This window comes from Streptomyces sp. NPDC041205 (assembly GCF_055591765.1).
Genome location: NZ_JBVIZH010000015.1, coordinates 1 through 57,671, shown reverse-complemented (window position 1 = coordinate 57,671; position 57,671 = coordinate 1). Strand labels below are relative to the sequence as shown.

At 73.0% G+C, this 57,671-nt stretch carries 46 protein-coding genes and 3 pseudogenes (1 of these 49 running past the window's edge); 36 read left to right on the top strand and 13 right to left on the bottom strand.

The genetic code is table 11. The annotated features are described in order from the left end of the window. Positions 1-477, bottom strand: the 5' portion of a protein-coding gene (locus ACZ6BG_RS37375) for a helix-turn-helix domain-containing protein (protein ID WP_469010370.1). 411 nt of this gene lie to the left of the window's left edge; 477 of the gene's 888 nt are visible here — the first part of the coding sequence; it begins with the start codon at positions 475-477; its stop codon lies beyond the left edge, outside the window. Positions 478-505: 28 nt separating this feature from the next. Between ACZ6BG_RS37375 and ACZ6BG_RS37370 the strand changes: the two genes are divergently transcribed. The 4 genes from ACZ6BG_RS37370 (at position 506) to ACZ6BG_RS37355 (ending at position 4,451) form a co-directional block, all read left to right on the top strand. Then, positions 506-1,672: an ADP-ribosylglycohydrolase family protein gene (locus ACZ6BG_RS37370; protein ID WP_469010552.1), complete on the top strand. Its 1,167-nt coding sequence runs from the start codon at positions 506-508 to the stop codon at positions 1,670-1,672. A gap of 165 nt (positions 1,673-1,837) precedes the next feature. Continuing rightward, entirely contained in the window at positions 1,838-2,179 is a 342-nt protein-coding gene (locus ACZ6BG_RS37365) for a 4a-hydroxytetrahydrobiopterin dehydratase (RefSeq protein WP_469010367.1), read from the top strand. Positions 2,180-2,372: 193 nt separating this feature from the next. Next, complete coding sequence (locus ACZ6BG_RS37360; RefSeq protein WP_469010365.1) at positions 2,373-3,116, top strand: class I SAM-dependent methyltransferase; 744 nt, start codon at positions 2,373-2,375, stop codon at positions 3,114-3,116. A gap of 240 nt (positions 3,117-3,356) precedes the next feature. After that, positions 3,357-4,451: a methyltransferase gene (locus ACZ6BG_RS37355; RefSeq protein ID WP_469010361.1), complete on the top strand. Its 1,095-nt coding sequence runs from the start codon at positions 3,357-3,359 to the stop codon at positions 4,449-4,451. Positions 4,452-4,472: 21 nt separating this feature from the next. Here ACZ6BG_RS37355 and ACZ6BG_RS37350 read toward each other — a convergent pair whose 3' ends face one another. After that, positions 4,473-5,174, bottom strand: a complete 702-nt coding sequence (locus ACZ6BG_RS37350) for a bleomycin resistance protein (RefSeq protein ID WP_469010357.1) — start codon at positions 5,172-5,174, stop codon at positions 4,473-4,475. Between the two features lie 726 nt (positions 5,175-5,900). Between ACZ6BG_RS37350 and ACZ6BG_RS37345 the strand changes: the two genes are divergently transcribed. The 4 genes from ACZ6BG_RS37345 to ACZ6BG_RS37330 all read left to right on the top strand — a co-directional run bounded on the left by ACZ6BG_RS37345 (position 5,901) and on the right by ACZ6BG_RS37330 (position 13,764). Next, on the top strand, positions 5,901-6,239 hold the full coding sequence (locus ACZ6BG_RS37345; protein ID WP_468454676.1) for a CU044_2847 family protein: 339 nt from the start codon (positions 5,901-5,903) through the stop codon (positions 6,237-6,239). Between the two features lie 8 nt (positions 6,240-6,247). Continuing rightward, positions 6,248-8,143, top strand: a complete 1,896-nt coding sequence (locus ACZ6BG_RS37340; protein WP_469010353.1) for a VMAP-C domain-containing protein — start codon at positions 6,248-6,250, stop codon at positions 8,141-8,143. 94 nt (positions 8,144-8,237) lie between these two features. Next, complete coding sequence (locus ACZ6BG_RS37335; protein ID WP_469010350.1) at positions 8,238-9,371, top strand: AAA family ATPase; 1,134 nt, start codon at positions 8,238-8,240, stop codon at positions 9,369-9,371. Continuing rightward, positions 9,361-13,764, top strand: coding sequence for an SAV_2336 N-terminal domain-related protein (locus ACZ6BG_RS37330; RefSeq protein ID WP_469010348.1), 4,404 nt, complete (start codon positions 9,361-9,363; stop codon positions 13,762-13,764). The genes ACZ6BG_RS37335 and ACZ6BG_RS37330 overlap by 11 nt, the downstream gene beginning before the upstream one ends. 45 nt (positions 13,765-13,809) lie before the next feature. On the opposite strand, the gene ACZ6BG_RS37325 is transcribed toward ACZ6BG_RS37330, so the two are convergent. Next, positions 13,810-14,592, bottom strand: a complete 783-nt coding sequence (locus ACZ6BG_RS37325; protein WP_469010549.1) for an aldo/keto reductase — start codon at positions 14,590-14,592, stop codon at positions 13,810-13,812. Positions 14,593-14,917: 325 nt separating this feature from the next. Between ACZ6BG_RS37325 and pqqA the strand changes: the two genes are divergently transcribed. From pqqA to ACZ6BG_RS37280, 9 genes are all read left to right on the top strand, one after another. After that, a complete protein-coding gene (gene pqqA / locus ACZ6BG_RS37320; protein WP_469010346.1) occupies positions 14,918-15,055 on the top strand; it encodes a pyrroloquinoline quinone precursor peptide PqqA in 138 nt (45 codons plus the stop codon). Positions 15,056-15,064: 9 nt separating this feature from the next. Continuing rightward, a complete protein-coding gene (pqqB, locus tag ACZ6BG_RS37315; protein WP_469010344.1) occupies positions 15,065-15,976 on the top strand; it encodes a pyrroloquinoline quinone biosynthesis protein PqqB in 912 nt (303 codons plus the stop codon). A gap of 62 nt (positions 15,977-16,038) precedes the next feature. Next, on the top strand, positions 16,039-16,824 hold the full coding sequence (pqqC, locus tag ACZ6BG_RS37310) for a pyrroloquinoline-quinone synthase PqqC (protein ID WP_469010545.1): 786 nt from the start codon (positions 16,039-16,041) through the stop codon (positions 16,822-16,824). Continuing rightward, positions 16,817-17,194, top strand: coding sequence for a pyrroloquinoline quinone biosynthesis peptide chaperone PqqD (gene pqqD, locus ACZ6BG_RS37305; RefSeq protein ID WP_469010341.1), 378 nt, complete (start codon positions 16,817-16,819; stop codon positions 17,192-17,194). Before pqqC ends, pqqD begins: the two co-directional genes overlap by 8 nt. Continuing rightward, positions 17,191-18,285 (top strand): pyrroloquinoline quinone biosynthesis protein PqqE, encoded by a 1,095-nt coding sequence (gene pqqE / locus ACZ6BG_RS37300; RefSeq protein WP_469010335.1) that lies wholly within the window; start codon positions 17,191-17,193, stop codon positions 18,283-18,285. Before pqqD ends, pqqE begins: the two co-directional genes overlap by 4 nt. Further along, a complete protein-coding gene (locus ACZ6BG_RS37295) occupies positions 18,285-19,589 on the top strand; it encodes a glycoside hydrolase family 88/105 protein (RefSeq protein ID WP_469010331.1) in 1,305 nt (434 codons plus the stop codon). The genes pqqE and ACZ6BG_RS37295 overlap by 1 nt, the downstream gene beginning before the upstream one ends. A gap of 7 nt (positions 19,590-19,596) precedes the next feature. Continuing rightward, positions 19,597-20,391 (top strand): Tat pathway signal sequence domain protein, encoded by a 795-nt coding sequence (locus tag ACZ6BG_RS37290; protein ID WP_469010329.1) that lies wholly within the window; start codon positions 19,597-19,599, stop codon positions 20,389-20,391. A 40-nt stretch (positions 20,392-20,431) separates the two neighbouring features. Continuing rightward, on the top strand, positions 20,432-21,466 hold the full coding sequence (locus ACZ6BG_RS37285; protein ID WP_469010326.1) for a chitinase: 1,035 nt from the start codon (positions 20,432-20,434) through the stop codon (positions 21,464-21,466). A gap of 64 nt (positions 21,467-21,530) precedes the next feature. Further along, positions 21,531-22,637 (top strand): PQQ-dependent sugar dehydrogenase, encoded by a 1,107-nt coding sequence (locus ACZ6BG_RS37280; protein ID WP_469010324.1) that lies wholly within the window; start codon positions 21,531-21,533, stop codon positions 22,635-22,637. 48 nt (positions 22,638-22,685) lie between these two features. Here the strand turns inward: ACZ6BG_RS37280 and ACZ6BG_RS37275 are convergent, their stop codons facing one another. Continuing rightward, positions 22,686-24,485: an AMP-dependent synthetase/ligase gene (locus ACZ6BG_RS37275; protein ID WP_469010322.1), complete on the bottom strand. Its 1,800-nt coding sequence runs from the start codon at positions 24,483-24,485 to the stop codon at positions 22,686-22,688. A 228-nt stretch (positions 24,486-24,713) separates the two neighbouring features. Continuing rightward, positions 24,714-26,228, bottom strand: coding sequence for an MFS transporter (locus tag ACZ6BG_RS37270; RefSeq protein WP_469010320.1), 1,515 nt, complete (start codon positions 26,226-26,228; stop codon positions 24,714-24,716). 125 nt (positions 26,229-26,353) lie between these two features. Between ACZ6BG_RS37270 and ACZ6BG_RS37265 the strand changes: the two genes are divergently transcribed. Then, positions 26,354-27,373, top strand: coding sequence for an Lrp/AsnC family transcriptional regulator (locus ACZ6BG_RS37265; RefSeq protein ID WP_469010317.1), 1,020 nt, complete (start codon positions 26,354-26,356; stop codon positions 27,371-27,373). Here the strand turns inward: ACZ6BG_RS37265 and ACZ6BG_RS37260 are convergent. Continuing rightward, positions 27,370-28,239: a LysR substrate-binding domain-containing protein gene (locus ACZ6BG_RS37260; RefSeq protein WP_469010313.1), complete on the bottom strand. Its 870-nt coding sequence runs from the start codon at positions 28,237-28,239 to the stop codon at positions 27,370-27,372. The genes ACZ6BG_RS37265 and ACZ6BG_RS37260 overlap by 4 nt on opposite strands. A gap of 182 nt (positions 28,240-28,421) precedes the next feature. Between ACZ6BG_RS37260 and ACZ6BG_RS37255 the strand changes: the two genes are divergently transcribed. Further along, complete coding sequence (locus ACZ6BG_RS37255; protein WP_469010310.1) at positions 28,422-29,567, top strand: bile acid:sodium symporter family protein; 1,146 nt, start codon at positions 28,422-28,424, stop codon at positions 29,565-29,567. Here ACZ6BG_RS37255 and ACZ6BG_RS37250 read toward each other — a convergent pair. The 3 genes from ACZ6BG_RS37250 to ACZ6BG_RS37240 form a co-directional block, all read right to left on the bottom strand. After that, positions 29,503-30,825 (bottom strand): DUF4185 domain-containing protein, encoded by a 1,323-nt coding sequence (locus ACZ6BG_RS37250; protein WP_469010306.1) that lies wholly within the window; start codon positions 30,823-30,825, stop codon positions 29,503-29,505. The two genes, ACZ6BG_RS37255 and ACZ6BG_RS37250, sit on opposite strands and share 65 nt — an antisense overlap. A 10-nt stretch (positions 30,826-30,835) precedes the next feature. Beyond that, on the bottom strand, positions 30,836-32,788 hold the full coding sequence (locus tag ACZ6BG_RS37245; RefSeq protein WP_469010304.1) for an exo-alpha-sialidase: 1,953 nt from the start codon (positions 32,786-32,788) through the stop codon (positions 30,836-30,838). A gap of 146 nt (positions 32,789-32,934) precedes the next feature. Next, positions 32,935-33,858 (bottom strand): quinone oxidoreductase family protein, encoded by a 924-nt coding sequence (locus ACZ6BG_RS37240; RefSeq protein ID WP_469010302.1) that lies wholly within the window; start codon positions 33,856-33,858, stop codon positions 32,935-32,937. A 95-nt stretch (positions 33,859-33,953) separates the two neighbouring features. Between ACZ6BG_RS37240 and ACZ6BG_RS37235 the strand changes: the two genes are divergently transcribed. Further along, positions 33,954-34,442 (top strand): MarR family winged helix-turn-helix transcriptional regulator, encoded by a 489-nt coding sequence (locus tag ACZ6BG_RS37235; protein WP_469010300.1) that lies wholly within the window; start codon positions 33,954-33,956, stop codon positions 34,440-34,442. A gap of 114 nt (positions 34,443-34,556) precedes the next feature. On the opposite strand, the gene fdhD is transcribed toward ACZ6BG_RS37235, so the two are convergent. The 4 genes and pseudogenes from fdhD to rox form a co-directional block, all read right to left on the bottom strand. After that, positions 34,557-35,423, bottom strand: coding sequence for a formate dehydrogenase accessory sulfurtransferase FdhD (gene fdhD, locus ACZ6BG_RS37230; protein WP_469010299.1), 867 nt, complete (start codon positions 35,421-35,423; stop codon positions 34,557-34,559). Between the two features lie 5 nt (positions 35,424-35,428). After that, positions 35,429-35,671, bottom strand: a pseudogene (locus ACZ6BG_RS37225) (2Fe-2S iron-sulfur cluster-binding protein); the annotation flags it as partial. Then, positions 35,665-36,138: pseudogene (locus ACZ6BG_RS37220) on the bottom strand (ketopantoate reductase family protein); the annotation flags it as partial. The pseudogenes ACZ6BG_RS37225 and ACZ6BG_RS37220, both read right to left, overlap by 7 nt. Positions 36,139-36,303: 165 nt before the next feature. Continuing rightward, complete coding sequence (rox, locus tag ACZ6BG_RS37215) at positions 36,304-37,731, bottom strand: rifampin monooxygenase (RefSeq protein WP_469010297.1); 1,428 nt, start codon at positions 37,729-37,731, stop codon at positions 36,304-36,306. A gap of 275 nt (positions 37,732-38,006) precedes the next feature. On the opposite strand from rox, the gene ACZ6BG_RS37210 reads away from it, so the two are divergent. From ACZ6BG_RS37210 to ACZ6BG_RS37135, 16 genes and pseudogenes are all read left to right on the top strand, one after another. Further along, positions 38,007-38,273 (top strand): MFS transporter small subunit, encoded by a 267-nt coding sequence (locus tag ACZ6BG_RS37210; RefSeq protein ID WP_469010295.1) that lies wholly within the window; start codon positions 38,007-38,009, stop codon positions 38,271-38,273. 132 nt (positions 38,274-38,405) lie between these two features. After that, positions 38,406-39,353 (top strand): beta-ketoacyl-ACP synthase III, encoded by a 948-nt coding sequence (locus tag ACZ6BG_RS37205; RefSeq protein ID WP_469010293.1) that lies wholly within the window; start codon positions 38,406-38,408, stop codon positions 39,351-39,353. Positions 39,354-39,519: 166 nt separating this feature from the next. Further along, the gene (locus ACZ6BG_RS37200) at positions 39,520-40,197 is read left to right on the top strand and encodes a GntR family transcriptional regulator (protein ID WP_469010291.1); all 678 of its coding nucleotides are present in this window, start codon (positions 39,520-39,522) and stop codon (positions 40,195-40,197) included. A 388-nt stretch (positions 40,198-40,585) separates the two neighbouring features. Next, the gene (locus ACZ6BG_RS37195; RefSeq protein WP_289944158.1) at positions 40,586-41,767 is read left to right on the top strand and encodes an ROK family transcriptional regulator; all 1,182 of its coding nucleotides are present in this window, start codon (positions 40,586-40,588) and stop codon (positions 41,765-41,767) included. A 221-nt stretch (positions 41,768-41,988) separates the two neighbouring features. Next, a complete protein-coding gene (locus tag ACZ6BG_RS37190) occupies positions 41,989-43,575 on the top strand; it encodes a sugar ABC transporter ATP-binding protein (RefSeq protein ID WP_469010287.1) in 1,587 nt (528 codons plus the stop codon). Then, positions 43,572-44,591, top strand: coding sequence for an ABC transporter permease (locus tag ACZ6BG_RS37185; RefSeq protein WP_469010285.1), 1,020 nt, complete (start codon positions 43,572-43,574; stop codon positions 44,589-44,591). The genes ACZ6BG_RS37190 and ACZ6BG_RS37185 overlap by 4 nt, the downstream gene beginning before the upstream one ends. A 13-nt stretch (positions 44,592-44,604) precedes the next feature. Continuing rightward, positions 44,605-45,648, top strand: coding sequence for a substrate-binding domain-containing protein (locus ACZ6BG_RS37180; RefSeq protein WP_469010282.1), 1,044 nt, complete (start codon positions 44,605-44,607; stop codon positions 45,646-45,648). Positions 45,649-45,747: 99 nt separating this feature from the next. Further along, complete coding sequence (locus ACZ6BG_RS37175) at positions 45,748-47,133, top strand: Gfo/Idh/MocA family protein (protein ID WP_469010279.1); 1,386 nt, start codon at positions 45,748-45,750, stop codon at positions 47,131-47,133. A 12-nt stretch (positions 47,134-47,145) separates the two neighbouring features. Then, positions 47,146-48,150, top strand: coding sequence for a sugar phosphate isomerase/epimerase family protein (locus ACZ6BG_RS37170; protein WP_469010277.1), 1,005 nt, complete (start codon positions 47,146-47,148; stop codon positions 48,148-48,150). A 243-nt stretch (positions 48,151-48,393) separates the two neighbouring features. After that, positions 48,394-50,853, top strand: coding sequence for a PQQ-dependent sugar dehydrogenase (locus tag ACZ6BG_RS37165; protein ID WP_469010276.1), 2,460 nt, complete (start codon positions 48,394-48,396; stop codon positions 50,851-50,853). Between the two features lie 15 nt (positions 50,854-50,868). Then, on the top strand, positions 50,869-52,299 hold the full coding sequence (locus ACZ6BG_RS37160) for a ThuA domain-containing protein (RefSeq protein ID WP_469010274.1): 1,431 nt from the start codon (positions 50,869-50,871) through the stop codon (positions 52,297-52,299). 481 nt (positions 52,300-52,780) lie between these two features. Then, a pseudogene (locus tag ACZ6BG_RS37155) lies at positions 52,781-53,263 on the top strand (inositol-3-phosphate synthase); the annotation flags it as partial. Further along, positions 53,237-54,355: an inositol-3-phosphate synthase gene (locus tag ACZ6BG_RS37150; RefSeq protein WP_469010543.1), complete on the top strand. Its 1,119-nt coding sequence runs from the start codon at positions 53,237-53,239 to the stop codon at positions 54,353-54,355. The pseudogene ACZ6BG_RS37155 and the gene ACZ6BG_RS37150, both read left to right, overlap by 27 nt. A 151-nt stretch (positions 54,356-54,506) precedes the next feature. Next, positions 54,507-55,742 carry a UbiA family prenyltransferase gene (locus ACZ6BG_RS37145; RefSeq protein WP_469010271.1) on the top strand — a complete coding sequence of 412 codons (1,236 nt, stop codon included), beginning with the start codon at positions 54,507-54,509 and terminating at the stop codon, positions 55,740-55,742. Further along, positions 55,739-56,680 carry a sugar phosphate isomerase/epimerase family protein gene (locus ACZ6BG_RS37140; protein WP_469010269.1) on the top strand — a complete coding sequence of 314 codons (942 nt, stop codon included), beginning with the start codon at positions 55,739-55,741 and terminating at the stop codon, positions 56,678-56,680. Before ACZ6BG_RS37145 ends, ACZ6BG_RS37140 begins: the two co-directional genes overlap by 4 nt. After that, complete coding sequence (locus ACZ6BG_RS37135; RefSeq protein WP_469010267.1) at positions 56,677-57,588, top strand: EboA domain-containing protein; 912 nt, start codon at positions 56,677-56,679, stop codon at positions 57,586-57,588. Before ACZ6BG_RS37140 ends, ACZ6BG_RS37135 begins: the two co-directional genes overlap by 4 nt. The last annotated feature ends 83 nt before the right edge of the window (positions 57,589-57,671 follow it).

Genomic DNA, 57,671 nt, shown 5'->3' with positions numbered 1-57,671 from the left:
GAGCATCACGATGCCCCGGTTCGCGGCGACCACCTGGTACGTGGCGTCGACGACCAGCGCCGGATACGGCTCGTAGCCCTGCAGCAGCTGTTCGAGACCGGCGCGCAGCGTCGCCATCGACGGGTCGTCGAGGGGCGTCTGCTTGAAGCGGGGCGCGTACCCGGCGGCGAGGAGCAGCGCGTTGCGCTCGCGCACGGGCACGTCCAGGTGCTCGGCGAGCTTCAGGACGAAGTCCTCGCTGGGCTTGGCGCGGCCCGTCTCGACGAAGCTGATGTGGCGCGCGGAGGAGTCCGCGCGCAGGGCCAGCTCCAGCTGGCTGACGCGCCGCTCCTCGCGCCAGGCGCGCAGCAGCGCGCCCACCTCGGACGGCTCGGCCGCACCGGACGGCGTGGCCGCGCGCGGGCCCTTGGCGCGGCTGGTCCTGGCGTTCTGGGGGCCGACTTCGTGGTTCCGGTGGCGAGGCGCGACAGTTGGCATGGCAAAGACGGTAATCGAGGAGGAGCGCATGACGAATCCGTGGGACCCGCTGTCGTGGGAGGCCACCGTCGCGTACCGGGCCCGGGTGCGCGGCTGTCTGCTCGGCGGCGCGGTCGGTGACGCGCTCGGGTACGCGGTCGAGTTCAGCTCCCTCGCGGCCATCCGCGCCGCGCACGGCCCGCACGGCCTGCGGGCGCCGCTGGTCGACGCGGCGGGCGTCAGCCGGATCAGCGACGACACCCAGATGACGCTGTTCACCGCCGAGGCCCTGCGGACCGCGCACGCCCGCGAGCGCCGCAAGGGCATCGGGGGCGCGGCGCCGAGGCTGGTGCAGCAGGCGTATCTGCGCTGGCTGGACACCCAGCACAAGCCGGGCCCCGATCCGCGGCCAGGGGCCGACGCCCAGTCAGGGTCCGATCCGCAGCACGAGCTGAAGCCCGGGTCGGCGCCGGGTGCGCCGCCGTCGGACACCCCGCCCGTCCCCCCGCACCCCGCCGACCTCAGCTCCCAGGCCTGGCTGTACGCCCAGCGGGCCCCCGGCAACGCCTGCCTGAGCGGCCTGGCACAGGGGTACGTACCCGACCCCGCCCTGGAACTCGGCCCGCGCGGCCGCGTCAACCCCGAGTCCAAGGGGTGCGGCACCGTCATGCGCTCGGCGCCCTTCGGGCTCACGCGCGCACCCGCCGACCGCGCCTTCGAACTCGCCGCGCGCTGCGCCCAGATCACCCACGGCCACCCGACCGGCTACTACGCGGCGGGCGCGCTCGCCGCGATCGTCGCGCACCTCGTCGAGGGCGACTCCCTGGAGGGCGCCGTCCTGCGCACCCTGCGGCTGCTCGCCCGGTACCCCGGGCACGAGGAGACGTCGACGGCCCTGACCGCCGCCGTCGACCTGGCCGCCGCGGGCGGGCCCAGCGCGGAGCGCGTCGAGTCCCTGGGTGGGGGCTGGGTCGCCGAGGAGGCCCTGGCCATCGGCGTGTACGCGGCCCTCGTCACCCACGGCGTCGAGGACGCGCTGCTCCTCGCCGTGAACCACTCGGGCGACAGCGACTCCACCGGCTCCGTCTGCGGCAACCTCCTCGGCGCGCTGCGCGGCGACCACGAACTGCCCGAGGAGTGGCTGCGGTTGACCGAGGGGCGCGCGGTGATCGCGGCGGTGGCGGACGACTTGGCGGGGGAGTGCGCGCGGCGCTGAGGGCCCGCCGGGCGGGGCGGGCGCGCGGCGGGGGCGTCGGCCGCGCGGCCGGATGCGTGCGGCGGTGGCCCGCAGAGGTGTACCGCCGGCTTCCGCCCGGCAGGTGCTGTGGCAGGCTGGCACGACAAGGTCCAGACCCGCACAAACGCAGGAAGGAGCGCGGCCATGCCTCTCGAGCCGCTGTCGCAGAAGGAGATCGAGGACCGGCTCGCCGAGCTTCCCGGCTGGTCGCTCACGTCGGGCGGCACGGAGGGCGCCGCTTCCGCTGCCGCCGAGGTGAAGCTCACCCGCGCCTACGGCCTCCCCTCGCACTTCGCGGCGACCGCGTTCGTCGTGCACATCTCCCAGGTCCAGGAGGAACTGGACCACCACGCCGAGCTGACCCTCGGCTACAACACCGTGGCCCTCGCCGTGAACACCCACAGCGCGGGCGGTGCCCTCACCGACCTCGACTTCGAACTGGCCCGCAGGGTCGAGGCGCTGGCGACGGGCCACGGAGCGGAATGATGCGGGACGGAACAGAGCGGGCTGCCGTGGCGGGACGTGTGCCGCCTCCTGGGGTACGTCCTCGGGCGGCCGTGCGTCGGTCGCCCGGGCCGGTCACGTCCATGCGGCGCCCGCCCGGTTCGCGACCCGCCGGAAGCCGTCCGCCGGGACCGGGGCCCGGCCGGGGCCGCGCGGGGTCCGGAGCGGGTGCCTGATGCTCGACTACGGCAAGGAGGCGGTGCGGTACGACGCGTCGCGCGGGGGTGAGCCACGGGCCGTGGCCGCCGCCGACGCGGTGCTCTCGCTGCTGCCGCCGGGGACGGACGCGCTGCTCGACGTGGCCTGCGGCACGGGCCTGGTCACGCGGAGCCTCGCGGCGCGGCCGGGGCTGCGAGTGGTGGGTGTGGACGCGGCGTTGGCCATGGCGCGGATGGCCGCCGTCCGTGTACCCGGTGGCATCGTGCTCGGGGACAGCAGGCGCCTGCCGTTCGGCGACGCCACCTTCGACGCGGCGACGGCGGTGTGGCTGCTGCATCTGCTGCCCGACCCGGACGAGGCGGCGGCCGTCGTCGGGGAGTGCGCACGGGTGCTCCGGCCCGGCGGGGTCCTCGTCACCACCGTCGACAAGGCCGCCTCGCACGACGTGGGCAGCGACATCGACGCGGCGCTCGCGGGCCGTCCCGTGCGCTCGCCGGTGGACGGGGCGGCCCGCGTCGAGCAGTACGCGGCCGCATACGGCCTCATCCGCGCGGGCCGGGCCCGCTTCCGGGGTCACGGCCAGGGCCGCAGCCCCCGCAGCACGGCCGAGGACCTGCGCCGGGGCTGGTTCACCAGCGTCCCACCGGGCAGCCCACTCGCGACCCGCTTCGAGCGCCGTCTCGCGGAACTCCCGGACCAGGAAGTCCGACGCCCCGACCCGGAGTTCGCCCTGCACGCGTTCCGCAAGCCGCTGGGCTGAGGCGTCGGGCCCGGCCCCGGCCGCCGCAGCCGGCGTCGGCGCGCTCCCGGCGAGGTCTGACTCCGGGCCGCAGTGACAGCGCCCGCGCCCACGCGCCTTTCCCACCTCGGGGACGGCCGCCGCCCAGGCACCTCTTTGCCGAAACGGCAACGCGGGTGGCCGAAATCGCTGGAGAGGGGGCAGGCTGGCGACGTAACCACAAACGGGTGCGGAAGCGCTGAGAGCGCAGGAGAGGCGGCGGTGACGGTGGCGGAGCATGAGGGTGCGGTGCACGGGGCGGGTGCGGAGCGCGAGGGCGCGGCGCACGGAGCGGGTGCGGAGCAGGGGCACGGGGCCGAGTGCGGCGGCCACGGGCGCGGCGAGGGGCGCGCGCACGGGGGCGGCCACGGGCATGGGCATGGGCACAGTCATGGGCACGCCGACATCGACTGGGCCGTCATGGCCCCCGTCCTTGAGCAGAACGCGGAGGTCACCGCCCCCGTCTACCGCGAGGTGGCGGCCTGGCTGCGTGACCTGCGCGCGGTACGCGAGGACGGGCGCCCCGCAGTCGACGGTCGCCCCGACGCCGACGGGAGCCCCGCCGACGGCGATCCGTCACTGATCGTCGACGCGGGCAGCGGCCCGGGCGTCGTCACCTGCCTGTTCGCCGAGGTGTTCCCGAAGGCCCAGGTGATCGCGGCGGACCCCGAGGAGGCGCTGCTGGAGCGCACGGTGGAGCGGGCGGCCCGCCTCGGCCTCGCGGACCGGGTGCGCACGCACCGCGCGGAACTCCCCGACGGCCTCGGCGAGTTGCCGCCCGCCGACCTCATCTGGGCGGCGCGTTCCGTGCACCACGTCGGCGACCAGGTGGCCGCCCTGACGGCGCTCGCGGACCGGCTCGCGCCGGGCGGCACGCTCGCGATCCTCGAAGGGGGCCTCGCGCCGCGCAGCCTCCCGCGCGACTTCGGCATCGGCCGCCCCGGGCTCCAGGCCCGCCTGGACGCGGCCAACGAGGAGTGGTTCGCGCGGATGCGGGCCGACCTGCCGGGTGCGAAGGAGGCGACGGAGGACTGGGCCGCGCTGCTCACGGCGGCCGGCTTGCGCCACGTGGCGACGCGCAGCTTCCTCGTGGACCTGCCCGCGCCGTTGGACGCCGCGGCCCGCGACCACATCGTCACCACCTTCGGCCGCTACCGCGACCTCGCCGCCGACGCCGAGAACCCGATCCTCGCCCCCGAGGACCGGGCCACCCTCGACCGCCTCCTCGACCCGCAGGACCCCGAGAGCCTGCACCGGCGCGCCGACCTGTTCCTGCTGACGGCGCACACGGTGCATGTGGCGGTGCGGGAAGCGTGAGCCGCTCACCCGCTCACCCGCTCACCCCCGCAACTCCTCCAACCGCACCAACGCGTCCCGTACCGCCACCCGCTCCTCCTCCGTGAGCTGGACCCCGGCGGCCCGCTCCAGCAGCCGTGCCGCGAGCGCGTCCTCGCCGAGCCGCTGGGCGATGTCCCCGCGCAGCACCAGGAGCCGCAGGTGCTGCGCGGGCGTGGGCTGTTCGTCGGTCAGGGCGAGGGCCCGGTCGATGACCTTCGCGGCACCCGCGAGGTCCTCCTTGGAGTCGACGAAGACGTCCGCGAGGTGCAGGGCCCGCGCGAAGGTCTCCTTCGGCGCGGGCCGGTGCGCCTGGTCGTCGCTGATCTGCTGGCCGACGCGGATGCTGTTCCCCGCCGGGTCGGTCATCAGGAACTGCCGCACCCCGTACGACATGTCCTTGAGCGGCCCGATGCGCGGCAGCCCCCGGCTCGGGATCCTCCCGTACGCGGCCTTGAGCCCCGCGCGGAAGGCGGTGTGCAGGGAGTCCACGTCGTCCGTGAGGATGTAGCCCCCCGATATCGACGCGGCGGGGTCGTACTGCTTCATGCCGAAGAACTGCAGCTCCACGGTGCCGCGTTCGACGACGGCGTACGCGTACGGGCTCTTCTGGAGGTATGTCGTCTCGAACCCCAGGGCGGTGTAGAAGTCGACGATCGGCTGGACGGTCACGCAGGGCAGCAGGGGGATGGTTTTCTCAGCCATGCGGTCAGTCTAGTCAAAGTTGAATAGATGGAGTGAGGGGTTACGCCTCGACAGCAGGGACTCCCTTGCGGGCGGCCGCCGGTCTCGGCAGTGGCCAGGCCGGGCGTGCAGAGGCACGCGGGCGTCCGAGGACCGCCAGGAGCGGCACGCCTCGAAGTCGTCGCCGAGAACGTCCCGCTTCACGGCGGCCAGGGCGGCCGGGTCCGCGGGGGCGCCGGTGGGATCGCCGACCCTAGGACGCGGTCCTGTGCCGAGTTCAGCCCGGACGGACGCACGCTGGCGGCCGTCCAGGCACGTGGAACGCGCACGGCACCCGCCTGCTCGGCCTCCTCACACCCGGCTCCTACGACATCGCCGCGGGCGATCCACTGCTCCTGGCCTTCTCGCCCGACAGCCGCCACCTGGCCCTGGGCCGCGAGGACGGCACCGTACGCCTCTGGGAGACCGGCACCCCCCGCCTCACCGGCGCTGAATACCCCGGCACCGACGGCCCCGTCCTCGCTCTCGGCTTCACCCGCGACGAACTGCGCGTCACCACCCCCCCCGCACCCCCGTCCGCACCCTCCCCCTCTCCCCTGAGCGGGTCGCCGACCGGGCCTGTGCACGTGCCGGAGGCGGTCTCACCCGTAACGAATGGCGGACGTATTTGCCCACTCTGGAGTATCGACGGACGTGTTGAGGGATGGTGGGGGGAGGGAACGGGACACCTGACCCAGGGGGGCGCGGATGGCGAACGAGCTGATGCGGTGGGAGTCGGACGAGGGGCCGGTCGTCGTGGAGGTGGACTCCAGGGACCCGGGCTACAGGTCCGTGTCGCGCCGGGACGGCGACGGTGAGATCCACGACGTGGAGGGCCGGTTCGAGTCGGCGCTCAGCAACGTGCGCGGCGCCGCACTCTCCGCCCTGCGGACCTTCCGTACGCAGGCGCTCGACCCCGACGAGATCTCGCTGGAGTTCGGGGTCAAGCTGAGCGCCGCCGCGGGCGCCGTCATCGCGAAGACCGCCGCCGAGGGGCACTTGACCGTCAAACTGACCTGGTCCCGCGAGGACGCGCAAGGCGAATAATGGCGGACATGCACTGGCGTGCCCGCATCGGCACGGTCGGCGGTGCGCCGCTGGGTGCGGGCGTCCTTGTCGACAGCACCCGCCTGATCACCTGCGCCCACGTCGTCGACGGCCTGCGCGAGATCCGCGTGGCGCTGCCCGGCCGCGCCGACGGACTGCGGGCCACCGTGTCCTGGTCCGGGGACTGGCGGCGCTTCGGCGACACCGGCGACATCGCGGTGCTCACGCTCGACGAACCCTTACGCGTACCGGCCTGCGTCTTCGCCCCGCTCGGCGCGCTGCGGCCCCGCGCGGGCCACACCGCGTACGTGCTGCGCGCCCTCGGCTTCCCGCACGGGCACGAGGAGAACGGCACCCACGTCACGCTGCGCACCAGCGAGGACCGGCAACTGAGCAGTGAGTGGCTGGAGATGGACGTCGAACAGGCGCATCTGCAGCGCCTCGACGAGGGGTTCAGTGGCGCAGCCGTGTACGACATCGAGTCCCGCCAGGTCGTCGGGATCGTCACCGACGCGGTACTCGCCGGCGACCAGGAGGGCTACCTGGGCCGGATGCTCTCCCTGGACGTGATCCGCCGCCACTGGGAGGGCCTGGACGACCTGTTGCCCCTCGACTGGCTGCCGCCCGCGCCGCGACGCGAGCTGCGCGCCCTCTTCGAGGGCGTTCAAGTCGAGCCGAGCGCACTGGAGTTGGCGGTGCGGCGGGCCTTTCCCACGCTGCGGCGCGATCCGCCGCCCTTCCGCTCGGTGTGGCAGGCGGTCCGGTACGTCGCCGAGGAGCTGACCGGCGAGGACCGGCTCGCCCGGCTCCTTTGGCAACTCGGGCAGTGGTCGCCGGGCGGCAGCGGGCCGGGCGTCGCGGCCTGGACGCGCCGGTGGGTTCCTGGGGAAGGGGAGGGAGAGGGGGCGGGGGAGCCCGGCGCGGGGCTTCATGGAGGGATCCAGGGGTGGCGTCCCCGGGGGAGCCAGGGGGGACGTCACGGAGGGATCCGTGGAGGGTGTTACGGGGGGATCCAGGGCGGGCCCCACGCCGGGCCGGGTGAAGGGCCGGGCCGGCGCGCGCGGGCCGATGCGCCCCCTCCCACCGGCTCCGTCGTGTTCCGCGCCGAGCCCATGACCCGCGGCGGCAGCCTGGAGCTGTCCGTGTGCACCGTCGTCGACGGTGTGCCGGTGGGGAGGGCCGGGCCCGTGCGGATCCGCCGTCAGCAGTTGCAGGCGCGCGTCGAGGCGCTGCTCGCCGAACAGGTCGGCAGGGTCCACGAGTTCGACTGGATGCTGGAGTTCGTGGTGTCGCCCGGGCTGATGAGTGAGCCGTACGAGGAGTGGCACATCCGTGAGCCGGGTGCCGCCCGGCCCCGCCCCATGCGCACCGTGCCCGTCGTCGTCCGGCACGTGGAACGCCTCAAGCCGCTGACCGTCTCCCGGCTCACCCGCAAGCGCTGGGAGACCGTCCGGGCCCGCGGCGAGACCCGGCCCGTGCCCGTCGAATGCGGACTGCCCTACGGCTACGAGCAGTTCTACGGCTGGCTCGACGCCGACGACGACCTGTGCGCCCTCGCGTACGCCGCCCGGCCCGTCGACGACTGGCTCTCGGCCGCCCTCGACACCGGCGTGCCCATCATGCTGTGGCGGCGGCACGACTGCGGCGACGTCGGCCACGCGGCGTGCGCGCCCAAGGCGTTCCTGGACCGGCTCACCGAGGCCGTCGCCACCCTGGAGCCCGACCAACTGCCCGTGGAAATCATGAGGTTGCGCAAGGAGGCGCGTTCCCCGCACAAAGGGGACGCCGATCACTGCGGGCACCGCCTGACGCTGTTCTGGGACGACCCGGAACGCATGCCTGATCCGCCGCTGGCCATGGGGAACACCATGGGGAGCCCGATGGGGAACAAAGGGAGCGCCTGAGATGCCGACGCCGCCGACGCCAGCCTCGTCCGACCCACCGCCGCACACCCCGCCCTCCGGCCCTGCGCCTTCCGCCTCCTTGCCCTCCGCCTCCTTGCCCTCCGGCTCCTCGCCCCCCGGCCCCCCGACCTCCTGGCAGATCTACTCCGGCACCCGCACCCCGCACGACGGCATCACGCGCCTCCCGGCCCCGCCGCCCTGGCGGACCTTCAAGGGCGGCCCGCCCCTGCCCACCCCGCCCGGCGACTCCGGCAACCAGCACGCGGCCGTCAGCTACCGCCCGAGCGCGGACGCCGTCCGCCAGGTCAACGCCGCCCTCTATCTGCGCAGGCCGCTCCTGGTCACCGGCGCCCCCGGTACCGGCAAGTCGTCCCTTGCCTACGCCGTCGCCCACGAGCTGGGCCTCGGCAAGGTCCTGCACTGGCCGATCACCAGCCGCGTCACGCTCCGCGACGGCCTCTACGCGTACGACCCCCTGACCCGCCTCTACGCCGCCGCACGCGCACGCCACGACGCCACGGGTGGCATCGGGACGATCGACGCGCGGGGCGGCGGCGCGGACGACGGCGGCGCGGACAGCGCCGGGGCGGGCGACCGCCCGACGGGAGACGACATCGGCGACTACCTCCGCCTCGGCCCCCTCGGCACCGCCCTGCTGCCGTTCGCCCGGCCCCGCGTCCTGCTCGTCGACGAGATCGACAAGAGCGACATCGACCTGCCCAACGACCTGCTCACCATCTTCGAGAAGGGCTCCTACGAACTCGTCGAGCTGGCCCGCCGCGCGGCACTCACCGCCCGGGTGATGACGGCCGACAGCACCAAGGACCGGGTGGAGATCCGCGACGGCACCGTCACCTGCCGGGCCTTCCCCCTCGTCGTCATGACGAGCAACGGCGAACGCGAGTTCCCGCCCGCGTTCCTGCGCCGCTGCGTCACCGTGGACCTGAAGCAGCCCGCGACCCTCGACGAGCTGACCGCCATCGTCCGTGAGCACCTGGGCCCCGTCGTCGAGGACGCTGACGGGGCGCTCCCGGCCGGGGTGCGGGACGTCATCCAGCGGTTCTTCGACCGGCGCAGCGGCGGTCTGCTCGCCAACGACCAGCTCCTCAACGCCATCTACATGTGCCACCACGCGGCCCTCACGGAACCGCCCGAGAGCGTGGCGATCCTCGCGGACCAGGTGATGCCGTTCCTGACCGCCGAAACGGCGCGGTCCGATGACGCTTGACCGGCTGCGGGACCTGCTTGCCGCCCTCGGGCCGCCCGTCACGCCGCTGGCTCTCGCCGAGATGCTGTGGCTCGCGGAGCGGCTGCCGCCGGGCGAGGACGCGGCCGGGGACGGGCAGCTGCCGCCGCTCGGCGAGGGGAGGGTGTCCGGCGGCGCCCGCACGCCCGGCCGTCCCGGCGGCCACGGTCCGGGAGCCGGGGGAGCCGGGGGGGCCGGGGGAGCCGAGGGCGCCGGGGGATCCGGTGATGCCGAAGGCGGCAGCCCCGGCCGCGACGGCCGCGACGCCCCCGAACCGGCCCGCACGGACGCCGACGCGACCACCGCCGACACCGACGCGACCGCAGCCGCCACCGCTCCCCAAGCCCGCAGAGCCGCCCTGCACCTCCCACGCGGCGCCCCCCACCCCGGCGCCGACGCCGACGACGTCCTCGTACCCGCCCCGCAGGCCTTGCGCCACGAGCTGGCGATCCAGCGCGCCCTGCGCCCCCTGAAGCAGCGCGTCCCCGACCGGCGCCGCCGTGTCCTCGACGAGGCGGCGACGGCCGCGCGTGCCGCGGAGCACCCCGGTTCGCTCCCGTGGGCCCCGGTCCTCGTGCCCGCCACCGACCGCCTGTTGAGCCTCGCCCTCGTCGTCGACACCGGCCCGGCGATGACCGTGTGGCGGCCCCTCGTACGGGAGTTGCGCGAGGCCATGCAGCGCACCGGCGCGTTCCGTGACGTCCGCGTGTGGCACCTCGCCGACCTCGGGAAGCGCGTCGGCGTGCGCTCCTCGCCCCGCGGCCCGGCCGTCGCCCCCGCGGCCGTGCTCGACCCGACGGGCCGTCAGGTCGTCCTCGTCCTCAGCGACTGCTCGGGCCTCCACTGGTGGGGCGGCCGTGCGGGCCCCGCCCTGCACCTGTGGGCCGGGCGCGGCCCCACCGCGCTCCTCCAGCCGCTCCCCGAACGCCTCTGGCGGCGCACCGCGGCCCCCGCCGTCCCCGGCCGCGCCATCGCCTCCCGCGCGGGCGCCCCCAACACGGCCCTGCGGTTCACCCCGCACGACGGCAGCGCCCGCCTCCCCGCCGGGGCCGTCCCGGTCCCCGTCCTGGAGCTCGCCCCCGAGTGGCTGGCCGACTGGGCCGGGCTCCTCATGGCCCAGGGCGACCACCACCGCGACACCGCCGTCACGTACGTCACCGCCCACGCCGACCCGCAGGAGCAACCCGTCGCCGAGGAGGGCGACTTGCCGATCACCGAACGCATCCTCCGCTTCCAGTCGGCGGCCTCGCCCACGGCCGCCGACCTCGCGGCACACGTCGCCCTCTCGGTGCCCGCGCTGCCGGTGATGCGCCTCATCCAGCAGCGCGTCACCCCCGGCTCCCGGCCGAGCGACCTCGCCGAGGTGCTGTTGAGCGGCCTCCTGGAGCCGGTCGACCCGGCCCGCGGCCTCTACGACTTCGTACCGGGAGCGCGCAGCGCCCTGCTCCAGACCCTGCCGCGCCCCGAGTCCCTGGCCGTCGCCGAACTCCTCGGCCGCATCGGTGCGGAGATCGAGGCCCGGGCAGGCTCGGCGACGCGCGCGTTCCGGGCGGTGGTGGCCGTGGCGGAGGGGGCGGGCAGCCGGGGGCTCGGGGCGGCGGGGGAGCCGTTCGCGCTGGTGAGCGAGGAGGCGTTGGGGCTGTTGCGGGGGCGGGCGATACCGGTGGTGGAGCGGCCGGTTGAGGCGGAGCGGCCGACGGCAGTGGAGGGGGAGTCGGTCACCGCGCCGCCCCCGCCGGCCCTGTCGGCGGCGGTGAACATCCCGAGGCCCAGCGCGGCGTTCGTCGGCCGGTCCGGGGAACTCCAGCGCCTCGAAGCGGACCTCTTCGGAACAGACGTCCCCTCCGACAGGTTGCGGGTGGTCGTCGTCCACGGCATGGCGGGCGTGGGCAAGACGGAGCTCGCGGCGGCGTGGGTGGAGAGGACGGTGCCGACCCGCCCGCGGGGGACCTGGTGGTGGGTGCGTGCGGACTCGGCGGAGGAGATACGCGAGGGTCTGCTCGCGCTGGCCCACGCACTGAACCCCGCTGTCGTGGGCGCGCTGCCCCGGAGCGCGGGCGTCGAATGGGCCGTGTGGTGGCTGGCCTCGCACTCGGACTGGGTGCTCATCCTCGACGACGTGCGCGACTCCGCCGACGTGCGGGACGTCCTCGCCCGACTCGGTGCCGGTGGCCGGGTCCTGATGACGAGTCGGATCACGACCGGGTGGGGTCCGACGTTTCTCGCGGGCCAGGGGGCCGTCCTGACGTCGATGAACCTCGGGTCTCTCCAACTCCCCGAGGCCGTCGAATTGTTGACCACGTTGGCGGGCAAGGCCGCGGCGCTGGACGGCGCGGCGGCCCTCTGTGAGGAACTCGACTGTCATCCGCTCGCGGTGACGCGGGCCGCCGTGAACATCGCCCGTACGAGAATGTCCGTCAAGGAGTACCGGAGGCTGACCGGCCGCCGTCAGGGCGGCGACCGGAGTTCCCTCTTGCGGAAGGTGGTGCGCGCGTCCGAGGATCCCTTGGCGGCGCGGGTCCTGAACGTGCTCGCGTGGCTGGCCCCCGATCCCGTACCGCGCTCGGTGGTGTCCCGCGTGGCAAGTGTCCGGGAGCTGGGCAGCGCCCTGCGGTTTCTGGAAATCCTCGGCCTCGTCGGTGTCGACGACGAGGTGATCCAGGTGCACCCCGGAGTCCAGCACGCGGTCCGCACGGCGGACGACTCCACCCCGTTCCGGAGCCGCGAGGCCGTCGGCTGGGCCCGTGCCGAGGCCGCCGTCTGCCTCGCCAACACCCTGCCGCGGGACCCGAAGGCCGTCTACACCTGGCCACGCTGGCGCGAAGTGCTGCCGCACGTCCTCGCGTTGGCGGAGCACGTCCGGCCCGAGGACGACTCCGCGCCGCTCGCCTCCTCGCTCGCGCTGACGGCGGGATACGTCCTCGCCCAAGGGCAGCCGGAACGGGCCGTCGGGATGCTGGAGCGTGCCGTCGAGAGCCTGCGCAGGATCTCCGGGGCGGACGCGCCCGAGACCCTGGCCGCGTCCGGGCAGCTCGCAGGGGCGTACCGTGCGGCAGGGGACGCGCGGCGGGCCGTCGCGCTGTACGAGAGCATGGTGCTCGCCCTGGGCAGGACGCTCGGCGCGGGCCAGAGCGAGACCCTGGCGCTCCGCCTCGAACTCGCGGCGACGCACCTGGAACTGGGGTCCGTGCCGGAGGCCCGGCAGCAGTTCGACGCGGTGTTCCAGCTCGGCACGGAGAGGTACCCGCAGGACGACGAGCACGCGCTGGCCGCACGCGCGGGCCTCGCGGACACCGTGCTGGAGGACAACGCGCAGGACGCGGTGTCCCTGTACGAGGACACCCTGGCGGAGTGCCGCAGGATGCTGGGCGACGAGCACCCCCTCACGATCGACGTACGTGGCAAGCTGTCCGCCGCCGCCCACCGGACGGGCGACCACACGCGGGCGCAGAGCACGGCGGAGTCGACGCTGGCCGCCTGCCGTCGCGCCTTCGGGGACGACCACCCGCGGACCATCAAGGCCATGAGCGACCTGGCGTACTTGTACGAGGACTCCGAGCGCCTCCGGCCCTGGGCGGTCGAGGCGTACGAGGAGGCGCTGGCGAACAGCACGGCGGTACGCGGCCCGCGGCATCCGGAGACCCTGGCCCTGGGGGACCGGCTCGCGGTGGTGCACACGCGGGACGAGAACTGGCAGCGTGCGATCGCGCTGTACGAGAAGGTGCTCGCGGCCCGCGCCGCCGTGCTGGGCGACGACCATCCGGAGACCCTGCGCACGGTGGAACACCTCGCCGCGGCGCACGGCTCCGCGGGGGCCTGGGGCAAGGCCGTCGCGCTGCGCGAGCGCGTCCTCGACGCCCGGAGGCGAGCGCTGGGGGACGGGCACGCCGACACCTGGCCGGCCTACGACCGGCTCGCGGACGCCCAGCGCGAGGCCGGCAACGTACAGGACGCCCTCCAGCTGTACGAGCGGGTCCTGGACTTCAGGACGGCGGCGCTGGGCAGGCAGCACCACGACACCGTGACGACCCTGGAGGCCGTGGCGCGCGTGCGCTTGGACGCCGACGACCTGGACCAGGCCCTCGCCGCGTACGTGCGGGCGATGGAGTTGCGGCGGGGCGCGCAGGGGGAGCTGCACCCCGACACGCTCGCCGCCGTCCGCCGCGTCGCCCGGCTGTACGCGGAGGCGGGTGACGCCCAGAGCGCCGTCGTGACGTACCGCAGGACCGTGAACCACTGTGCCGCCGTGGGCGACGTCTGGCACGCGGTCGCCCTGCTGGAGTGGGCCGGCGCGCATGTGGCCCCGGCACTCGGCGCCGACCATCCGGAGTCCCTCAGGATCCGGGAAGAGCTGGACCACCTGCGCCGCCGCTGAAGGGTCGGCGCAGGTGGTCCGGGGCAGTCACCTGTCCGGCGGGACCTACATCTCCGCCGGGTCAGGACCGAGCCGCCGGTCCTCGTTCAGCGCGCTGATCGCCGCCATGTCCTCGGGGTCCAGCTCGAAGCCGAACACGTCGATGTTCTCCTTGATGCGGGAGGGGGTCACCGACTTGGGGATGACCACGTTCCCGAGCTGGATGTGCCAGCGGAGCACGATCTGCGCGGGCGTGCGCCCGTGCTTCTGGGCGATGGCGATGATCGCCGGGACCTCCAGGAGGCCCTTGCCCTGGCCGAGCGGCGACCAGGCCTCCGTGGCGATGCCCTGCTCGCCGTGGTAAGCGCGGGAGGCGCGCTGCTGGAGGTGCGGGTGCAGCTCGATCTGGTTCACCGCCGGGATCACCGACGTGGCGTCGATGAGGCGGTCCAGGTGCTCCGGAAGGAAGTTGGAGACGCCGATGGACTTGGCGCGGCCGTCGGCGAGGATCTTCTCGAAGGCCTTGTACGTGTCGATGTACGTGTCCGCGGACGGCATCGGCCAGTGGATCAGGTACAGATCGACGTAGTCCAGGCCCAGCTTCTCCAGGGAGGCGTCGAACGCGCGCAGCGTCGAGTCGTACCCCTGCCGGTCGTTCCAGAGCTTCGTCGTGACGAAGAGCTTGTCGCGGTCGATTCCGGAGGCGGCGATGCCCTTGCCGGTGCCCACTTCGTTCTCGTAGACGGCCGCCGTGTCGATGCTGCGGTACCCGGACTCCAGGGCCGTCGCCACGGCCCGCTCCGCCTCGTCGTCCGGCACCTGCCAGACACCGAAGCCCAGCTGCGGCATCTCGATGCCGTTGTTCAGGATGATCGGGGGGACCTTGCTCACGAGCTCTCGATCCTTATACGTCGTCGGGTGGTACATCCATGGTCAACGATCAGGGACCGGGCCGCATTCCTGGCGTGGCGTTCCCGCTGTCCGGCGCCCTGAGAATGGCTAGATATAGCTCCGACCTTATCGGTCCGAACCATTGACCGCGTCCCGTCATGACGCAACTCTGTTGCACGTCACTGAACGCAGGCCACCCATGTGAACACCCTAGGCGCATGCGTCGCAACTCGTCCCAGTGACTCCTGAACCCCCCACTTTTCAGGAAGGCAGGAACACGCACATGAACACTCACGAGATGGAGACCTCGGAGGTCGCCCCGGTCTCTCCCGAGACCGGGCCCACCGGCTGGCAGACCCCCGAGTACACGGTCGTCGAGACCTCGCTCGAGGTCACCGCGTACCGCCTCGCCGACCGGTAGACCCGCCCGATGCTGCTCCAGGTGCTCGGCACCGCGGCGGGCGGCGGACTCCCCCAGTGGAACTGCGCGTGCCCCGGCTGTGCCGGGGCACGCGCCCACCCGGAACGCCGCCGCCTGCACGCCTCGCTCGCCCTGCGCGCGAGCCCCGGCCGCTGGTACGTCGTCAACGCCACCCCCGACATCGGCGAACAGATCGAGACCTGCCCCGGCCTGCTCCCCGAACCGGGCCCGACCGCCGACACCCGCCTCTCCCCGCTCGCCGGCGTCGTCCTCACCGACGCCGAACTCGACCACACCCTCGGCATCGCCCGGCTCCGGGAGGCCCGCGACGGCGTCGACGTGCTCGCCACCGCGCCCGTGCTCGCGGCCGTCCGGGACCGCCTCGGACTCGGCGCTGTGCTCGGCCCGTACACGCCGACGCGCTGGCACGAACTCACGAGCGCCGGGCGGCAACTGAACGACCAGTCAGCAGTGCGGGTCGCCGCGGTGCGGATTTCGGCCAAGCGGCCGCGCTACGCCGCCGACCTCGGCCCGGACGACGCCGCCTGGTCCGTCGCCTTGCGCCTGCACGACACCGGGACCGGCCGCACCGCCTTGTACGCCCCGGCGCTCGCCGCCTGGACCGACGCCTTCGAGGAGGCCGCCCGCGAGGCGGACGTCGTCCTCGTCGACGGCACCTTCTGGGACGAGGAGGAACCCCGGCGGGCCGGATTCAGCGACCGCACGGCCACCGGCATGGGCCATCTGCCCATCGCCGGGCCCGGCGGCACCGCCCACCGGCTCGCCGCGCTGCCCGGACGGTGCCTCTACACGCACCTGAACAACACCAACCCGCTCGGCGACCCGAGCGCCGAACAGCAGAAGCAACTCGCCGACTGGGGGCTGGAAGTCGCGCAGGACCGGATGGTGATCGAGCTGTGACCACGACCGTCAAGACCGCAGCGGGCCCCGGGCAGGGGTCCGAGGGGGCGGGGGCCGACCGGGTGCCCTGGACCCCCGACGAACTCACCGCGCGGCTGCGCGCCGTCTCCGCCGCCCGCTACCACGACCGCCACCCCTTCAACGTACGCATGCACGAAGGCACCCTGACCCGCGCCGAGTTGCGCCGCTGGATCGCCAACCGCTTCCACTACCAGCGGCACATCCCCGTCAAGGACGCCCTGATCCTGGCCAAGTTCGACGACCCCGCGCTGCGCCGGGGCTGGTCGCGGCGGATCAGGGACCACGACGGGGAGCGCCCCGGCGAGGGCGGCATCGAGCGGTGGCTGCGGCTCGGCGAGGCCGCGGGCATCGCGCGCGCGGAGCTTCTGGACACCTCCCGGGTACTGCCCGGGGTACGGCTCGCCGTCGACGGATACGTCAACTTCTGCCGCCTGCGGCCCGCGCTCGACGCCGTCGCCGCCTCGCTCACCGAACTGTCCGCACCCGACCTGATGCGCACCCGCATCGCCGCGTTCGAGCGGCACTACCCGTGGATCGACACCGAGGGCCTCACCTACTTCCGGGGCCGGGTCGACCAGGGCGGCAGGGACGGGCAGGAGGCGCTCGGCCTGGTGCGCGCCTGGGCCCGCACCCGCGAGGAGCAGGAGCGGGCGGTGGCGGCGCTCGCCTTCAAGTGCGATGTGCTGTGGTCGCTGCTCGACGCGGTCGACGGGGCTTCCGGCGGGGCGCATGGCGGGGCTTCCGGCGGGTCGGCCAAAGGGTCGCGCGGCGGGGCTTCCGGCGGGGCTTCCGGCGAGGGCGCGGGGGAGGGGGACGGTGATGCGTGAGGCCTTGGTGGAGGGCCGGGTGCCAGTCGCCGACGATCTGGGCGGCGCCGATGTCTCGGGCGCCGCCGGTCCGGCCGCCGGCGGCCCCGACGGCCCCGCGGCCGAGCCCGTGCGCCCCGACTGGCGGCCCGTCCTCGCCCGCTCCGTCGTCCTGCGCCGCGACCGGGTGCGCGGCGCCGACCTGCTCCTGTTGCCCGAGCGCGTCGTGGTCCTGCGGGGCGCGGCCGCGAGCATCGTGGCGCTGTGCGACGGGGAGCGCGATGTGGCCGGAATCGTCGCGGAGCTGGAGCGGCGCCACCCGGGCGCGCCCGTCGGCGCCGAAGTCCCGGTGTTCCTGGGCCGGTTGCGGGAGCAGAGGTGGCTGCGATGAGCCCTGCCCCCGAGCCGCCCTGGGCCCTCCTGGCCGAGCTGACGCACGGCTGCCCGCTCCGCTGCGCCTATTGCTCCAACCCGGTCAAACTGAACAGTCGGTCAGTGGAACTGTCCGGCGACGAGTGGGGCGACGTGCTGCGACAGGCCGCCGACCTGGGCGTCGTCCAGACGCATCTGTCGGGCGGCGAGCCGCTGCTGCGCCGCGATCTGCGCGACATCGTCGCGGCGGCGGACGCGGCGGGCATCCACACCCAGCTCGTCACCAGCGGGGTCGGCCTGCACGAGGCGCGCCTCGCCGGGCTCGTCGACGCGGGCCTGCGCAGCGTCCAGTTGTCCGTGCAGCACGCCGACCCCGCCCGCGCCGACCTCATCGCCGGGGCCCGGGCCACCGGCGCGAAGGAGCGCGCCGCCCGCCTCGTCCGCGAGGCAGGCCTTCCGCTCGGCCTGAACGCCGTCCTGCACCGCGCCAACCTCGACGCCCTCGACGCCCTCGTGGAACTGGGCCTCGCCTGGGGCGCCGACCGGATCGAGCTGGCCAACACGCAGTTCTACGGCTGGGCGCTGCGCAACCGCGACGCGCTGCTCCCCGACCCGGAGCAGGTGGCCCGCGCCCGGGTGACCCTGGAGCGGTGGCGGGTCCGGCTCGGCGGCCGGATGGAGCTGGTGTGGGTCGCGCCCGACTACGTGGACGCCACCGCCAAGCCGTGCATGGGCGGCTGGGGCGCGGTGTCCCTGACCGTCGCACCCGACGGAACGGTGCTGCCCTGTCCGGCCGCGGCGGAGCTGCTCGGCGCGGACGCGCCCAACGTCCGGGAGCGGCCGCTGGACTGGATCTGGCGGGAGTCGCCCGCGTTCACCCGCTACCGCGGCGAGGACTGGATGCGTGAGCCCTGCCGCTCCTGCGAGCTGCGCACCGTCGACTTCGGCGGCTGCCGCTGCCAGGCCCACGCCCTGACCGGCGACGCCGCCCGCACGGACCCCGCCTGCCACCGCTCACCCGACCACGGCGTGGTGCGCGCCCTGGTCGACGCGGCACGCGGGCCCGCACCGGACCACTCCGGCTACGCCTACCGCGAGGGAGGAACCTGATGCGCCGCCCCAGCCCACCCACCTCACCGACACCGGCCCCACCGCGGCCCGCCGCGCCCGCGTCCGCGCCGTCCTGGCCGTCCGGGCCCGGCGTGCCGCCCGCGCGGCCGCACCGCCGGGCGGCCCGCGCCGTCCTGGCCGCGCTCCTCGCCGGGTGCGCCGCCCTCGCCGCGCAGACGGCCCCCGCGGCGGCCGATGCCGCACCCGCCGCCGACCGGGCGCCCACCGCGCGGCCCCAGGGCACGGACTGGTCCGTCGCGATGGTCGAGTCGACCACGACCCGCTTCACGCCCGCCAGCATCGGCGGCTGGTCCTACCCCGTCGGGCTCTACCTCATCGGCCAGTACCAGACGTACCAACGCACCCACGACGAGCGCTACTTGACGTACATCAAGAGCTACGTCGACCGCTTCGTCGACAGTGAGGGGAACATCGGGCAGAAGTTCAACAGCCTCGACAGCATCCAGGCCGGGCGGCTCCTGGTGATCCTGCACCACGAGACCGGCGAGGACCGCTACCGCGTCGCCGCCCGGAAGATCAGGGACCGCCTGAAGACCTACCCGCGCACCGAGGACGGCGGCTTCTGGCACGCCGACACCGCGAGCCGCGCGCACCAACTCTGGTCGGACGGCGTCTACATGGTCACGCCGTTCCTGGTGGAGTACGGCAAGGAGTTCGGCGACGAGACGTACACCGACCGCGAGGCCGTCGAGCAGCTGAACGTGTACGCGCGCCATCTCCAGGCGGACAACGGCCTGTTCCAACACGCCTACGACGAGTCGCGGACCGCGTCCTGGGCCGACAAGGAAACCGGGCGTGCCCCGGAACAGTGGTGCCGGGCGATCGGCTGGTACTCCATGGCCGCCGTGAACGTCCTGGACGCCACTGCGCTCAGCGACCCCGGGCGACCAGAACTGCTGGGCCATGTGCGGAAGTTGGCGGCCGGGATCGCGCGGGCCCAGGACCCGGGGACCGGCCGCTGGTTCCAGGTCGTGAACAAGGGGGCGGAGAGCGGCAACTGGACCGAGACGTCCTGCTCCAGCATGTTCACCTTCGCCCTGTCGCGCGCCGCCGAGAAGGGCTACGTCCCACCGGAGTACCAGGGCGTCGCGCGCCGCGGCCACGCGGGTGTCCTGAAGAAGATCTCACTCGGCTCCGACGGTCTGACCAACCTCACGGACATCTCCATCGGCACCAACGTCGGCGACTACGCCTTCTACATAGCCCGGCCCCGGCAGACCAACGACTTCCACGGCCTCGGGGCATTTCTGATCATGAACGAGCAACTCAGGAAGAAGAGGTGAGCCCCTCATGACCCCCTCCCGCAGAGCCCTGCTCGCGGCGGCGCTCGGCACCGGCGCGGGCGCGGCCGCCACCGCGGCGGGACTCTCACCGGCCGCCGCCGCGCCCACCGCGGACTGGCAGTTGCGCTGGTCGCCGTCCGCCCGTGACGTCGGCCTGCGCGCCTTCGAGACGCTGGAGGACGACCGCGCCGACTCGCACCCGGCCGCGAAACCGCACATCTTCGCCGAGGGCGACAACTTCCGCTTCACCATGCACACCGTCGACCGCGACACCAGCACCGACCGGCAGCGCCACGAGGTCACGGGGCTGCGGAACGGCGACTCCTTCCTGAAGTGGCAGAAGGGCCAGACCTGGCGGGTCACGTACCGCATGTTCCTGCCCAGCACGCTGAAGGCGACGACGAGCTTCACGCACATCATGCAGATGAAGCAGCCCGGCGCGGGCAGCGCGCCGATCGTCGTGCAGTCGCTGCGGCGGGTCGACGGCAAGCAGACCATCGAGCTGAAGATCTTCGATCAGGACATCCTCGTCGGCCGCACCGATCTGGCGCCGCTGCACGACAAGTGGACCGACGTCGACTTCCAGATCAAGATCGGCGACGGGGCGTCGGGGTCCGTGCGCTGGATCCTCAAGAGCGGCGGGGCGACCGTCATCGACAAGTCGAAGTCAGGCGTCGACACCTTCCTCGCCGACCGGGTGCGGCCCAAGTGGGGCATCTACCGCTCCCTCGGGGACAGTTCGGGATCGCTGCAGAACACGTACATGCTCCTGACCGGCATGCGCGGCTACCAACTCGTGTGAATACCGGCTGACTCGCGCGAAGCACCTGAAAGGAATCCCCGTGCGCCGACTCATGGGCCTGGGCGGACTCGCCCTCGCCGCCGTCCTCGGACTGTCCCCCTTGCCCGCGACCGCGAGCACGTCCGCGACCGCGTCTGCCTCCCAGGCCGAGGCCGCTCCCCGAGCCGAGGCCGCCCCTCGTGCCGCGGGCACGATCCACGCCGCACCCTACGAGTACCTGGGCTGGGGCAATCCGCAGAAGCCCACCGACGTGATGGCCGCGACCGGCGTGAAGTGGTTCACGCTGGCGTTCATCCTGTCCGACGGCGGCTGCAACCCGGCCTGGGACGGCAGCAGGCCGCTCAAGGGCGGCTCCGACGAGTCCGCCGTCAAGTCCATTCGCGCGGCCGGCGGCGACATCGTCGTGTCCGTCGGCGGCTGGAGCGGCGCCAAGCTCGGCGAGAAGTGCTCCAGCGCCGGCGCGCTCGCCGCCGCGTACCAAAAGGTCATCGACGCCTACAAGTTGAAGGCGTTCGACGTCGACATCGAGAACACCGAGTTCAACAACCCCACCGTGCGGCAGCGCGTCGTCGACGCGCTGAAGATCGTGGAGCAGAGGAACCCGGGCATCGTCACCTACGTCACCCTCGGCACCACCCCGAACGGCCCCGACGCCACCGGCAGGGACCTCATCCAGCGCGGCGCCCGGGCCGGGCTCGCCGCCGACGCCTGGGTGATCATGCCGTTCGACTTCGACGGCCACAGCGGCACCATGGGCGACGCCTCGGTGAGCGCCCTCGAAGGCCTGAAGAGCACGGTCAAGAGCGCCTACGGCTACAGCGAAACCGACGCCTACCGGCACATCGGCGTCTCGTCCATGAACGGCAAGACGGACGTGGCCGGGGAGACCGTCACCACCGCCGACTTCAAGAAGATCCTCGGCTACGCCCGGCAGCACCACATCGCGCGCTTCGCCTTCTGGTCCGTCAACCGCGACCGGTCCTGCGCGGGCGGCGGCGGAGCGGGCGACTCGTGCAGCGGCATCGGTCAGCAGCCGTATGAGTTCACCAAGATCGTTGCCCAGTACGGAGGCTGATCCTCCGTCAGTCCAGGGCGAAGGTTCGCAACCCCCACGCACACATCCCCACATGGAGGCACTCGTGCACGACAGCAGGAGCAAGGGCCGCCCGGCCCGGAAGGTGGCGCTCGCCGCGACGGCCGCACTGACGGCGGGACTTGTGGCGTACGTCCCGTCGGTGTCGGCCGCCCCGGCCGCGCCCGCCGGTGAGCCCACCGGCGTCAAGACCATCTCCAGCGGCTGGACCATACCCTGGGGCACGTCCTGGCTGCCCGACGGCAAGTCCGCGCTCGTCACCGAACGGGACGACTTCCGGGTCTGGTCGATCTCGGCCGACGGCGCGACGAAGAAGCAGGTCGGCACGGTGCCCGAGTCCCAGACGACGGGCGGCGAGGGCGGCCTCATGGGCGTCGCCGTGGACCCCCAGTGGGCGACGAACCACTACGTGTACGTCATGCACACCTCGTCCGAGGGCAACCGCGTCGCGCGCATGACGTACGACGGCTCCTCCCTCAGCGGCTACACCGTGCTCCTCAAGGGCATCAAGAAGGCCAGGTACCACAACGGCGGCCGCCTCGCCTTCGGCCCCGACGGCTACCTGTACGCCACCACCGGCGATGCCCAGTCCAAGCCGCTCGCGCAGGACAAGGACTCCCTCAACGGCAAGATCCTGCGCATGACCCGGGACGGCAAGCCCGCCCCCGGAAACCCCTTCGGCAACTACGTGTACAGCCTCGGCCACCGCAACCCGCAGGGCATCGCCTTCGATCCGCAGGGCCGCCTGTGGGAGGCCGAGCTGGGCGATGCCACCAGGGACGAGCTGAACCTCATCAAGCCCGGCAAGAACTACGGCTGGCCCACCTGCGAGGGCAACTGCAACGTCTCCGGCATGACCAACCCGAAGAAGACGTGGGGCGTCGCCGAAGCCTCCCCGAGCGGGGTGGCGATCGTCGACGGCGCGGTCTACATGGCGGCCCTCAAGGGTGAGCGCCTGTGGCGCATCCCGATCAACGCCGACAACGAGAACGTCGGCACCGCCAAGGCCTTCTACGTCGGCCAGTACGGCCGCCTGCGCGCGGTGACCACCGTGCCGGGCGCGAAGGCGCTGTGGCTGTCCACGACCAACGCGGACGGCAACGGCGGGCAGCCGGACGGCGCGGACAAGATCTTCCGCGTGACCATCGGCTAGCCGGAGGGACCCCCGGCCGCCCGCACGACCACCGGCCGGGCGGGCGGGTCAGGTGTGGTAGAGCGCCTCGACCTCGTCCGCGTACGCCTGCTCGATGGCCTTGCGCTTGAGCTTCAGCGAGGGCGTGAGCAGGCCGTGCTCCTCGGTGAACTGGTGGGCCAGGATACGGAAGGTGCGGATCGACTCGGCCTGGGAGACCAGGGTGTTGGCGGCGACCACGGCGCGCCGCACCTCGGTCTCCAGGTCGGGGTCGCGGACCAGGTCACCGGGGGGCATCGGGGGTTTGTTGCGCATGGAAAGCCAGTGCTCGACGGCTTCCGCGTCGAGTGTGACGAGGGCGGCGATGTAGGGGCGGTCGTTGCCGACGACGATGCACTGGCCGACCAGCGGGTGGTCGCGGACGCGTTCCTCGAGCTGCGCGGGCGAGACGCTCTTGCCGCCGGAGGTCACCAGGATCTCCTTCTTGCGGCCGGTGATGGTGAGATAGCCGTCGTCGTCGAGGGTGCCCAGGTCACCCGTGGCGAGCCAGCCGTCGTGCAGGGTCGCGTCGGTGGCCTTGGGGTCGTTGAGGTAGCCCTGGAAGACATGGCCGCCGCGCAGCCACACCTCGCCGTCCTCGGCGATGTGCACGGTGGTGCCGGGGATGGCCTGGCCGACCGTGCCGTAGCGGGTGCGCTCGGGCGGGTTGACGGTCGCGGCGGCCGTGGACTCGGTCAGGCCGTACCCCTCGAAGACCTGCACGCCCGCGCCCGCGAAGAACAGGCCGAGGCGCCGGTCCATCGCCGAGCCGCCGGACATCGCGTGCCGCACCCTGCCGCCCATGGCGTCGCGGACCTTGGCGTAGACGAGCTTGTCGAAGACCTGGTGCTGCATGCGCAGCGCCGTCGAAGGACCCGGCCCGGTGCCGAACGCCTTGGCCTCCGTCGCGTCGGCGTACCGCACCGCCGCCTCCACCGCCTTGTCGAACGGGCCCGCCCTGCCCTCCCGGTCGGCCTTGCGGCGGGCCGCGTTGAAGACCTTCTCGAAGATGTACGGCACGGCCAGGATGAACGTCGGCCGGAACGCGGCGAAGTCGGGGATCAGGGCGGCGGCGTTCAGGCTCGGCTGGTGGCCGAACTTGACGCGGGCGCGCACCGCGGCGATCTGCACCATGCGGCCGAAGACGTGCGCGAGCGGCAGGAACAGCAGGGTCGACGGCTCGTCGCCGCGCTTGCCGCGGAACACTGGCTCCCAGCGCTCGATGAGCGTGTCCACCTCGAACATGAAGTTCGCGTGGGTCAGGACGCAGCCCTTGGGGCGGCCCGTGGTGCCGGAGGTGTAGATCACGGTGGCCACGGAGTCCGGCGTGACCGCGCGGCGGTGGCGGTGCACCACCTCGTCGTCCAGGTCCCGCCCGGCCTCGGAGAGTTCGCGTACCGCGTCGCCGTCGAGTTGCCACAGGCGGCGCAGTTGGGGCAGCCGGTCGACGACCGAGCCGATGGTCATGGCGTGGTCCTCGTGCTCGACCATCGCCGCCGACACCTGCGCGTCGTGCAGCATCCAGAAGACCTGCTCGGCCGACGACGTCGGATACACGGGGACGACCTGCGCGCCCACGGTCCACAGGGCGAAGTCGAACAGCGTCCACTCGTAGCGGGTGCGGCACATGATGGCGACCCGGTCGCCGAACCGCACACCCTGTGCGAGCAGCCCTTTGGCGAGCGCGAGGACCTCGTCGCGGAACTCCGCCGACGTCACGTCCTGCCACACTCCGTCGCGCTTGCGGCCGAGGACGACGCGGACCGGATCCTCAAGGGCATGGTCGAACACGGCGTCGGCAAGGCCGCCCACCCGCGGCGCCGACGCCATGGGAGGGTTCGTGAACTCGCGCAATGGTGCTCCTTGTGGCGCTCCGCACAGCGCCGGTGACGGTACCCCACCCCGATCCCTTCCGGGAGGGGGGCGGGAAGCACCCATAGGTGCACGATCGTCACAGGTCAGCAGGTGAAATGCGGCCACAAGGGTAGGGGCCGGACAGATTACTGACGGCTGAGTAAGTTTCGGTGGCGTAATCTCCACCGAATCTGTACCGGGCGATTACCCCTGGAGTTGCTTCACGGGGGTCGGCTCCGGGGCCGCCGAGGGGGCCTGACCTGCACCGGACGCGGGTTTGGTCCGGACCATCAGGAGCACCGCGAGCCCCGCAGCGACCCCCACCGCACCGGCCGTGAGCGACGCCCCGTTGAGCCCGGCGGCGAAGGCCTCCCGCACGTCGTGCGCGGACACCTGCCCGGCCAGCGCGGACGCCCCGCCCCCGGCGGCCGTGTGCGCCGCGTCCTGCCCGATCGAGTCCTGCATCCGGGAGGTGAGGACCGTGCCGAACACCGCGACGCCGAGCGCGTACCCGAGCTGCCGGAACGTGTTGACGGCGCCGCCCGCCATGCCCGCGTGGCGCGGGGGCACCGCCGCGAGCGCCGCCCCCGCGAGCCCCGGCGCGACCAGGCCCGTGCCGATGCCCGCCAGCGTGAGACCCGGCACCAGGGCCCGCCACGACGACCCGGCGTCGAGCGTCGCCATCGCCAGGCCCCCCGCGCCGATCAGCAGCAGCCCGCCGCCGATGACGTACCGCGCGGGCGCCCCGTGCAGCAGCCTCCCGCCGACGGCCGCCACCACGAACGACGTCGCCGCCAGGGGGAGCAGCACCAGGCTGCCGCGGATCGGGCTCATGCCGAGCACGGTCTGCAGCCAGATCGAGAGGTACGGGATCACGGCGAAGGCCGCCGCGTTGTAGCCGACCGCGCCGATCAGGACGCCGGTGAACGCGGGCTTGCGCAGCAGCCGCAGGTCGATCAGCGGGTGCGCGACGCGGCGTTCGACGGCCGCGAACGCGATCAGCGCGAGCGCCGCGACCGCGAAGGTCACGCCGGTGCGCGCCGACGTCCAGCCCTCGGCGGACGCCCGCACCGCCCCGTACGTCAGCGCCCCCGCGAACAGCGCGAACGTCACGGTGCCCGCCCAGTCCACGCGCCGCGCCGGGGCCCCCGTCGGCTGGGCCGGCCGCGCCGACTCCGGCACCCAGCGCAGCGTCAGCCACACCGCGGCCACGCTCACCGGCAGGTTCACGAAGAAGATCCACCGCCAGCCGGGCCCCTCCGTGAGCAGCCCGCCGAAGATCGGTCCGAGCGCGGCGGCACCCCCGCTGACCGCACCCCACACGCCGAGCGCCACCGAGCGCCGCTTGCCCTGGTAGGCGGCCCCGAGCAGCGGCAGCGTCGTCGCGAACATCGCCGCCGCGCCGAGCCCCTGCACCGCCCGCGCGGCCACCAGGACCTCCGCGTTCGACGCGAGCCCGCAGCCCAGCGACGCCAGCGCGAACACGACGGTGCCCGCGACCTGTATCCGGCGCCGTCCGAGGACATCGGCGGCGGCGCCGACGCCGAGCAGCAGCGCGGCGAGGGCGAGCGCGTAGCCGTCGATCACCCACTGCAGATCGCTCAGCGACGCGTCGAGCGCCCGCGCCATGTCGGGCAGCGCCACCACCACGATCGTCACGTCCAACAACAGCATGAATGTGCCCAGGCACACCGCGGTCAGCGGCCCCCATGTGCGCATCTTCTTCACTCCTCGTGCAGCGTCCCAAGAATTCGTACGACGACGTACGATCCTTCAGAGCCGCACGATCATGACGGCTGTCGGCCGAATTCCGGCAGGATTCGACACGAGAGGGGTTCGTGCGGATGAAATCCCACACAGTCCACACATCGCGTACGCCCGGCACGTCCCGCACGCCCGGCACGCTCGACGAGCTGGACATGAAGCTCCTGCACGCCCTGGAGACCGACGGGCGCGCGCCCTTCAGCAAGATCGCGGCGGTCCTCGGCGTCTCCGACCAGACCATCGCGCGCCGCTACCGGAAGCTCACCGCCGAAGGCGGCCTGAACGTGGTCGGCGTGCGCAACGCCGAGCGGCTCGGCACGGACTTCTGGATGCTGCGCCTGCGCTGCACGCCCGAGGGCGCGCAGACCATCGCGAACGCGCTCGCCCGCCGCCCCGACACCTCCTGGGTGGCCCTGATGTCGGGCGGCACGGAGGTGACGTGCATGACGCGCCCCCGCAGCCCCGGCGACCACGACGACCTGCTCCTCGGCAAGCTGCCGCGTACGCCGCACATCGTGGAGATCCGCGCGTTCCAGCTCCTGCACAGCTTCTTCGGCGGGCCGCGCGGCTGGCTCAGCAAGTTCGCGCCGCTGAGCGAGGCGCAGCTCGCCGCGCTGACCCCGCAGCTCCCGCCCGCCACAGGGGCCCCGGCCCGCATCGCGTCCGGGGACGAGGCGCTGGTGACCGCGCTCGAAGCGGACGGCCGGGCCACGTATCCCGAACTGCAGCGTGCCACCGGCCTCTCGGAGTCGTCCGTGAAGCGCCGCCTGACCGCTCTCCTGGAGTCCCGGGCGCTCTTCGTCGACGTCGAGTACACGCCCGAGTTGCTCGGGTACCACGTGGCCGCGTCCCTGTGGATCACCGCCGCCCCGGCCGCCCTGCACTCCGTGGGCGAAGCGCTCGCGTCCCACTACGAGATCGCCTTCGCCTCGGCCACCGCGGGGCCCTCGAACCTGCTCGCCACGGTCGTCGCCCGCGACACCGCGGGGCTGTACGCCTACATCAGTGGGAAACTCGGGCAGTTGGAGGGCGTCCAGCACGTGGAGACGGCCCCGTTCCTGCGCCGGGTCAAGCAGTTGACGTACCGTCAGGGCCGCTAGTCGCGTCCCCGCTGCAACCTGTCCCCGCCCGCGAGGATCGCCGCCGCCAAGGCCTCCGCCGCGCCCCGCGCCGCCGTCCCCCGCTCGCCGTGCCGCAGCACGAAGTCCACCGCCCCCAGCTCCGGCAGCCCCGCCCGGTCCGGGAGCCGCGCCAGGCCCGGGGGGATCAGACCGCGTGAGTGCGCCATCACGCCGAGCCCCGCGCGGGCCGCGGCCACCAGGCCGTTGAGGCTGCCGCTGGTGCAGGCCACGCGCCAGGGGCGGCCGCTGCGCTCCAGGGCCTCCATGGCGAGGGCGCGGGTGATGCCCGGCGGCGGGTACACGATGAGGGGCACCGGCAGGGCCGGGTCCAGGCGGAACCGGGGCGCTCCGATCCACACCAGGTCGTCGTGCCAGACCAGTTCGCCGCGCGGGTCCTCGGGGCGGCGCTTGGCGAGGACCAGGTCGAGCTTGCCCGCGTCGAGGCGCTCGTGCAGCGTGCCGGACAGCTCGACGGTCAGTTCCAGGTCGACCTCCGGATGCCCGCGCCGGAAGGACTCCAGGATGTCGGTGAGCCGGGTCAGGACGAAGTCCTCCGACGCGCCGAAGCGCAGCCGCCCGCCCGGCCGCGCCCCGGTGAAGTACGCGGCCGCCTGCTCGTGCACCTCCAGGATGCGCCGGGCGAAGCCGAGCATCGCCTCACCGGCCTCCGTCGGCTCCACGCTGTGGGTGTCCCGCGTGAACAGCGGCCGCCCCGTCGCGTCCTCCAGGCGCCGCACGTGCTGGCTCACCGTCGACTGGCGCAGGCCGAGGCGGCGCGCGGCCTGCGTGAAGCTCAACGTCTGGGCCACCGCGAGGAACGTACGGAGCTGAACGGGGTCGTACACCCTCCCAGGCTATCGCGGAACGTGATGACAGTCAGAGCGGTGTACGGGATTCCCGATCGCGGCCGGGAGGAGGAGCATGGAGAGGGCACGTACCGCCCCGGAGCCGGAACCAAGATCCTCCGAGCCTCCGAGCAGACCCGAGCGCATGGAGCACTGTGAAACGCCCGTCCTGGCCTTCCTGGATGCCGATCGACCCGTACATCGCGGCTCTCCTGGGCACCGTGGGACTCGCGGCGCTCCTGCCCGCCCGCGGCACGGCCGCCGATGTCGCGTCCGGCGCCTCGACCACCGCCGTCGCGCTGCTCTTCTTCCTGTACGGGGCCCGGCTCTCCACGCGCGAGGCGATGGACGGTCTGCGCCACTGGCGGCTGCACCTCACCGTGCTGCTCTGCACGTTCGCGGTCTTCCCGCTGCTCGGCCTCGCCGCCAAGGGGCTCGTGCCCTACGTCCTGACGCCCGCGCTCTACAGCGGCCTGCTGTTCCTGACGCTCGTGCCCTCGACGATCCAGTCGTCCATCGCCTTCACGTCGATGGCGCGCGGCAACGTCCCCGCGGCGATCTGCGCGGGCTCGTTCTCCTCGCTCGCGGGCATCGTGCTCACACCGCTGCTCGCGGCCGGGCTGCTCGGCCACGGCGCGGTCGGCTTCTCCACGGACTCGCTCCTGAAGATCGTGCTGCAACTCCTGGTGCCGTTCCTCGCGGGGCAGTTCCTGCGCCGGTGGGTCGGAGGGTTCATCGCCCGCAACAAGAAGGTGCTCTCCTTCGTCGACCGGGGCTCGATCCTGCTCGTCGTCTACACCGCGTTCAGCCAGGGCATGGTCGAGGGCATCTGGCACCAGGTCACCCCGGCCCGGCTCGGCGCGCTGCTCGGCGTCGAGGCGGTGCTGCTCGCCGCGATGCTCTCGCTGACCTGGTACGGCGCGAAGAAGCTCGGGTTCGGGCGGGCCGACAGGATCGCGATCCAGTTCGCCGGGTCGAAGAAGTCGCTGGCCGCCGGGCTGCCCATGGCGAGCGTCCTGTTCGGCGCCCAGGCCTCCCTCGCGGTGCTTCCGCTGATGTTGTTCCACCAGATGCAGCTCATGGTCTGCGCGGTGATCGCCAAGCGCCGCTCGCTGGACCCGGAGGCGGTCGCGGACCGGGCCGAGGAGGCGGGCGAGTCAGGGATCGCGAAGGCGGGGGAGTCAGGGCTCGTGAAGGCGGGGGAGCCAGAGCGCGCTCAGGGCGCGGGCGAGGCTCCCGGCGGCCGGGGCGGAACCGGTCCCGTCAGCTCTCCCGCTGGAAGCGCAGCGACACGAACCGCGGCCGGTACAGCTCCACGTTCCGGTTGATGTGGGCCTGCGCGTTCGCCGCCGCCGCGTCCAGCCAGTTGACGTCGTAGCTCACCACGAGCCGCCCGGCGCTGCTCACGGCCGGGTGGGCCTGCGGGTTGTAGGGCGCCGCGGCCGCCGTGTCCGGGGCGCCCGCGCCGCTCCCGCCGCCCGCGCTGTCCTTCGGCAGCGGCGGCGCGAACGCCTTGGCGGGCCCGTGCCAGGGACCGGTGGGGGAGCACGACCAGTACGACGTGACGCTCGTCAGGCCTTCGGCGCCCGCGGCCATGGTGAGCAGGACGTACGTCCCCTGGGTGCGGACCACGGTGAAGGCGCTGCCCACGCCCTTGTGGTCGCCGTTGCCGAGGACCGGGCGCGGCTTGCCCGTGCGGGTCCAGTCCGCGCCGTCCCAGTACTCCCAGGCGCCGGGGTCGGCGAGTGCGCCGTGCCGCACGCGGGCGACGTAGGCGTGCGAGGAGGGGCGGGCGGCGGCCTGCGCGTCGGTGCCGCCGAAGACGTAGGTCCACTCGCCGTCGTCGACGGTCGTCGTGCCGTAGAGGACCCGCTTCTCGGGGTCGGCGACGCCGCGCTGGTCCGAGATCCGCGTGATGTTCTCGACCCGCAGGTCCGGCAGGGACAGCGTGGCGACCTCCGTGGCGGCGGGCACCCCGTAGATCCAGGGGCCCGGGGCGGTCGCGCGGGTCCACAGGAGCACCCGCAGGACGTCCTCGTCGGCGCCCGGCGAGCGCGGCTCGACCTTCGCGGAGACCGGCCAGCGCCACTGCCCCGGCGCCGGATCGGCGAACATCGGGGTCGTGAGCGTACGCTCCAGGGCTCCCGAACGGTCCGTCACCACACCGGAGTTGCGCACCATCGGGGCGCTGGTGTCGCGCCACGCGTGCGGCTGCCCCTGCGGGTTGGGGGGCGCGTGCACCTGCCCGAGGAAGGTGTCGGAGAACAGCCAGAGCACCCGCCCGTCCGGCAGCTTCACCGAGTGCGTGCCGTCGCCGCCCGTCCAGTCGTCGGAGCGGGCGCCGTCGTCGCCGTACGAGGCGAACGCGCGGGTGAGTGCCCGTTCGGGCGTGGACGAGGCGACGGTGGTGGCCGCGCACGCCGGACCGCCCTCCCGGTCGTTCTCACCGTCCGGGAGGGCGGTCAGGAGCAGGGCGGCGCAGGCCAGGGCGAGCAGCAGGACGATCCAGGTCCTGCGCGCGCCCCGGCCGCCCGGGGGTCCGCCCTCGGTGGACGGATCTGCGTACGGCGTCGTGGTGGCGGACACGCCCGGGACGCTAGCTCCCCGGACGCACCCGGTCCATGGGCAGCCAGGTCACGGTGTTCCACGTCACAGCGGAGGACGGTGCCCGGTCGGACCCGAGCCGCGTCACCTCATCGTCGCTCAACGCCCGCTCGAACACGCCCACTTGGTCGATGGCGCCGGTGAAGTGGGCCCGGCTGTCCATGCGCTGGCCGATGTGCACGCCGAACGGCGAGTTGCGGCTGACGCTGCCGGGGACGTCGGGCCGGGAGAGCCGGTTGCCGTCGAGGAACAGGGACAGCTCGCCGTCGCCGCGGCGCAGGGCGATGTGGTGCCATTGGCCGTCGTTGTACGCGCCCTCGGTGCTCAGCGACACGGAGCGGGGCGGGCTGCCGCCGTCGCGGGTGGTGATGAGGCCCGTGACGCGGTTGTTCGCGGGTTCCCCGCGCAGCCACACCTGCGGCTGGCCGGTGCCGACGCCGCCCATCCAGAGCAGCGGCTGCTCCCCCCTCGTCGCCGAGTAGCGGAACCACAGCGAGGCCGTGAAGTCCTGGCTGTGCAGCGGAAGCCGGGAGCTGTACGGCAGCCGCACGGCGTCGTCGACCCCGTCGAAGGCGAGCGCCTGGCCGCCGAACACGCCGTCCGTGGGGCGGGCGCCGCCGAGCACCGCCGCGTCCCGCGCGCCCGGCGCCCAGTCGCTGGTGCGGGGGTCCGGGCCGCGGCGCGGCTTCAGCCACTCCTCGGTGAAGCGGGTGAAGCGGATCTCGTCGCGGGCGTCGACCGCTCCGCCCTCGTACATGAGGCCCACCCGCTCGTCGTCGACGGCCACCATGTCCGAGTAGCCGGACCAGTCGGTGGTGACGACGCTGGAGCGGTCGAAGCTGTCCCAGGTGCGGCCGCCGTCGTAGGAGGAGCGGACCGTCATGGTGCGGCGCCGGTCCGGGTCGCCGGGGGCGGCGAGCAGGAGCCGGCCGCCGAAGCGGAGCGTGGAGCCCTGCACCTGCGGGGTGTACAGGTCGGGGCTGGCCTCGAAGGAGCCGGTGAAGCTCTCGCCGCCGTCGCGGCTGACGACGTGGTCGCGGTGCCCGAGGTCGGTGCCGTCCTGCTCACGCCCGGACACGTAGATCGTGCCGTCCGCGCGCTCCGTGAGGGTCATCTCCGACGGCTTCTGCCGGAACGTGCCGTCGCTCGGGGAGATCGGGTACGAGTCCGTCGCGCCGATCCTCCAGGTGTCGCCGCCGTCGTCGCTGACGACCAGCGAGGCGTGGTTCTCGGTGACCCGGCTGCCGTTCCACGACTCGGCGTTGACGGTCAGGACCAGGCGGCCCTTGTGCCGCCCCCGGCTGAGCTGGATGCCGTGCACAGGGCCGGTGGCGTACCAGGAGTTCCAGGAATCGGGCAGGATCTCGTCGCTCAGGTCACGCGGTTTCGACCAGGTCGCGCCGTCGTCGTCGCTGTACTGCAGATGGGGCGTGCGCTCGCACGGCACCTCGCAGTTCTTGCCGTCCGTGCGGCCCGGGTTGTACGTCTCGGCGAGCAGGATCCGGCCCGTCTCGCGGTCGACGACGGGCGCGGGGTTGCCGTGCGTGTCGCCGCCGCCCTCGTTGATGACCCGCATCGGGCCCCAGGTCCGGCCGCCGTCGTGGCTGCGCTTGAGGACCAGGTCGATGTCACCGGCGTCGCTGCAGTCGTTGACGCGTCCCTCGGCGAAGGCGAGCAGCGTTCCCTTCGTCGTCTTCACGATCGCTGGTATCCGGAAGCACGAGTAGCCGGGGTCCTGGGAAGCCTTGAACAGGACCTGCTGCTCGAACGGGGCCCTCGTCTCGCCCGCGGCCCGGGCCGCGCCGCCGAGCGCGGGCGGCAGCGCGAGGGCGGCGAGCGCGGTGGCGGTCAGCGCGGCGACGGTACGCCGCCTGGGGGACATCAGGAGCTGGGGGAACCGGGGGGACCGGGCGGATCTGAGGCGTACACGGGGTCTCGACGGCATGGTGCGGGCCCTTCATGTCGACCGGACATTCGGACATCCCACGTCCAACGTGCGCGTCACTGAAGCTACTTGGGGGCCTTGGAGCAACACAAGAAGCGTGCGCGTAACGGAATCCCGGCGGGGCGCCGGGCGCGGATGTCGCAAGATTACGGGGTAAGTACGACTTTTCCGGTGTTGACGCGCGACTCGATTGCCGCGTGTGCCGCGGCCGCGTCCGCCAGGTCGAACGCGGCGTGCACGGCGGGCCGCAGCTCACCCGCGTGGAACAGCCGCCACAGGTCCCGGCGCCACTCCTCGTACAGCTCCGGCCGCTCCCGCGCGATGAGTGCCATCTGAAAGCCCGTCACCGACTTGGCCCCGACGAGCAGGTCGTAGGCCGACAGGGTGCCGCCGCCCGAGCTGTACGCCACCAGCCTGCCGTGCGGCGCGAGCGCGGCCACGGCCGGGCCGAGCAGCTCCCCGCCCACGCCGTCCAGGCAGTAGTCGACGGGCTCGCCCCAGTCCGGCGCGTCGTAGCGGACGACGTCGTCGGCGCCGACGACGCGCACGAAGTCGGCCTTCGCGGGATCCGAGACCGCGCCCACGACGCGCCCGGCGCCGCGCAGCTTGGCCAGGCGCACCGCCAGGTGGCCGACGCCGCTCGCCGCCGCCGTGATGAGCGCGGTCTCGCCCGCGGCGGGGCGGGCGGCCTCAAGGGCGCCGCGGGCGACCAGACCGCTGCGGACCAGGGCCACCGCGTCGACCGCGCTCGCGCCGTCGGGGACGGGGGAGGCCATCGCGGTGTGCAGCAGGGCGTAGTCCGCGTAGCCGTGCCCGAAGGCGAGGCCCGTGACCCGGTCACCGGTCGCGAAGCCCGTCACACCGTCGCCCAGGCGGACCACCTCGCCCGCGATCTCGCCGCCGAGCGCGACGGGTTCGGCGGCCTCGCGGACCTTGCGGACGACGGGCAGGGTCACGCCGACGGCCGCGACCCGGACGAGGAGCTCGCCCGGGCCGGGTTCGGGAACCGGTGCCTCCTCGACGAACAGGACCTCGGGGCCGCCTTGCCGCTCGTACCGGACGCGACGCATCCGCACCTCCACGCACTCGTCGGAAATCGTTGGGAGGCCCAACGGTAGTCACAAACTCATGGGGAAGTCCAACGATTCTTGGATAGGCTCACGCCATGCCCGAAACCCAGCCGACCCGCGCGTCGTCCACACCGTCCACGTCGACCGCCGCCGCCACCGTGCCCACCGCCATCCGCACCCTCCCCAGCTGGCTGCTCGGCCGGGCCGCAGCCCGCGGCCGCGGCCTGGTCGCCGAGGCGCTCGCCGCCGAGGGCATGAAGATGTGGCACCACGTCGTGCTCGCCGCCGTGGCCGATCTCGGCCCGGTGGCCCAGGCCGACCTCGGCCGGGGCATCCAGCTCGACCCCAAGGACCTGGTCGGTGTCCTGAACGACCTGCAAGGGGCCGGGCTCGTGGAACGCGCCCCCGACCCCAAGGACCGCCGCAAGAACGCCGTCACCCTCACCACCGACGGGCGCGCCCTGCTCAGCCGCTGCGCCACGGCGGCGCGGACCGCCAACGCCGACCTGCTCGCGCCCCTGTCGGCCGCCGAGCGGGAGGCGTTCCTGGACATGCTGGAGAGGGTCGCGCGGGTCGACGAATGAGCCCGGCGGCCGGGGCTGCGGGGCGCGGGCGGCGCTGGGGCCCGGCCGGCGCGGGGGGTGCTCCCCGCCGGGCCGGGCCGGGACCCCGTCGCCGTGTCGCGGTGGGGGCGCCGGTCAGGTCCGCGTGGCCGCGGTCCGCAGGGTCAGACGGTGCTCGCCCGTGTACACGTTCATGGAGGAGCCGCGCAGGAAACCGACCAGGGTCAGGCCGGTCTCGGCGGCGAGGTCGACGGCGAGCGACGAGGGTGCGGACACCGCCGCGAGCACCGGGATGCCCGCCATCACGGCCTTCTGCGCCAGCTCGAAGGAGGCACGCCCCGACACCATCAGGACGCTGCGGGCGAGCGGCAGGCGGCCGTCCTGGAGCGCCCGCCCCACCAGCTTGTCGACGGCGTTGTGGCGGCCCACGTCCTCGCGTACGTCGACGAGGTCGCCGTCCTCGGTGAACAGCGCCGCCGCGTGCAGCCCCCCGGTCCGGTCGAAGACCCGCTGGGCCGCGCGCAGCCGGTCGGGGAGGCGGGCGAGCAGCTCGGGCGTCAGCCGGACCGGGGGAGCGCCGTGCCCCTCGGGGTCGTCGTCGATCGGCCAGCGGGCGGTGGTGCGGACCGCGTCCAGGCTGGCCTTGCCGCACAGCCCGCACGACGAGGTCGTATAGACATTGCGTTCAAGGGTGATGTCCGGGAGGACGACACCGTCCGCCGTCGACACGTCCACCACGTTGTACGTGTTCGAGCCGTCCGCCGTCGCCCCCGCGCAGTACACGATGTTCCGCAGCTCGTCCGCCGAGCCGAGCACTCCCTCGCTGACGAGGAACCCGGCCGCGAGCGCGAAGTCGTCGCCGGGCGTGCGCATGGTGATCGCGAGCGGCTTGCCGTTGAGGCGTATCTCCAGGGGCTCCTCGGCGACGAGCGTGTCCGGCCGCTCGCTGACCGCGCCGTCGCGGATGCGGATGACGCGGCGGCGTTCCGTGACTCGTCCCATGTCGATCAGTCCCGGTTCTGTACGTGCTGGTAGCCGAAGCGGCCCTTGATGCAGAGGTTGCCGTGGGTCACCGGGCTGTCGTGCGGCGAGGTGACCTTCACGATTGCATTGTCCTGCACGTGCAGGGTGAGGCTGCAGCCGACTCCGCAGTACGCGCACACGGTGGTCGTCCGCGTCTGCGCGGCCTCGTCCCAGGTCCCGGCGGCACGCATGTCGAACTCGCTCTTGAAGCTGAGGGCGCCCGTCGGGTGGCGCGGGCGAGGGCGCTGATCGGGTTGAAGGAGATGTTGCCGAGCAGCTTGATCCAGATGTCGCCGCGCACGTCCGGCTCCACCGGGCACTTCAGGCCGCCCGCGCGCGTCGCCGCGCTGAAGCCGAGACAGCGCGCCGACCGGGTGCGGTCCGGCTCACCGACGGAGAAGCGGGTGCCTTCCAAGTGCCTTACGACGCCCGGCTCGGCGAGCTCCGTCGCCGCGTACGAAGTGGCCTTCAGGCCGAGGAAGACGAAGTCGACGGGGCCGATGCCGGCCGGGTCTGCGGTGGCGTGGACCCGCGCGGTGAAGTCGCCGCGCGGGCTGAGCACGCGTACGCCGTGCTGCCGCATGGCCGCCAAGTGCGGGCCGCGGGCCACGAGATGGACGTCCGCTCCCGCGCGGTGCAGGGCGGCTCCGACGTAGGCGCCGATGGCGCCGGCGCCCAGGCCCGCGACTTTCACGATGGCGCGCTCCGTTCGGTTGAGGGTTCCGACGGACCGGCGGCGCTCTCAGGCCGCGCTGGTCGCACGTGGCCGAGAAGCTGCACACGGTAGATGAAATATTGTCTACAGTATGGAAGTTGGGGCGGCAAGGGGTTGGGCGAGCCCTCTCCCGTCGACGCCGCGTCAGCTCGCGGCGGCCCCGAACCACTGGGGCAACTGGCCCTCCAGCTCCCGCTGGTCCTCGCCGGCCCACGCCACGTGCCCGTCCGGCCGCAACAGCACGGCGGGCACGTCCAGTTCCTCACTCGTGTCGACGACGTGGTCGACCCGGTCCGCCCAGCCCGCCACCGAGAGCCGGCCGGTCTGGTCGAGCAGCAGCCCACGGCCGCCGTGCATGAGCCCGTACAGCCGCCCGCGCTTCAACTCCACGTCCCGCAGCCGTCGGCCGAGCAGGTCGTGCCCCGCGCCGAAGTCGTAGCGGACCCCGATCGCGGTGATCTTCTCGATCAGGCGCCGGTTCACGTTCTCGAAGCCCGTCAGCTCCGAGAGGAGTCGGCGCACCGCGAGCGCGCCCGGGTCGTCGGACATCAGGTGGATCTGCGCGCGGGTGTTGTCGAGCACGTCCGCGGCCACCGGGTGCCGTTCGGCGTGGTAGCTGTCGAGCAGCCCGTCCGGCGCCCAGCCGTGCACGGTGGCGGCCAGCTTCCAGCCGAGGTTGACCGCGTCCTGGATGCCGAGGTTGAGGCCCTGCCCGCCGGTCGGCGGGTGGATGTGCGCCGCGTCGCCCGCGAGCAGCGCCCGGCCGACCCGGTAGCGCTCGGCCTGCCGCGTCGCGTCGCCGAAGCGGGACAGCCAGCGCGGCGAGTGCACGCCCAGGTCGGTCCCGGCGAACGCCCGCAACTGCTGCTTGAACTCCTCCAGGGTCGGCGGGGTCGTCCGGTCCTCGGACACCCCGTCGGCGGGCACGATCACGCGGTACACGCCGTCCCCCATGGGCATCGCGCCGAACCGCTGCTGGGTCTTGCGGACCTCGGCCACCACCTCCGTCAGCGTCTCCTGCGACACGCCGAGCTCCATCGCGCCGAGCAGGGTCTCGACCCGGGCGGGCTCACCGGGGAAGTCGACGCCGAGCAGCTTGCGCACCGTGCTGCGGCCGCCGTCGCAGCCCACCAGATAGCGCGAGCGCAGCCGCGTGCCGTCGGCGAGATCGACCTCCACCCCGTCCCCGTCCTGGCTCAGCGCCACCACCTCGCAGCCGCGCCGGATCTCGGCCCCCGACTCGGTGGCGCGCTCGGTGAGGAGCCGCTCGGTGATCTCCTGCGGGATGCCGAGGACGTACGAGTGCGCGGTGTCGAGGTCCTCGGGCCACGACGTGCCGAGACCGGCGAAGAAGCCCCCGACCGTGAACTGCTTCCCCAGCGGCAGGAACTTCTCAAGCAGGCCGCGCTGGTCCATCAGCTCGATGCTGCGCACGTGCAGCCCCTGCGCGCGAGACTGCTTGGTCGGCTCCGTCTCCTTCTCCAGGACGACCACCCGCACATCGTGCAGCCGCAGCTCAGCGGCCAGCATCAAGCCGGTCGGGCCGCCACCGGTGATGATCACGTCAAACATGGAACCTCCATGAAGCAAACAAAAGCGTACGCACTTCGCGAACTCTTGATTTCCGCAGGTCCTGGCCTGGGCCGGTCATTGTGCGCCATGCCCCGGGCCTTGCTGCAAGCCCCCTCGCGCGCTATACCTTGGGAGTGGCAAGGAGGCGTTTCTCTCCTTGCCTTCTTGTGTTTACGGGCGGCTTCGCTCGTACGGGCGGTTGTTCATGGGCGGTCGCGGGGCGCGGGCCGGAGCAGGGGACCGGACACCGGTGCGTCCCCGAGGTCGCCGTCCTGATGCCGCAGAACCCAGTCGTCGAGGTCCCGCGCGGCCTCCAGCGGCTCCCGCAGCAGGTACGACCGCCACCCGTCGGACTCGCCGACGGCCGAGTCGGACTCGTCGCCGGGGGAGCGCGGTCGCTCGCGGAAGCGCGCCTCGGCGGCCACGAAACGCTGCCGGGCCGCCGCCCTCTGATCGTCGGGGCCTGGCTCTGGGTCGGCCTTCCGCTCGCGTACGGCGTCTACGAGCTCGTACACAAGGCCAAACAGCTCTTCACCGGGTGACACGATGTGGCGAAGCATCCAAAGCGGACGCCCCTTTCCTGTCGCATTACCTCACCTGTTACCCGTGAGTCGCTGAGCAGACTGGACGGTCACGCACGTCCCGCACCGCCTGCACCACGAGGGGATCCGCCCATGCCCGGCTCACGCATCGCCGCCGTCGGCCACTACCAGCCCGCCAAGGTGCTCACGAACGACGACTTGACGGGCATGGTCGACACCAGCGACGAGTGGATCCGCTCCCGGGTGGGCATCCGCACCCGCCACATCGGGGGCCCCGAGGAGCCGGTCGACGAGCTCGCCGCGCACGCCGCCGCCAAGGCGCTCGCCTCCGCGGGCAGCGCGCCGTCGTCCGTGGACCTGGTCGTCGTCGCCACGTCCACGGCCATCGACCGCTCGCCGAACATGGCCGCGCGGGTCGCCGCCCGCCTCGGCCTCGCCTCGCCCGCCGCGATGGACGTCAACGTCGTCTGCGCGGGCTTCACGCACGCGCTCGCCACCGCCGACCACGCCGTACGGGCCGGGGCGGCGAGCCGGGCGCTGGTCATCGGCGCCGACAAGATGTCCGACGTCACGGACTGGACCGACCGCACGACGTGCGTGCTCGTCGGCGACGGGGCGGGCGCGGCCGTCGTCGAGCCGTGCGCGGACGGGGAGGAGCCCGGGATCGGCCCGGTCCTGTGGGGCTCGGTGCCGGAGATGGGGCACGCGGTGCGCATCGAGGGGATGCCGCCACGGTTCGCGCAGGAGGGGCAGAGCGTCTACCGCTGGGCCACCACGCGGCTGCCGCCGCTGGCCCGCGCCGCCTGCGAACGCGCCGGTCTGGTCCCCGCCGACCTCGCGGCGGTCGTCCTGCACCAGGCCAACCTGCGCATCGTCGAGCCGCTCGCCGACCGCATCGGCGCCGTCAACGCGGTCGTCGCGCGGGACGTGGTGGACTCCGGCAACACCTCGGCCGCGTCGGTGCCGCTCGCCCTGTCCAAGCTGGTCGAGCGGGGTGAGATCTCCAAGGGGGATCCGGTGCTGCTGTTCGGGTTCGGGGGGAACTTGTCGTACGCGGGGCAGGTCGTGCGCTGTCCCTGAGGCGGTCTTTCCCTGCGCCGTGAGGTGGCGTCTCCTCGCGCCCTGAGATGGCGTCCGCCGTTGTGACGCGCCCAACTGCCCCTGGTACTGGCCCTTGTGCTCGGTAAACTGTAGACAAAAGCCAATCTGTTTGACTTGGCTTGACGTCGTCCAGGAGGGGGCCGGGATGTTGTCCGCAGGACTGCCACAGGGGACAGTGCCCAAGTTGGAACGGCCGGGCCCGCTGCGCGAACGGGTCTACGAGGCGCTGCTGGAACTCATCACCACACGCGCCCTGCGTCCCGGCCAGCACCTCGTCGAGAGCGAACTCGCCGGGCACCTGGGCGTGTCCAGGCAGCCCGTGCGCGAGGCGCTGCAGCGTCTGAACACCGAGGGGTGGGTGGATCTGCGGCCCGCGCAGGGGGCGTTCGTGCACGAGCCGACGGAGGAGGAGGCCGACCAACTCCTCGCCGTCCGCACCCTCTTGGAGGCCGAGGCCGCACGGCTCGCCGCCGCCAACGCCGGTACGGCCGGGATCGCCGCCCTCGAAGAGCTGTGCGCCAAGGGCGAGTCGGCCGTCGCCGACGGTGACGTGGACCTCGTCGTCGCCACGAACGCGGCGTTCCACGCCAAGGTGATGGAACTGGCCGGGAACGTAGTCCTCGCCGAGCTGGCCGGGCAGGTCGACCGGCGCGTCCGCTGGTACTACACGCCGGTGGCCCGCCGGCGCGGCAAACAGTCCTGGGTCGAGCACCGCGAACTCATCGCCGCGATCGCCGCTCGGGACGAAGCCCGGGCGACGGAGGTCATGCGGGCGCATACGGAGCACACGCGGAAGACGTACCACGCACGTGAGGCGCCCTGACCGGGCCTGTTCGGGTGGGCCGGGGGCGCCGCCGATCGCGCTGCGCGCTCGTCCTCAATCGCCGGACGGGCTATCTCCCACCCACCTGCCCCAACGATCCGGACTGAGCAACGGCCCGGCACATCCAGCCGGTCCGGCGTTTGAGGACGAGCGCGCAGCGCCGACAACGGGGTCCGGGGCGGAGCCCCGGGGTTCGGGAAGGGGTGGGATGGGGGAGCCCCCGGCAAGGCCCCACCCCACCCCCCTTTGTCCTCGGACTGGAGAAAGTCGGAGGGAATTCGGGCGCAACTTCTTCCCAGCCCCGGCAACCGCTGCTACGTTCCCCTCGAAAGCCCAACGAACACACACGGGATTCGGCCGAACAGGCGGGGAGGGGCGCGTGAGACGTATGACGGCTCGACCCGCCAACGCGCACCAGGCGCGGCTACTGCGGCTGCTGCGCGACGGAGGGCCCAACTCCCGCGCCCAACTGGGCGACCAGGTCGACCTCTCCCGGTCCAAACTGGCCGTGGAGGTGGACCGCCTCCTGGAAACGGGCCTGGTGGTCGCCGACGGCCTCGCGGCGTCCCGAGGCGGCCGCCGCTCCCACAACATCCGCCTGGCCCCGGCCCTCCGCTTCCTCGGCGTGGACATCGGCGCGACCTCGGTCGACGTCGCCGTCACCAACGCCGAGCTGGAGGTCCTCGGCCACATCAACCAGCCCATGGACGTGCGCGAGGGCCCGGTCGCGGTCTTCGAGCAGGTCCTCGCGATGGCGGCCAAGTTGCGTGCCTCGGGACTCGCGGAGGGGTTCGACGGCGCCGGCATCGGCGTACCGGGCCCCGTCCGCTTCCCCGAGGGCGTCCCGGTCGCGCCGCCGATCATGCCCGGCTGGGACGGCTTCCCCGTGCGGGAGGCGCTCAGCCAGGACCTCGGCTGCCCGGTGATGGTCGACAACGACGTGAACCTGATGGCGATGGGCGAGCAGCACGCGGGCGTCGCCCGCTCCGTGGGCGACTTCCTGTGCGTCAAGATCGGCACCGGTATCGGCTGCGGCATCGTCGTCGGCGGCGAGGTGTACCGCGGTACGACGGGCAGCGCGGGCGACATCGGCCACATCCAGGTCGAGCCGGACGGCCGCCCGTGCGCGTGCGGCAACAAGGGCTGTCTGGAGGCGTACTTCAGCGGCGCCGCGCTCGCCCGCGACGCCGAGGAGGCCGCCCACCAGGGGCGTTCACCGGAGCTCTGCACCCGCTTCGAGAACTCCGGCGCGCTCACGGCCGTCGACGTCGCCGCGGCGGCGGCCGCCGGTGACGCCACCGCCCTCGACCTGATCCGCGCCGGCGGCAACCGCACCGGCCAGGTCATCGCGGGCCTCGTCAGCTTCTTCAACCCCGGCCTCGTGGTGATCGGCGGCGGCGTCACCGGCCTCGGTCACACGCTGCTCGCCGCGATCCGCACCCAGGTCTACCGCCAGTCGCTGCCCCTCGCGACCGGCAACCTCCCCATCGTCCTCGGTGAGCTGGGCCCCACCGCCGGAGTCATCGGCGGCGCCCGCCTCATCAGCGACCACCTGTTCTCCCCGGCCTAGCCGCCCCGGACGTACGTAGGACGCGCGAGCGATGGCCGCAGCATCTTGATCGACATTGTCATGCCCTTAACAAGATCCCCCTGCCCTTTTCCATCGGCCCCATTGCCTCCATCGGCCCCATCGCCCCCATCGGCTCTGCCAGCTCCATCAACTCCGTCCCGCCTCTCTCCGCTTCAACCTGCTCTGCCCTGAAACCGGCCGCACCCCCCGAGGGAACCGTCATGGCACCAGAACCACCCCTGCTCACCATGTCCGGCATCACCAAGTCGTTCCCGGGCGTCCGCGCGCTCGACGGCGTCGACCTGCAGGTACAGGCCGGTGAGGTGCACTGTCTGCTCGGCCAGAACGGCGCCGGCAAGTCCACGCTCATCAAGGTCCTCGCGGGCGCCCACCAGCCGGACGACGGCACCATCGCCTGGCGCGGCGACGAGGTCATCCTGCGCTCGCCGATCGCCGCCATGCGCCTCGGCATCGCCACCATCTACCAGGAACTCGACCTGGTGGAGGGCCTGTCCGTCGCCGAGAACGTCTACCTCGGGCACGAGCCGACCGCCGCCGGTTTCATGGTGCGCGGACGCGACGCGCGCGCGTCGACGGCCGCGCTCCTGAGGCGGCTCGGGCACAGCGAGATCGACCCGGCGCGGCTCGTCGGTGACCTGTCCGCGGCCCAGCAGCAGATCGTGTCGATGGCCCGCGCGCTCTCCCACGAGGTGCGGCTGATCGTCATGGACGAGCCGTCCGCCGCGCTCGACCCGGACGAGGTCGACAACCTCTTCCGCATCGTGGGTGATCTGACGGCCGACGGCGTCGCCGTCGTCTACATCTCCCACCGCTTGGAGGAGATCCGGCGCATCGGCGACCGCGTCACCGTCCTGAAGGACGGCCGCGCCGTAGCCGTCGGCCTGCCCGCCAAGGAGACACCGACACGCGAGGTCATCGCCCTGATGACGGGGCGCAACGTCGAGTACGTCTTCCCGGAGCGGAACCCTCGTGATCAGGAGGGCGCTCCCCGGCCCGAACCCGTGCTCGTCGTCCAAGGCCTCACCAGGGACGGCGAGTTCGCGCCCTTCGACCTCGAACTGCGCCCCGGCGAGATCGTCGGACTCGCCGGGCTCGTCGGCTCCGGGCGTTCGGAGATCCTGGAGACCATCTACGGCGCCCGCAAGCCGACGGGAGGCCAAGTCCAGGTAGGCGGACGTGTGTTGCGGCCCGGGAGCGTGCGCGCCGCGGTGCGCGCCGGGCTCGGTCTCGCCCCCGAGGAGCGCAAGGCGCAGGGCCTGCTCATGCTGGAGTCCGTCACCCGCAATGTGTCCGTGTCCTCCATGTCCCGCTTCTCGTACGGGGGCTGGCTGGACCGGTCGAAGGAGCGCGAGGCCGCCCGCGCCGCGACGCGTGAGCTGTCGCTGCGGCCCGACAACCCCTCGGTCCCCGTGCGCGCCCTCTCCGGCGGCAACCAGCAGAAGGCGGTCCTCGCCCGGTGGCTGCTGCGCGGCTGCCGCGTCCTGCTGCTCGACGAGCCGACCCGCGGCGTCGACGTCGGCGCCCGCGCCGAGCTGTACACCGTCATCCGACGGCTCGCCGACGAGGGCCTCGCCGTACTCCTCGTCTCCAGCGAGGTGCCGGAGGTGCTCGGCCTCGCCGACCGCGTCCTCGTCCTGCGCGAGGGCCAGGTCATCCACACCGCACCCGCGCACGACCTCGACGAACACCGCGTACTCGACCTCGTCCTCGCGTCGAGTGCGCCAGGACCGACCCTCACCAAGGGCCCCCACGGCCCCGCCACCACGGAAGGAAGCCCGGCGTCATGACGCAGCCCGCATCGCCCGCCCGGCCCGTCACCGAGAAGAGTCCGCCGGCCGACGACCACAAGAGTCCGTGGCGGTCCCTCGTCACCCGCGTCGACATGCGCACGCTGTCGCTGCTCGGTGTGCTCGCCACCCTCGTCGTGATCGGTGGTGTCACGGAGCCCGACGCGTTCCTCGACACCGACAATCTGCAGCTGATCCTCACTCAGGCTTCGGTGATCGGCGTCGTCACGGTCGGCATGACCTTCGTGATCATTTCCGGCGGCATCGACCTGTCGGTGGGTGCGATCGTCGCGCTGGCGTCGGTGTGGGCGACGACGGTGGCCACGCAGGAGTACGGCTTCGCCGGGATCCTGTTCACGGCCGTGATCGTGGGTCTGGGCTGCGGGCTCGTGAACGGACTGCTCATCGCGTACGGCGGGATCGTGCCGTTCATCGCGACGCTGGCCATGCTCGCCTCGGGGCGCGGCCTCGCCCTTGAGATCACCGACGGCAAGACCCAGATGGTCACTGTGGACGGTGTCCTGAAGCTGGGGGAGCGCGAGCACTACGTCCTCGGCATCCCGCCGCTCGTGATCGTCTTCGCGGCCGTGACGGTGGTCGGCTGGCTGTTGCTGAACCGCACGACCTTCGGGCGGCGGTCGGTGGCGGTGGGCGGCAACGCCGAGGCGGCGCGGCTCGCGGGCATCGACGTACGGCGGCAGCGGCTCTACCTGTATCTCCTTTCGGGGCTGTGCTGCGGCATCGCGGCGTTCCTGCTGATCGTCCTCGCGGGGTCGGGTCAGAACACCAACGGCAATCTGTACGAGCTGGACGCCATCGCGGCCGTGATCATCGGCGGCACCTTGCTGAGCGGGGGCCGGGGCACGATCACCGGGTCCGTGCTCGGCGTCCTGATCTTCACCACGATCACCAACATCTTCGCGCTCAACAACCTGGAGACCGCCGTCCAGCAGATCGCCAAGGGCGCGATCATCGTGGCCGCGGTCCTCGTCCAGCGGCGTACGGCTACCACGTAAGGGGTTCACTGTCATGCCAGATTTCGCGAGCCGCAGAGGACTGCTCTTCGGAGCGGCCGCCGTGTCGGCCGGTGCCGTGCTCACCGGCTGCACCAGCAACGAGTCCAAGGACGACGACTCGCCGTCCGACAACAACCTGGCCGTCGCCGACGACAAGCCCGGCAAGAAGGTCACCATCGGCTTCGCCGGTCCGCAGGCCGACCACGGCTGGCTGAACGCCATCAACGAGAACGCCAAGTCGCGGGCGAAGAAGTACAAGGACGTCACGCTGGAGGCCACCGAGGGCTCCAACGACACCGCCGCCCAGATCGGCCAGGTCGAGACCCTCATCAACAAGAAGGTCGACGTCCTCGTCATCCTGCCCGCCGACGGCAAGGCCCTCACCCAGGTCGGCCTCAAGGCGATGAGGGCCGGGATCCCCGTCGTCAACCTCGACCGGATCTTCGCGTCGGCGCAGGCGTACCGCTGCTGGATCGGCGGCGACAACTACGGCATGGGCCTCAACGCCGGGCACTACATCGGCGAGAAGCTGAAGGGCAAGAAGAACGCCAAGGTCGTCGAGCTGGCCGGTCTGGACAACCTGGAGCTGACCAAGCAGCGCACCAAGGGCTTCGACGACGCGCTGAAGAACTACTCGAACATCGAGAAGGTCGCCCGGCAGGCCGCCGAGTTCACCGTCGAGTCCGGGCAGTCGAAGATGTCGCAGCTGCTCCAGGCGCAGAAGAACTTCGACGCCCTGTGGAACCACGACGACGACCAGGGTGTCGGTGCCCTGCGGGCGATCAAGCAGGCCGGGCGGGACGACTTCCTGATGGTCGGCGGCGCGGGCGCGCTCTCCGCGTTCCAGGAGATCAAGCAGGACCGGGGCGTGCTCAAGGCCACCGTCCTGTACCCGCCGACGATGGCGGCCTCCGCGATCGACCTGGCGCGGGCGCTCGGCCAGGGCAAGGGCGTCAGTGGCATGGCCGAGTTCGAGATCCCGGCCTCCCTGACGCTCTACTCGGCCGTCGTCGACAAAGACAACGTCGACCAGTACATGTCCACCGGCTTCAAGTGAGGCGGCCCGGCCGGCATCCGGTACGGGAGCGCTCCCGTACCGGACGCGGGGAGCTGAGCGCCGAGTTGAGTCGACGCGTCGACGAGGAGGAGTTACCGCATGAGTGAGACGGAGCACGAGGCCGGTCCCGGGGCAGACGGCGCCCACTCCGGCAACGACCACGGAGCCGACGCGGGAACGGCACGCGCCGACCGGGGCGCGGCGGGCGCCGGACCGCGCCGGGTGGGCGTCGGCATGGTCGGCTACGCCTTCATGGGCGCCGCCCACTCCCAGGGCTGGCGGACCGTCGGCCATGTCTTCGACCTGCCCCTGGGCGCGCGGCTCGCCGCCGTGTGCGGGCGCGACGGCACCGCCGTGCGCGCCGCCGCCGACCGGCTCGGCTGGGCCGCCGCCGAGACCGACTGGCGCGCCCTGATCGCCCGCGACGACGTCGACATCGTCGACATCTGCACGCCGGGCGACAGCCACGCGGAGATCGCCATCGCCGCGCTCGACGCGGGCAAGCACGTGCTGTGCGAGAAGCCGCTGGCCAACACCGTCGAGGAGGCCGAAGCCATGGCCGCCGCCGCCGAACGGGCCGCCGCGCGCGGCCAGGTGGCGATGGTCGGCTTCAACTACCGCCGGGTGCCCGCCCTCGCCCTGGCCCGCCGGATGGTCGTCGAGGGACGCCTCGGGACGCTGCGGCACGTCCGTCTCACCTACCTGCAGGACTGGCTGGTCGACCCCGGCTTCCCGCTGACCTGGCGGCTGCGCAAGGACCGCGCGGGCTCCGGCGCGCTCGGCGACCTCGGCGCGCACATCGTGGACCTCGCGCAGTTCCTCACGGGCGAGGCCGTCGCGGGCGTCTCGGCGCTGACGGAGACCTTCGTACGCGAACGGCCGCTGCCCGAGGGCTCCTCCACCGGGATCACGGCGGCGGGCACCGGGGCCGATCCGGGCGCCGATCCGGCCGCCGGGGCGCGGGCCGACGGCGGGTACGGGGCCAGGTCCGGGCAGGTCACCGTCGACGACGCCGCCGTCTTCGCGGCACGCTTCCCCTCCGGCGCCCTCGCCACCTTCGAGGCCACCCGGTTCGCCACCGGCCGCAAGAACGCCCTGCGACTCGAACTCAACGGCTCCGACGGCTCGCTGGCCTTCGACCTGGAGCGCCTGAACGAACTCTCCTTCCACGACCACACCGAGCCCGCCGCCTCCTCCGGCTTCCGCCGCATCCTCGTCACCGAGCCCGGTCACCCCTACCTGGAGGCCTGGTGGCCGCCGGGGCACGGACTCGGCTACGAGCACACCTTCGTGCACCAGGCCCGCGACCTGCTCCACGCCATCGCCACGGGCACCGCGCCCGCGCCCTCCTTCGCGGACGGCCTCTCGGTGCAGCGGGTCCTCGCGGCCGTCGAGGAGAGCGCCGAGAAGAACGCCGTGTACACCCCGGTGAGCGGCCCCACGCCCACCCCCGCCCCCGTCAACGCCAGCGTCAACCTCGTCTGAGGAGGCTCGCCGATGCCCCGCTCGTTCACGCTCTTCACCGGCCAGTGGGCGGACCTGCCCCTGGAGGAGGTCTGCACCCTCGCCCGCGACTTCGGCTACGACGGCCTCGAACTCGCCTGCTGGGGCGACCACTTCGAGGTCGACAAGGCCCTCTCCGACCCCGGCTACGTCGACGGGCGGCACGCCCTGCTCGACAAGTACGGCCTGAAGTGCTGGGCCATCTCCAACCACCTGGTCGGCCAGGCGGTCTGCGACGCGATCATCGACGAGCGCCATCAGGCGATCCTGCCGTCCCGCATCTGGGGCGACGGCGACGCGGAGGGCGTACGGCAGCGGGCCGCGGCCGAGATGGCGGACACCGCGCGGGCCGCGGCGAAGTTCGGCGTGGACACCGTCGTCGGCTTCACGGGCTCGGCGATCTGGCACCTGGTGGCGATGTTCCCGCCCGCGCCGGAGTCGATGATCGAGCGCGGCTACGAGGATTTCGCGGAGCGCTGGAACCCGATCCTGGACGTCTTCGACGCCGAGGGCGTCCGCTTCGCGCACGAGGTCCACCCCTCGGAGATCGCGTACGACTACTGGACGACGCACAAGGCCCTGGACGCCATCGGTCACCGTCCGGCCTTCGGCCTCAACTTCGACCCCTCCCACTTCGTGTGGCAGGACCTCGACCCGGTCGGCTTCCTCTACGACTTCCGGGACCGGATCTACCACGTCGACTGCAAGGAGGCCCGCAAGCGCCTCGACGGCCGCAGCGGCAGGCTCGGCTCCCATCTGCCCTGGGGCGATCCGCGGCGCGGCTGGGACTTCGTCTCCACCGGCCACGGGGACGTGCCCTGGGAGGACGTGTTCCGGATGCTGCGCTCGATCGGCTACGAAGGGCCCGTCTCGGTGGAGTGGGAGGACGCGGGGATGGACCGGCTGCAAGGCGCTCCGGAGGCCCTGCGGCATCTGAAGGCGTACGACTTCGAGCCTCCGACGGCGTCGTTCGACGCGGCGTTCGGCGGCGAGAAGTAGCTGGTCACGGGGGACCGCGGGGCCCGTCGGCGGGGCTCCGCGGTGCACCGGCCTGTCCGGAACCGAGTTTGTCCACGCGCGGGAAAAAGTCCAACTAAAGGGCTGTGCAAGGGCTTTTCGTCGAGGACAAACCTGGCTACCGTCCCTGATGTGTACAGGACATAGACCCCTCCCGGGGTGACGGCGCATCCCGGGCGCCACACCCGCACCCCCACAGCGAACGGCCCCCGACCGGAGGACCCCGTGCACAGACTCCGCCCACGCAACCGCAGCGGCCTCGCCCTGCTCACCGGAACCCTGCTCACCGCCGCCACCCTCACCTTCGCCGCGCCCCACGCGGGCGCCCAGGCGGACCCGCGGCCGCGGGCACAGCCGAAGGCCGAGGACTTCCAGCAGGTCACCCTCGCCAAGGGCGAGCCGGAGATGGGCGAGCCGATGACGCTCGCCGTGCTCCCCGACCGCTCCGTCCTGCACACCTCCCGCGACGGCACCGTCCGCCTGACCGACGCCACCGGGCAGACCAAGGTCGCCGGGAAGATCCCCGTCTACAGCCACGACGAAGAAGGCCTCCAGGGCGTCGGCGTCGACCCGGGCTTCGCCAAGAACAGGGCCGTCTACTTCTATTACGCCCCGCCCCTGAGCACCCCCGCGGGTGATGCCCCCAACGACGGCACCGCGGCCGATTTCAAGAAGTTCGACGGCGTGAACCGGCTCTCCCGCTTCGTCCTGAAGGCCGACGGCACCCTGGACACCAAGAGCGAGAAGAAGGTGCTCGACGTCCCGGCCAGCCGCGGCATCTGCTGCCACGTCGGCGGCGACATCGACTTCGACAAGAACGGCAACCTCTACCTGTCGACCGGCGACGACTCCAACCCCTTCGCCTCCGACGGCTACACCCCCATCGACGAGCGCGCCACCCGCAACCCCGCCTACGACGCCCAGCGCTCCGCCGGGAACACCAACGACCTGCGCGGCAAGATCCTTCGCATCAAGGTGCGGGGGGACGGCTCCTACTCCGTGCCCAGCGGGAACCTCTTCAAGAAGGGCACCAAGAAGACCCGCCCCGAAATCTACGCGATGGGCTTCCGCAACCCCTTCCGGATGAGCGTCGACAAGCCCACCGGCATCGTCTACGTCGGCGACTACGGCCCCGACGCGGGCAAGGCCGACCCCAAGCGCGGCCCCGCGGGACAGGTCGAGTTCGCCCGCGTCACCAAGCCCGGCAACTACGGCTGGCCGTACTGCACCGGCAAGAACGAGGCGTACATCGACTACGACTTCGCCACCGGCGCCTCCGGCTCGGCCTTCGACTGCGCCGCGCCGAAGAACACCTCGCCGCACAACACCGGCCTCACCGCGCTGCCCCCGGCGCAGCCCGCCTGGATCCCCTACGACGGCGGGTCCGTTCCCGAGTTCGGCACCGGCTCGGAGTCGCCGATGGGCGGCCCCGTCTACCGCTACGACGCGAAGCTGGACTCGCCCGTCAAGTTCCCGCAGGCGTACGACGGGAACTACTTCGCCGGTGAGTTCGGGCGGCGCTGGATCAAGCGCATCGACCAGGGCGCCGACGGCACCGTCAAGTCGATCAACGCCTTCCCCTGGAAGGGCACCCAGGTGATGGACATGGAGTTCGGCCCCGACGGCGCCCTGTACGTCCTGGACTACGGCACCGGCTTCTTCAACGGCGACGAGCACTCCGCCCTCTACCGCATCGAGAACGCCACCGGCGGCCACTCGCCGGTCGTCGAGGCCGGGGCGTCCGCGACCAGCGGCCAGGCCCCGCTCGCCACCAAGTTCACGGCGAAGGCCACGGACGCCGACGGCGACGCGCTGACGTACAGCTGGGACTTCGGGGACGGCGGCAAGTCCACGGAGCAGAACCCCTCGCACACGTACGACAAGAACGGCGTCTACACCGCTACCGTCACCGCCAAGGACCCCTCGGGCCGCACCGGCACCGCGAGCGCGCACGTCACCGTCGGCAACACCGCACCCACCGTGAAGCTGGAACTCCCCGAGGACGGACAGCTGTTCACCTTCGGCGACAAGGTGCCCTTCAAGGTGACCGTGACCGACCCGGAGGACGGCACGATCGACTGCTCCAAGGTCAAGGTCACCCACATCCTCGGCCACGACAGCCACGGCCACCCCGTGACCTCCGCCAACGGCTGCGAGGGCACCTTGCAGACGACCGCTGACGGCGAACACGACCCGAACGCCAACATCTTCGGGGTCTTCGACGCCGAGTACACCGACAAGGGCGCGAACGGCCAGCCCGCGCTCACCACCCACGACCAGAACGTCGTCCAGCCCAAGCACCGCCAGGGCGAGCACTACGGCGACTCCAAGGGTGTCTCCGTCGTCAGCCACACCCCGGCCCACGGGGGCAAGACCGTCGGCGACATCCACAACGGCGACTGGGTCTCCTTCAAGCCGTACGTCCTCTCCAACGCCACGAAGCTGACCGCGCGCGTGGCCTCTGCCGGCTCCGGCGGCACCCTTGAAGTACGCGCCGGATCGGCGGACGGGACGCTCCTCGGCAGCGCGAAGGTCGACCCCACCGGGTCGTGGGAGACGTACACCGACGTTCAAACCGGCCTCGCCGGAGCACCCGCCGGGACGACGACGCTGTTCCTCGTCTTCAAGGGCGAAGGCACCGGCGCGCTCTACGACGTCGACGACTTCACCATCACCACGAGCTGAGGAAGGGGGCACCCCATGCGCGCACCAGCACGTCTGATCACCGCGACGGCTGCCGCCGCCCTGCTGATCGGCTGCGTGTCGGGTCCGGCTGCGTCCGACTCGGACTCCGCCCGCCCGGACGGCGACCGGAAGAGGGCGGGCGAACGGGTCCTGGTCTTCTCCAAGACGGCCGGGTTCCGCCACGACTCCATCCCCGACGGCGTCGCGGCCGTCAAGGACCTCGGCGCCGGACACGGCTTCACCGTCGACGCGACCGAGAACGCGGGCGCCTTCACCTCCAAGAACCTCGCCCGCTACGACGCCGTCATCTGGCTCTCCACCACCGGAGACGTCCTGAACGGCAAACAGCAGTCCGCCTTCGAGCGCTACATCCGCGCGGGCGGAGGCTACGTCGGCGTGCACGCCGCCGCCGACACCGAGTACGACTGGCCCTTCTACGGCCGCCTCGCGGGCGCCTACTTCCAGTCCCACCCCGCGATCCAGCCCGCGAAGATCAAGGTCGAGGACCACGCCCACCCGGCCACCGCGCACCTCGGCGCGGGCTGGGACCGCACCGACGAGTGGTACAACTACCGCGCCAGCCCGCGCGACCGGGCGCGCGTCCTCGCCTCCCTCGACGAGTCGTCCTACAGCGGCGGCAGCATGGGCGGCGACCATCCCATCGCCTGGTGCCAGGGCTCCGTCGACGGCACCCCGGGGCGCTCCTTCTACACCGGCGGCGGCCACACCAAGGAGTCCTACGCCGACCCCGCCTTCCGGGGGCACCTCCTCGGCGGCATCCGCTACGCCGCCGGTGCCGCCCAGGCCGACTGCCGTCCCGAGCAGGGCCACACCCCGCTCTTCGACGGCACCGCCGCGTCCCTCGCCCGCTGGAAGCAGGCCGGGCCCGGCTCCTTCGAGCGGAAGGACGACGGCACCATCACCTCCGTCGGCGGCATGGGCCTGCTCTGGTACGAACCCAAGCAGTTCGGCTCGTACTCCCTGAAGCTCGACTGGAAGATCTCCGGCGCCGACAAGGACGACAACTCCGGGATCTTCGTGGGCTTCCCGCCCTCCGACGACCCCTGGACCGCCGTGAACAACGGCTACGAGATCCAGATCGACGCCACCGACGTCCCCGAGAAGACCACCGGCTCGGTCTACGGCTTCAAGTCCGCCGACCTCGCCGCCCGCGACCGGGCCCTCAACCCGCCGGGGGAGTGGAACACCTACGAACTCCGCGTCGAGGGCGAGCACCTGCAGATCTGGCTCAACGGCGTGAAGATCAACGACTTCACCAACACCGACCCGGTACGGAGCCTGCGCGACGGCCACATCGGCATCCAGAACCACGGCGCCGACGACCAGGTCACGTTCCGCGACATCCGCATCAAGGAGCTCCCCACCGGCAAGGGGCTCCCCACCGGCCCGGACCTGCCCACCCACGGGGAGGTGGGCAGCCGATAGACGACGGTGGGCGGAGGACGCCGGACCTCCGCCCACCGTCTTGCCCTGCCCGCCGCGCGCGGGTCGGAGTCTGCTCCGTGCGGGGCGGGGCTCGGCCCCTGGGAGACGGGGTCCGCTCTGTGCGGTGCGGTGCGCGCTCTGTGCGGCGTGGGGTTCGCTTCGCGCGGCGTGGAGTTCGGCCCGTGTGGTGCGGGGTTCGCCTCGTGCGGTGCGGGGTTCGCCTCGTGGGGCGTGGAGTTCGCCCCGTGTGGTGCGGGGTTTGCTTCGCGCGGCGTGGAGTTCGCTTCGTGTGGCGTGGGCCCAGGCCCGTGTGGTGTGGGTGATGTACCGCAAGGCGCGGGCCCAGGCCCGTGTGGTGTGGGTGATGTACCGCAAGGCGCGGGCCCAGGCCCGTGTGGTGCGGGTGATGTACCGCAAGGCGCGGGCCCCGTTCCGCGAGGCGCGGGTGACGACCGTACGTGTCCGACGACAGGAGGCAGCCGTGTCCACCGAGTCCCCTTCTGCCAGCGCGCGCCCGACCGCTTCCACCGCCCCGGGCCCGACCGGGGTGTGGCTGATCGGAGCGCGCGGCTCCGTCGCGACGACAGCCATCGCGGGCTGCGCGGCGATGTCGGCGGGGCTGCACCCGCCCACCGGCCTGGTCACCGAGACACCTCCCTTCTCCGGCACCGGACTGCCAACGTTGTCCTCCCTCGTCTTCGGCGGGCACGACACCATGGAGTGCCCGCTCCCCAAACGCGCCGAACACCTCGCCGCCGGAGGTGTCCTGCCCCACGGCCTCCCTGCCGCCGTGCACGCCGAACTGGCCGCCGCCGACGCCGAGATCCGCCCGGGCGGCCCCCTCCCCGGCGACTCCCGAACCGACGACGAACTGATCACCGCCTTCGCCCAGGAGATGCGCGACTTCGCCCACCGCCACCGGCTCGCCCGCGTGGTCGTGATCAACGTGGCTTCGACGGAACCGGTGGCCGTCCCGGGGGGAACGGCTGCGGGCTCGACAGGGTCGGCGCCTGGTTCGACTGGGTCGGCCTCCACTTCTTGTGGGTCGGCTTCCGCTCCCGACGGGTCGGTGTCCGGCTCGGGCGGGTCGGGGCCCGGATCGGTCGGCGGCGCCTCGGACCCGGCTGGTCCGGCACCTTCGCCCGATGCGGGGCCTGCCTCCGCCGGACGGTCCCTCACCTCGGCCGGGTCGGCCCGTGCTTCGACGGGCTCGTCCTTGGACTTGGCTGGGTCGGCCAGTGTCTCGACGGATCTGGCCCTGGCCCTGGACGGTTCGGTCCCTGCCTCGGCCGACCAGGCCCTGGGCCCAGCCGAGTCGGCCCCCGCCACCCCCGATTCAGGCCTCGGCTCGCCCGAATCGGCGCCAGCCTCAGCCGAACCACCCCTCCTCTCCGCCGACCGGCTGCCGCCCAGTTCCCTCTACGCCGCCGCCGCGCTCCGCGCCGGTGCCCCCTACGTCAACTTCACCCCCTCGACCGGCCTGCACCACCCCGCCCTCGCCGACCTGGCCGCCGCCTCCGGGCTGCCCTTCGCCGGGCGGGACGGCAAGACCGGGCAGACCCTGCTCCGGTCCGTGCTCGGCCCGATGTTCGCCCAGCGCGCCCTGGCCGTCCGTGCCTGGTCCGGCACCAACCTCCTCGGCGGCGGCGACGGTGCCGCCCTCGCCGACCCCGCCGCGGCCGCCGCCAAGAACGCGGGCAAGGAACGCGTCCTCGCCGACACCCTCGGCGCCGTCCCCGAGGGCGAGGTCCACATCGACGACGTCCCCGCCCTCGGCGACTGGAAGACCGCCTGGGACCACATCGCCTTCGACGGGTTCCTCGGCACCCGCATGACCCTCCAGACCACCTGGCAGGGCTGCGACTCGGCCCTCGCCGCGCCCCTGATCCTGGACCTGGCCCGCCTCCTCGCCCGCGCCCACGAAGCGGGACTCGACGGACCACGCCCCGAACTCGCCTTCTACTTCAAGGACCCGGACCCCGGCGCCTCCTCCGCCCTGCCCGACCAGCACCTCGCTCTCCTCGCCTTCGCCGACCGCCTCCGGGAGACCACGTGACCGCCCGGCGCCCGGCGCCACATCGGCCGCCTCACCCCCTGCCCGCGTCGGCCCCCGTCACCGCGCCCGCCTCCGCACCGCCACGGCTGCCCGCGCTCCTGTCACCCCTTTCCGCCCTGTCCTCCCTCTTCGCGCGTCCCGAGGAGGCCTCATGAACCTCCGCGCCTGGGCTGAGCTCCTCCGCCTGCCCGCCCTGTTCACCGTCCCCGGCGACGCCCTCGCGGGCGCCGCCGCCACCGGCCTGCGCCCCGGCCGGGGCACCTTCCTCGCCATCGGCTCCTCCCTCTGCCTGTACGAGGCCGGGATGGCCCTGAACGACTGGGCCGACCGCGACGAGGACGCCGTCGACCGCCCCCATCGCCCCATCCCCTCGGGCCGCGTCACCCCCACCGCCGCCTTCACCGCCGCGGTCGCGCTCACCGTGGGCGGCCTCGCCCTGGCCTCCCGCGCGGGCCGCCCCGCCCTGGCCACCGCCACCGCCCTCGCCGGCACGGTCTGGGCGTACGACCTGGGCCTCAAGCGCACTCCCGCAGGTCCCGTGGCCATGGCGGCGGCCCGGGGCCTTGACCTGCTGCTGGGGGCCACGGCCACGGCGACAGGAGCGGGCGCTCGGGCGGACGCGGGCACACCTCTGTCCTCGGCCGCGGATTCCGGTGCGGCACAGGCCGTTGCGCAGACCCCGCTCGGGGGAGCCCGTACCGCCGAGGCCCCGGCAACCTGCCCCACCAGGCCCGGCGCGACGCGCCCCACCAGGCCCGGCGCGACGCACTCCGTCAGGTCCGAGGCGACACTTCCCGCTAAGGCCTCGACCGCACCCCACCGCACCGACCTCCACCTCCCAGACCACCACCGCACCCGCCCCCACCGCCCAGGCCCCGCGACAGCGGCCCGCGCCGCCCTGCCCGCCGCAGCCACCCTCGCCGCCCACACCCTCGCCGTGACCACGGTGTCCCGGCACGAGACCCAGGGCGGCTCGACCGGGGCCCCGTTGGGCGCCCTCGCCACGACGCTCGCGCTCGGGCACGCCGTGGCGTACACCCCGCACCCCCCGGCAGGTCGGCGGACCGCAGCCGCCGCCGGCCCGCCGGGCACCACCTCCGGCCTCCCGGGCACCACCTCCGGCCTCCCGAGCACCGCGTCCGTTCGGTCGAGCACCACCCTCGCCCTCGGCACGGCCTACGCCGCCACGGCCGCCCGCCCCTACCTCCACGCGGCCCTGAACCCTTCACCTCCCTTGACCCAACGCGCCGTCGGCGGCGGCATCCGTGCCCTGATTCCGCTCCAGGCCGCCCTCGCGGCCCGCTCCGGTGCCCTCGGCACGGCCCTGTTCACGGCGGCCCTGGCCCCGCTGGCCCGCCGGTTCGCCCGCAAGGTGAGTGTGACGTGAGCGCGGGCGACGGCACGATCACGGGCGGGACGGCGGCCGCACCCGTGCGACCCCGGTTCGGCTACGGCACCAACGGGCTCACCGACCTGCGGCTCGACGACGCCCTCGGCCTGCTCGCCGACCTCGGCTACGCCGGTGTCGGACTGACCCTCGACCACATGCACCTCGACCCCCTCGCACCCGACCTGGCCGCCCGCACCCGCCGTGTGGCCAGGCGCCTCAACCGGCTCGGCCTGACCGTCACCGTCGAGACGGGCGCCCGCTATGTCCTCGACCCGCGCCGCAAGCACGGCCCCTCCCTTCTCGATCCCGACCCCCAGCGCCGCGCCGACCGCGTACGCCTGCTCGTCCGCGCCGTCCAGGTCGCCGCGGACCTGGACGCCCACGCCGTCCACTGCTTCAGCGGCATCACCCCCGACGGCACCGACGACACCACCGCCTGGCAGCGCCTCGCCGACGCCCTGACCCCCGTCCTCGCCGCCGCGTCCGGTGCCGGAGTACCTCTCGCCATCGAGCCCGAACCCGGCCATCTGCTCGCCACGCTGGCCGACTTCCATCACCTCCGTCATCTGCTCGGCGACCCCGAACCCCTGGGCCTGACCCTCGACATCGGCCACTGCCAGTGCCTCGAACCCGAGTCACCCGCCGACTGCGTCCGCGCCGCCGCGCCCTGGCTCCGGCACGTCCAGATCGAGGACATGCGCCGCGGCGTCCACGAACACCTCCCGTTCGGCGACGGCGAGATCGACTTCCCGCCCGTCCTGCGCGCCCTCGCCGCCACCGGCTACCAGGGCCTGACCGTCGTCGAACTGCCCCGCCACTCCCACGCGGGCCCCGAACTCGCCTCCCGTTCCCTTGAGTTCCTGCGCCGGGCCGACCGGATCGCCGCCACCGGTTCCGCCGCCAGCGAGGCCGCACCCCGAGGAGGAACCTCGTGAGCAACAGCCCGCGGACCCTCACGGCCGACCTCCCCCCGGTCGCCGACCTCCGCTCCCGCCTCGACGCCGCCCTCGACGACGCCGCCCGCACCTGGCTCGACCAGGCCGTCACCGCGGCCGCCGCGAACCCCGCCGACAACACCTCCCCGCAAGCCACCTCGGCCCGGGCGACCTCGGCCCAGGACACCTTCGTCGAACCCACCTCCGCTCAACCCGGCACGGCCGCCTACCTCCCCGCGCCCGGCGCCACCCCTACCTGGGAGCTGCGATTCGCCGAAGCGGGCCGCCGTTGCGGGCCCGACCACGCCGACGCCGCCCGGCTGGTCCTCCTGCACGCCGCCCGCGCCGACACCGCCACCCTCACCCGGCTCTACGAACAGGGCACCGCCACCGAACGCCGCGCCGTCCTGGGCGCCCTGCCGCACCTGGTGCCGGGGCCCGACGCGCTGCCGCTGGTCGAGGACGCGCTGCGCACCAACGACACCCGGCTGGTCGCCGCCGCTCTCGGCCCGTACGCCGCCCGGCACCTGGCTCCCCACGACTGGCGTCACGCCGTCCTCAAGTGCCTGTTCACCGGCGTACCCGTCGACGCCGTCGCCGGTCTCGCCCACCGCGCCCGTGCCGACACCGAACTGGCCCGCATGCTCGGCGACTACGCCGCCGAACGCACCGCCGCCGGTCGCACCGTCTCCGGAGATCTGTACCGCGTCCTGGCCCTGACCGACCCGCCGATGGCCACCAATAGCGACACCCCGGCAACCCCCGGCCCCGACGACCGCGCGACGAGCCCCGACCACCCGGCGGCCGCGAATCCCGACCGACTGGCGGCCACCAGCCCAGACCACCTGGCGGCCCCCGCGCCCTTCGCGGCCCCTTCGACGCCCACCGGCGAGGAGCAGGAGTCCTGATGCGCATTTTCGACCCCCACATCCATATGACCTCCCGCACCACCGATGACTATGAGGCGATGTATGCGGCGGGGGTGCGTGCC

Coding starts and splice junctions, on each gene's coding strand:
- ACZ6BG_RS37370 (WP_469010552.1), top strand. CDS start 506: ATGACGAATCCGTGGGACCCGCTGTCGTGGGAGGCCACCGTCGCGTAC.
- ACZ6BG_RS37365 (WP_469010367.1), top strand. CDS start 1,838: ATGCCTCTCGAGCCGCTGTCGCAGAAGGAGATCGAGGACCGGCTCGCC.
- ACZ6BG_RS37360 (WP_469010365.1), top strand. CDS start 2,373: ATGCTCGACTACGGCAAGGAGGCGGTGCGGTACGACGCGTCGCGCGGG.
- ACZ6BG_RS37350 (WP_469010357.1), bottom strand. CDS start 5,174: ATGGCTGAGAAAACCATCCCCCTGCTGCCCTGCGTGACCGTCCAGCCG.
- ACZ6BG_RS37345 (WP_468454676.1), top strand. CDS start 5,901: ATGGCGAACGAGCTGATGCGGTGGGAGTCGGACGAGGGGCCGGTCGTC.
- ACZ6BG_RS37340 (WP_469010353.1), top strand. CDS start 6,248: ATGCACTGGCGTGCCCGCATCGGCACGGTCGGCGGTGCGCCGCTGGGT.
- ACZ6BG_RS37330 (WP_469010348.1), top strand. CDS start 9,361: ATGACGCTTGACCGGCTGCGGGACCTGCTTGCCGCCCTCGGGCCGCCC.
- ACZ6BG_RS37325 (WP_469010549.1), bottom strand. CDS start 14,592: ATGCCGCAGCTGGGCTTCGGTGTCTGGCAGGTGCCGGACGACGAGGCG.
- pqqA (WP_469010346.1), top strand. CDS start 14,918: ATGAACACTCACGAGATGGAGACCTCGGAGGTCGCCCCGGTCTCTCCC.
- pqqB (WP_469010344.1), top strand. CDS start 15,065: ATGCTGCTCCAGGTGCTCGGCACCGCGGCGGGCGGCGGACTCCCCCAG.
- pqqD (WP_469010341.1), top strand. CDS start 16,817: ATGCGTGAGGCCTTGGTGGAGGGCCGGGTGCCAGTCGCCGACGATCTG.
- pqqE (WP_469010335.1), top strand. CDS start 17,191: ATGAGCCCTGCCCCCGAGCCGCCCTGGGCCCTCCTGGCCGAGCTGACG.
- ACZ6BG_RS37295 (WP_469010331.1), top strand. CDS start 18,285: ATGCGCCGCCCCAGCCCACCCACCTCACCGACACCGGCCCCACCGCGG.
- ACZ6BG_RS37290 (WP_469010329.1), top strand. CDS start 19,597: ATGACCCCCTCCCGCAGAGCCCTGCTCGCGGCGGCGCTCGGCACCGGC.
- ACZ6BG_RS37275 (WP_469010322.1), bottom strand. CDS start 24,485: ATGGCGTCGGCGCCGCGGGTGGGCGGCCTTGCCGACGCCGTGTTCGAC.
- ACZ6BG_RS37270 (WP_469010320.1), bottom strand. CDS start 26,228: ATGCGCACATGGGGGCCGCTGACCGCGGTGTGCCTGGGCACATTCATG.
- ACZ6BG_RS37265 (WP_469010317.1), top strand. CDS start 26,354: ATGAAATCCCACACAGTCCACACATCGCGTACGCCCGGCACGTCCCGC.
- ACZ6BG_RS37255 (WP_469010310.1), top strand. CDS start 28,422: ATGCCGATCGACCCGTACATCGCGGCTCTCCTGGGCACCGTGGGACTC.
- ACZ6BG_RS37245 (WP_469010304.1), bottom strand. CDS start 32,788: ATGCCGTCGAGACCCCGTGTACGCCTCAGATCCGCCCGGTCCCCCCGG.
- ACZ6BG_RS37240 (WP_469010302.1), bottom strand. CDS start 33,858: ATGCGTCGCGTCCGGTACGAGCGGCAAGGCGGCCCCGAGGTCCTGTTC.
- ACZ6BG_RS37235 (WP_469010300.1), top strand. CDS start 33,954: ATGCCCGAAACCCAGCCGACCCGCGCGTCGTCCACACCGTCCACGTCG.
- fdhD (WP_469010299.1), bottom strand. CDS start 35,423: ATGGGACGAGTCACGGAACGCCGCCGCGTCATCCGCATCCGCGACGGC.
- rox (WP_469010297.1), bottom strand. CDS start 37,731: ATGTTTGACGTGATCATCACCGGTGGCGGCCCGACCGGCTTGATGCTG.
- ACZ6BG_RS37210 (WP_469010295.1), top strand. CDS start 38,007: ATGCCGCAGAACCCAGTCGTCGAGGTCCCGCGCGGCCTCCAGCGGCTC.
- ACZ6BG_RS37205 (WP_469010293.1), top strand. CDS start 38,406: ATGCCCGGCTCACGCATCGCCGCCGTCGGCCACTACCAGCCCGCCAAG.
- ACZ6BG_RS37200 (WP_469010291.1), top strand. CDS start 39,520: ATGTTGTCCGCAGGACTGCCACAGGGGACAGTGCCCAAGTTGGAACGG.
- ACZ6BG_RS37195 (WP_289944158.1), top strand. CDS start 40,586: ATGACGGCTCGACCCGCCAACGCGCACCAGGCGCGGCTACTGCGGCTG.
- ACZ6BG_RS37190 (WP_469010287.1), top strand. CDS start 41,989: ATGGCACCAGAACCACCCCTGCTCACCATGTCCGGCATCACCAAGTCG.
- ACZ6BG_RS37185 (WP_469010285.1), top strand. CDS start 43,572: ATGACGCAGCCCGCATCGCCCGCCCGGCCCGTCACCGAGAAGAGTCCG.
- ACZ6BG_RS37180 (WP_469010282.1), top strand. CDS start 44,605: ATGCCAGATTTCGCGAGCCGCAGAGGACTGCTCTTCGGAGCGGCCGCC.
- ACZ6BG_RS37175 (WP_469010279.1), top strand. CDS start 45,748: ATGAGTGAGACGGAGCACGAGGCCGGTCCCGGGGCAGACGGCGCCCAC.
- ACZ6BG_RS37170 (WP_469010277.1), top strand. CDS start 47,146: ATGCCCCGCTCGTTCACGCTCTTCACCGGCCAGTGGGCGGACCTGCCC.
- ACZ6BG_RS37160 (WP_469010274.1), top strand. CDS start 50,869: ATGCGCGCACCAGCACGTCTGATCACCGCGACGGCTGCCGCCGCCCTG.
- ACZ6BG_RS37145 (WP_469010271.1), top strand. CDS start 54,507: ATGAACCTCCGCGCCTGGGCTGAGCTCCTCCGCCTGCCCGCCCTGTTC.